The organism is Nocardia uniformis NBRC 13702 (genome assembly GCF_001613345.1).
In the GTDB taxonomy this organism is placed as follows: Bacteria; Actinomycetota; Actinomycetes; order Mycobacteriales; family Mycobacteriaceae; genus Nocardia; species Nocardia uniformis.
In genome coordinates, this window is record NZ_BDCE01000019.1 from 227350 (window position 1) to 285020 (window position 57671).

Below are 57671 nucleotides of genomic sequence, written 5' to 3' on the forward strand. Positions count from 1 at the left end.
AATACGACCAGCAGCAGCTTCATCTCGGCCTGGAGCACCTGTGGCTGACCCTCGGCGAGACGAACCGCTACTTCTCGTCGCAGGCACCGTGGACACTGGCCAAGTCGGGTACGCCCGAGGACGTCGCCCGGGAGGGCACCGTGCTCTACGTGACCATGGAGGTGCTGCGGATCGTGTCGATCCTGGTGCAGCCGGTGATTCCCGGTGCGGCGGGCAAGATTCTGGATCTGCTGGGCCAGACCGGACGCGAATTCGCCGATGTCGCCACCGCACTCGAGCCGGGTATCACGCTGCCCGAGCCGGAGGTCGTATTCCCGAAGTACGTGGAGCCCAAGGCATAAGCCGCCCTCACCCGTCATTCCGGCATGCTGCCCCGGCGCGTCGGGTTACGCACCGAGGTGACGGGTGGGCTGTCAGGGCGTCAGTTTCGTGACCGTGCCGAGGAAACTGGTGGCGTACAGCGAGTGCGAGTCCCAGCCCGGACCCGAGCCGAACCGCACCGAGGTGACGAACGGAAGCCCTTCGGCGACAACACAGGTGCGGGCGGTATCGGGATCGACACGTACCACCTGTCCCGCCAGATTCAACGCCACGTACACCGCACCGTCGGCGCCGACGGTGAGATCGTCGGCGGAGTTGAGCGGCCCCAGGCCCGGCACGGTAATGCGGAGCGGCGGCACGTCCGGGCGATCGATATCAATGGCGGCGATTGTCGTGGTGGCGTCGAATGTGGTGGAGACGAACAGCTTTCGACTGGCCGGGTCATAGGCGAGTCCATTGGTGGAGGTCAGCTGCGGAGCCAATGGCGCGGTGCTGCCGTCGGGGGCGATACGGGTGAGCGTGGTGTCCGCGCCCAGATCGCGACTGACGACGAAGCCGCCATCGGGGAGTCGGGCCAGACCGTTGGGCATACTGAGTCCGGTCGCCACGGTGGTCACCGCGCCGGTATTCAGGTCGATGGCGCGGATGGCGCCGTCAGGTATGCCGGATAGCCCACTGCGCAGGGCATTTCCGGAGTTCACATAGGCGGTGTCGCCGGAAACGACTATGCCGCCCGGGGCTTCCACGGTGGCGGCGAGCGTGCGGGTGCCGTCGGCGGCGAGGCGGTGAACTCCCCCGCCGGAGCCGGTCAGCGAGATTTCGGAGAGCAGCAGTCCGCCGCGGTTGTCGAAGCCGAGGTTCTCCAGCGAGCCGAAGCCGGATGCCACGGTGGTCTTGGTCCACTGTTCACAGGCCGGTACGGCGGTGTCGGCGACCGCAGGTCCGATCCCGGTTACGGTCGCGAGAACTCCCAGTTGGATGGCGGCGATACCGCCGGTCAGGGCTGCCCGAATTCGCATTCCCATACGGTAATCGCCAATGGTGCGGGAAATCTACCGTCACGTGAACAGCGAAAATGCCTGTCGCCCAGACAGTTTGCCTCGCCCTCTCGGACCGGTACGGACCAGCGGTGATCACCGGGCACTTCCAGGCGCGTGCTCGGTGAAGTCACTCACAGCGAAACTGTCAGTCCGATAATCGAGATCGACTCCGGATCGGGCGAGCACTCGGTAACCGCCTGTTGTCCACGGCCCACCGACGGCATCGACATCCCCAGCTCATCATCACGAATCCACCGGTAGCCCAACCGGCGACATTTACTGCAACCGGCGGTTATACAAAAACCGACCGACCAATATGTCTCAGACAGTTACCCTCGATCGATGCTGTCGCGGACGTAGTTACCGTCGGGTAGCCTCTATGCATCCCGGCTATCGAATGAATTGCTCCCTACTTCCCAGGAGTTTCCGTGTCGCATTCTCGATTCGAGGCGATCGGCGCTTATCTACCGTCGAAACGCGTCACCACCGAAGAACTCGTATCCCAGTTGAAAGCATCACCCGGCTTCGATCTCGAAAAGATCACTGGCGTTAAGGAACGGCGCTTCCGCTCGACCGAGCCCGATAATCTCGAGGATTCATTCACACTTGCCATGAACGCGGTGGAGGACTGTCTTTCGAGGTCACAGTACTCTGGCAGCGATCTGGACGTGATCATCTCCACCTCGATCACGCGCAGTAAAGACGGCACCAAGATGTATATGGAACCGTCGTTCGCCGGTGCCATCGGCCGTGCTATCGGGGCACGCGAGGATGTTATCGCCTTCGATCTCTCGAATGCCTGCGCTGGCATGCTCACCGGAACCTACATTCTCGATCGAATGATTCGTTCGGGCACTGTTCGGCGCGGAATTGTAGTCAGCGGTGAGGCCATCACGCCTATCGCGGAAACCGCGGTCGAAGAAATATCCGAGAAATACGATCTGCAATTCGCTTCGCTCACCGTCGGTGACTCCGGTGCGGCCGTCGTATTGGATCAGGCGGTCGACGACGCCGACAAGATCCACTACATCGAGCTGACCACGGCATCGGAGTTCTCGCACCTCTGCCTGGGCATGCCCAGTGAGAAGTCGCAGGGCGTTGCGCTCTACACCGATAACCGGAAGATGCACAACGAGTCGCGGTTCCTGCTGTGGACCGACACGCAGGGCGGGTACCTGGAGAACCAGGGCGGCAGCTTCGCCGACGAGAATTTCGACTACATGATCCACCACCAGTTCGGCGCGGGTGCCATTCCGTACATGAATGCCATCGCCGAGCGCGAGTTCGGCGTACCGATGCCGCCAGATCTCAATGTCATCGAGAAGTACGGAAACACTTCCACCACTTCGCATTTCATCGTGCTGCACGATCAGCTCAGCCAGCAGTCGATTCCGTCCGGATCCAAGGTCCTGATGGTTCCGGCCGCTTCCGGCGTGGTCGCCGGGTTCCTGTCCACCACGATTTCATCCCTGAAGGTCTGACATGGGCGTGCGCATCAAATCCACCGGCACCAGCCGGGATACCACCGACACCTTCAGCATTGTCGAGCACAGCGCTCGCGCGGCGAAGCAGAGCCTGGAGCGGGCCGGCGTGCGGCCCGATCAGGTCGGCGTGCTGATCAATACCGGGGTCTTCCGCGATAACAACACCGTGGAACCGGCCATCTCGGCGCTGATTCAAAAGGCCGCCGGTATCGGGCTCGACTACACGAAGGAAGATCCGCGGTCGTTCTCCTTCGATCTCATGAACGGCGCGGTCGGTGTACTGAACGGCGTGCAGGTGGCCCAGTCGGTACTGGCTACCGGTAGCGCCGACCATGTGCTGCTGGTCTCCGGTGACACCCACCCGTCGCTGTCCCGCGGCGTCGGCGACGACGAATTCCCCTATGCCACCTCCGGTGCCGCGCTCCTGCTGGAGATCACCGAGGAGCCGGAGGGCTTCGGCCGGGTGCACACGGTGTCGGGTGCGGGTACGCCCGCCGTCGAGTCCTATGTCGATATTTCGACCATGGGCAATCAGGGTCGCGGGCTCATGACCGTCGACCGGGAACCGGATGCCGAAGACCGGCTGCTCGCGGTCGCCGCTCGGGCAGCTCGGGCCGCGCTCGGCGAGGCGGGTGAATTCGATCCCGCCACAACGGTATTGATTGCCTCCACGCCGAGCGCGGCGTTCCCGGAGCGGCTGGCGGCCGAATTGGGTATCGCGGCGGAGGCGGTGCGGACTCCCGACCTGTCGCAGGGCGACCCGCACACTGCCACCCTGTCTCTGGCCTATGATGCTGCGGCGCAGGATGATTCGCTGAGCGAGTTCGCCCAGGTGTTGTTCGTCGCCGCCGGTGCCGGGCCGTCCGCCGCGGCCGTGCTCTACCGGCTGCCCGCCCTCGCCGGAGCCACGGCGTGACCGCTGGGACCTATTGGAAGGCCCTCGACCGCTTTCGGGCGGTCGTGGCCGACCAGCCGGACCGCGAGGCGGTGATTTTCCCGGACGGTAAGAGCCCGGCCGGGCTGCCGGATTACGGGACGCTCAGCTACCGCGAGCTCGACGCCTGGTCCGACACCATCGCCGAGCGGCTCACGGCCGCCGGTGTCGGTCGCGGCACCCGCACCATCGTGCTGGTACTGCCCAGCCCCGAGCTGTACGCGATCATGCTGGGGCTGTTGAAGATCGGCGCGGTACCCGTAGCCATCGATCCGGGTATGGGGCTGACCAAGATGCTGCGGTGCCTGCGCGCCGTCGATGCGGAAGCCTTTATCGGTATTCCGCCCGCACATGCCGCCCGGGTGCTGTTCCGGCGCTACTTCCGCGATGTTCGAGTGACGGTCACGGTCGGCAAGCGTTGGTTCTGGGGAGGACCCACGCTGGCGAGCTGGGGCACCACACCGGCCGGGCAGCTCCCGGAGCGGGTGCCCGCACCGGACGACGAACTGCTGCTCATCGCCTACACCACGGGCAGTACCGGTCCCGCCAAGGCGGTCGAGATGACGCACGGAAACCTCTCGGCCATGGTCGATCAGGTGGATGCGGCCCGCAATCGGGTGGCACCGGGCACCTCGCTCATTACGCTGCCGCTGGTCGGCATTCTCGATATGCTGCTCGGCTCGCGGTGTGTACTGCCGCCACTGATTCCGAGCCAGGTCGGTTCCACCGATCCGGCACATGTGGTCGATGCCATCAATCGGTTCGGGGTGCGGACCATGTTCGCCTCACCCGCCGTCCTGATTCCGCTACTCCGGCATCTGGAGAAGCAGGGCACGGAAGTGCCTACGCTGCACAGCATCTACTCTGGTGGCGCGCCCGTGCCGAACTGGTGCATCGCGGGCCTGCGTGAGGTGTTGAACCCGGATGCGGAGATTCACGCCGGATACGGGTCCACCGAGGCACTGCCCATGTCGACCATCGAATCGCGGGAACTGTTCAACGGGCTGGTGGTGCGGGCGCAGCAGGGCGAGGGCACCTGTATCGGGCGGCCCAGTGCGGGCGTGCGGGCACGGGTTGTCGCGATTACCGATGAGCCGATTCCGACCTGGGCCGATGCCGACGAGCGATCCGGAGACCTGTACGCCACCAATGGTATTGGTGAGCTCGTGGTCTCCGGGCCGAATGTCAGTACGCGGTACTACTGGCCGCAGGAGGCCAATGTCGCGGGCAAGATTCACGATGGCGATGTGATCTGGCACCGCACCGGCGATCTCGCCTGGCTCGACGCCGAGGGCCGAATCTGGTTCTGCGGGCGCAAGAGTCAGCGTATTCACACCGCCGACGGTCCGGTGTTCACCGTGCAGGTCGAGCAGGTTTTCAATATCGTGCCCGGCGTGGCCCGGACCGCTCTCGTCGGTGTCGGCGAGCGCGGACGGCAGCAGCCGGTGCTGTGTGTGGAGGCCGATCAGGGCGCAGACGTCGACTCGGTCTCCGTGGCGCTGCGGCAGCGCGCGGCCGAATTCGAGGTCACCGCCAAGGTTTCCCGATTCCTGTTCCATCCGAAATTCCCCGTCGATATTCGGCACAATGCCAAGATCGGCCGCGAGCAGTTGGCGGTCTGGGCGGAACGTCAGCTCGGAGCGGAGAAACGATGAAAGTACTGGCACTGCGGTCGGTCCCGATCCTGGGGTGGTTGTACCTCGCGATCGGCCTGATGGCCGCCCTGACCGGTCGCGCACCCGCCAATCGGCTACTGCGCGCGGTCTTCTGGATCGACGCGTTCCTCAGCATCGTCGTGCACGCGGCCCAGATCCCGGCCGCGCTGCGCGCGGCCGAGGGCAGCGGTAAGTCGCCGGTCGAGACGGCCGTGCTGACGCAGATCTTCGGACTCACGTGGTGGAAGACGCAGGAGGCGAGCCCAGCATGAACGGTCAAGGCCCGGAGGAGGCAGCTTGCGTAACCACGCAGGGCCTCCGGTCATACATAGTGGACACAGTATGAAGGCGCTGGTGACGGGTGCGTCCGGATTCCTGGGCGGCGCGATTGTGCGTCGTCTGATCCGCGACGGTTCCTACGATGTGGCGATTTTGGCGCGGCCCACCAGCAATCTGGGCGATCTCGCGGAGGTGATCGACCGGATCGAGGTCATTACCGGTGATCTGACCGACACGGCCTCGCTCGACAATGCGACCAAGGGCGTGGATGTGGTGTTCCACAGCGCCGCCCGGGTGGATGAGCGCGGTACCCGGCAGCAGTTCTGGGCCGAGAATGTGACCGCCACCGAGCAGCTGCTGGCTGCGGCGAAGCGCAATGGGGCGGCGAAGTTCGTCTTCATCTCCAGCCCGAGTGCGCTGATGGATCGCGATGGTGGCGATCAGGTTCTCGTGGACGAATCACTGCCCTACCCGCGCCGGTACCTGAATCTCTACTCGGAGACCAAGGCCGCTGCCGAACGTGCGGTGCTGGCAGCCGATTCGGCGAACTTCGCAACCTGTGCGCTGCGGCCTCGGGCCATTTGGGGTGCGGGTGACCGGAGCGGTCCCATCGTGCGACTGCTCGGTAAGGCCGCCGAAGAATCACTGCCGGACCTGTCGTTCGGCAAGCAGGTGCACGCCTCGCTGTGCCATGTCGACAATATCGCCGAAGCCGCCGTGCGGGCCGCGGCGTCCGAGAATATCGGCGGTAAGGCATATTTCGTCGCCGATGCGGAGCAGACCGATGTGTGGGGCTTCCTCGGCGAAGTGGCCGCTGAACTCGGCTATGCGAAGCCCTCCCGGCAGCCGAATCCGAAGGTACTGAACGCCGTCGTCGCGGTGATCGAAACCATCTGGCGCATACCGTATGTGGCCACTCGGTGGTCGCCGCCGCTTTCGCGCTACGTGGTGGCGTTGATGACCCGGACCGCCACCTACGACACCTCGGCCGCCACCCGCGATTTCGGCTATCAGCCGGTCGTGGATCGGGCGACCGGACTGACCGAACTCCTGGCCTGGCTCGAAACCCAGGGCGGCGTCGAGGAATTGACCAAGAACATTCGGTGACCGTCTCGTCGGTGACCGCGCAGCAGAGGCGAGTTATGAGCAACGACACCGGCTTCCGCCGACCCATCTCCCCCACCGAATTCCTCTACTTCCCGATGCGGGATCTGGCCGCGCCATTCCTCATGCAGCTGGCTGTGGAGGGTACGGGCACGGTTGATCCCGAGGAGCTGCGGCGTGCGGTTGCCGTGGCGGCGGCGGCCAATCCCGGTGCGCGGCTGATCCGGGACGGCAAGTGGTGGGTGGACAGCGGGGTCGCACCCGCGGTGCGGGTGGTCGCGCACACGCTGCAATACCCTGCGCTGGAAGCGGATCCGGTGCTCACCAGCCCGATCGGTCCCACCCCGGAATCGACGGTGGAGCTGCTACTGCTGACCGGCGAGACCACCACCATCGTATTCCGCGTCTTCCACGGCGTCATGGACGGTATGGGCATGGTCATGTTCGCCACCGATGTGTTGCGGGTGCTGCGCGGCGAGGAGCCGGTGGGCGCGGCCGACCCGGTGGCCGACTACGAGCTGGTGCGGCAGGTGGGTGCGCCCGGTCGCCCGACACTCATGAATCCGAGGTTCCGGTCCGCTGTCGGGCGCGGACGGCAGGAGCCGGGTGAGCACCGGCATCTACTGCGCACCCGCACCATTCACGCCACCGGTCCCGGAGCGCTCATGCGGGTCGCGTCGATTCTCGTCGACGAGGGTGGGCCGAAATCGCGCATTATGATTCCGGTCGATCTGCGCCGCCACGATCCGGAGCTGCGGTCCACCGGCAATCTGGCCCTGCCGCTCTTCCTCGATGTGCGACCCGGCGTGAATGCCAAGCAGCTCAATGAATTGAAGCGCACCGGTCTGCGGGAGCGCCGGGAGCTCAATCAGATGGACAATAGTGGGCTGACGAAACTGCCTCCGGTCGTGGGGCGTTCGCTCCTGCGGGTGTTGAATGTCGTCGGCTCGCGCTGGGGTTTCAATCTCGCCTCGGCCACCGTTTCCCATATGGGTCGCTACGACCTGGACGAACTCGCGGTACCCGGCTTCACGCCCACCTCGGTACGAATCCTGCCGCAGCACAGTGTCGCCATGCCGCTGCTTTTCGGTATCACCGAAGCCGGTGGGCGGACCGAACTCACCGTCTCCGCACGCAGTGGACGTGGTATTCCGGACCGTCTCGAAGCCCTGCTGGACCGGATTGTCCACACCCTCGAAACCGAATTCGCACAATCGGATTCGGCGGCGTCATGACCGCGTGGGCGCGGGTGGTCGTCGCCCGCCCGCGACTGGTGCTGGCGGCGGCCGTGCTGTTCGCCCTGCTGTGCGGAGTATTCGCGACCGGACTCGCGGATAAGGTGAGCGCCGCCGGGTTCACCGATCCGGGCGGGGAATCCACCGCTGTCGACCGGTGGGTGAAAGACACGCTGGGGCCGCAGAACCCGGACATCATCGCCATCTACACCGTGCCCGAGGGGCAGACCCTCGCCGATATCGGGCCGCGGATTCAGGAGGCGGTGGGCCGGATCGACCCCGCGCTGCTCGACCGGCCGGTCGAAACCTATTGGAACAGTGCACGACAGCAGTACCTGCATTCCGCCGATGGTCGTCAGGCTCTGGCGGTCGTCTTCGCGGCCGGTGACGACAACCGCCGGATCGCGGTCTTTCCCGAGATCGCCGCTGAACTGAAGGTCTCGGGTATCAGCACCCAGCTGACCGGTTACAGCGCGCTGGCCGATGAGATCAGTAATCAGTCCCGGCGCGATCTCATAGTCGCGGAGGCGATCTCGATACCGCTCACCGCGATTGTGCTGGTGCTGGTGTTCGGCGGGATAGTCGCCGCGCTGCTCCCGGTGGCGGTCGGCTCGCTCGCCGTGATCGGTGCGCTGGGCGCGGTGGGGCTCATTGCCCAGTTCACCGAGGTCAGCGTATTCGCGATGAATGTCGTCTCACTGCTGGGGCTCGGATTGGCGATCGATTACGGGCTTTTCGTGGTCGGGCGGTTCCGTGAGGAGCTGACGCAGGGGCGGTCGGTCGATGAAGCCGTCACCCGGGCACTGCTCACGGCGGGCCGGACGGTCACCTGCTCCGCGCTACTGCTGATGTGCGCCTTCGCGGGTACCTTCGTCTTCCCGCAGGCGGTGCTACGCTCCCTGGGGTTCGGTGCGATCGCGGCCGTGGCCTTGGCCGCGCTGCTCTCGATTACCGCCCTGCCCGCTGCCCTCACGCTGCTCGGCCCGCGCATCCGCAAGTGGAGTTGGCGCGCGGACGCCTACGAGCGCGCCGAGGTACGTGCACAACGCTTCTGGGGTCGGGTCGTCACCGCCGTGATGCGCCGACCCGGCACCGTCGCCCTCGCGGTCGGCGCACTGCTGCTCGTGCTCGCAGCCCCGTTGACCGGGGTTCGGCTCGGCGATGTCGACCACACCGCGCTGCCCGCGGGCAATGAAACCCGGGTCGCTGTCGAGGAATTGAGTGCGGGCTTCCCCGCCGCCAATAGCGGTGCCACCATACTGCTGCGCGAAACCGACGGCACCGCACCGGCTCCCGCCACCGTCGCGGCCGTGCTGCGCGAACTCGGCGCGGTACCCGGTGTGCGGCAGGCGCTCAATATCGGCACCCGCGACGAGGCCGCCGTCATTCACACCGCACTGGCCGCGCCGGACCGGTCCCCCGCCGCGCAGGAGACCGTGAAACACATACGCGACCTGCGTATCGACGGTGTCGACCTGACCGTTGGCGGTGAGAGTGCCGCGACCGTGGACAGCGTGACAGCGGTCCTCGATGCCATGCCATTGATGATCCTGGTCATGGTCGCGGCGACCCTGCTGGTGCTGGTACTGACCTTCCGCTCGATAGTATTGCCCATCAAGGCCGTACTCATGGCCTTCCTCAGCCTGGCCGCCACCTTCGGCGTCCTCACCTGGATTTTCGACCAAGGTCATCTGGCCGATACGTTGGGCATCAGCCCCGGCCCACTCTCCGCCGGAATGATGGTCCTCATTATCGCCGTGGTCTTCGGCCTCTCCACCGACTACGAGGTGTTCCTCCTCTCCCGCATGAAGGAAGCCCACGATGCCGGCGCCGACACCACCGAATCCGTCCGCACCGGCACCGTCCAGACGGCCCGCGTAATCACAGCCGCCGCAACCCTTCTCATACTGATAACCGGGGCGTTCACGCTGTCCCCCCTGACCCCGATGCGCTTCCTCGGCCTGGGCATGGTCATCGCCCTCGTCATCGACGCCACCCTGGTCCGCATGCTCCTCGTTCCCGCCCTGGTGAAGTTGATGGGCGAAGCCAACTGGTGGATGCCGGGCCGAAAACTCCCTACGGAACCACGGAAGACGTTGGCACCCACCGTCGATGCCGAGGCCAATGCCTCGGCCCTGCCGTAGCCCCCACCGAGATCGGTATCAGAGGTCGACACCTGCCCTGGACTATTCGGCCGGGCGGGCCGCGAGTACCGCGTCGTAGAGCTCTTTGCGGGAAGCGCCTGTGGCGGAGGCTACTTCGGCGCAGGCGTCTTTGAGGCGGAGACCCTTTGCGGCGAGCGCTTCTACGCGATCGACCAGATCTTCGGGGTTGGCTGAAACCGGCTGGGCACCTTCGAGAACCACGGTGATTTCGCCGCGGGCACCTTCGATGGCCCACGCGGCCAATTCGGCCAGGGTGCCGCGGACTACCTCTTCGTAGGTTTTGGTGAGTTCACGGCAGACCGCGGCGCGGCGGGTGAGGCCGAGGACTTCCACGGCGTCGGCGAGGCAATCGGCGAGGCGGTGGGGCGCTTCGAAGAAGACGCAGGCTCGGGGTTCGCCCGCGAGGGTGCGGAACCATTCCTTGCGTTGACCGGATTTGCGAGGAGCGAAACCGTCGAAGCAGAAGCGTTCCACCGGAAGGCCGGACAGCGCGAGGGCAGTGGTGACCGCCGAGGGGCCGGGGAGGCAGGTGATCGGCAGCTGGTGTTCCACGCAGGCGGCGACCATCCGGTAGCCGGGATCGCTGACCGAGGGCATTCCGGCATCGGTGACCAGCAGCACCGTGCGGCCGTTCTCGATCTCTTCCAGCAGCATCGGAATACGGGCGGTTTCCACATGGTCATAGAAGCTGACAACTCGGCCGCCGATCTCGATACCGAGGGCCTTGGCCAGCGAACGGGTGCGGCGGGTGTCCTCGGCGGCGACTATTTCGGCCGAGGCGAGAGCGTCGCGCAAGCGTTGGGAGGCGTCGCCGATATCGCCCATGGGGGTGGCCGCGAGCACGAGACGGCCTGTCGACTCGCCGCTCATCGTGCTCCTTTTCGTCGTCACCATCCGATACCACCGCCCCGCACAGCATACGGTCGGGCGAATCACCGGCCGCTCGGACTGCCGCGCGGCGTCCTCACCGGCACGCGACCGCCGCGACCGCACCACATAACATCGGGGCGTGACCCCGGTGACCGATATGCGACCGTCCACCCCGAGCAGTGGGGTGGCGCTGTCCAGTCCGGCACCGTTGCGGCCCTCGACCGACCCCGGACCGACCGATCGGGTGCGCGGGTGGGTGGTCACGCTGGTGCTCACCGCCATCGCGGCATTCACACGATTCCTCATGCTGGGGTATCCGACCGACGGTAAGACACCGGTATTCGACGAGAAGCACTACGCACCGCAGGGCTGGCAGATTCTCACCGGCAACGGGGTCGAGGACAATCCGGGCTACGGACTGGTGGTGCATCCGCCGGTCGGCAAGCAGATGATCGCCATCGGTGAGGCCATCTTCGGTTACAACGGGTGGGGATGGCGGTTCACCGCCGCCGTATGCGGAACCATCCTGGTGCTGTTGGTGATTCGCATTGTGCGGCGCATGGCGCGGTCCACCCTGATCGGTGCGTTCGCCGGAATCGTATTGATCGCCGACGGCGTCACCTTCGTATCCTCGCGCATCGGCATGCTCGATATCTTCCAGACACTGTTCATCACGGCGGCTTTCGGCTGCCTCATTGTCGACCGCGATGAAATACGCGCCCGTATGGCGAAAGTCGATATGGAAGGGCGGATCCGGGACAGTCCCTACGGCCCGCGTTTCGGTGTCCGCTGGTGGCGGTTCGGAGCGGGTGTGCTGCTCGGGCTGGCATGCGGAACCAAATGGTCCGGCCTGTATTTCGTGGTCGCCTTCACCGCGCTGAGCCTCGCCTTCGATATCGCCGCGCGCCGCGGATACCGGGTGCGGATGCCCTGGCAGGGCACCGCGCTGCGCGACCTCGGCCCCACCGTCTACGCCCTGGCGGTGGTTCCGGTACTGGTGTACCTGATGACCTTCTGGGCCTGGTTCGCCAATGAGACCAGCTACGACCGGTGGGCGGTCGGCGGGGCCAAGGTCGGCAGCGACGGGCTGTTCTCCTGGGTGCCGGACGCACTGCGATCGCTGTGGTTCTACGGCGGCGAAGTACTCAGCTTCCACGAGGGGCTCACCAATTCGGCGGGCAATCACCATCCGTGGGAGTCGAAGCCGTGGACCTGGCCGATGGGGTTGCGGCCGATGCTCTACTACTACGCCGACTCGGGCGTCACCGGCTGCGGGAGCTCGCAGTGTGTGAAGGCCATCATGCTGATCGGTACACCCGCCATCTGGTGGCTCGCGCTGCCGGTGCTGGGCTGGGCGATATGGCGGACGCTGGTGCGCCGCGACTGGCGGTACGCCGCGATCCTGGTCGGCTACGGCGCGGGTCTGCTGCCGTGGTTCCTCTCCCTCGACCGGCAGATGTACTTCTTCTACGCGGTGCCGCTCGCGCCATTCCTGGCCATGGCGGTGGCGCTCGTGCTGGGCGATATCCTCGGGCACGCCGCGCCGAGCGGGCGGCAGCTGACCGGTGCGGTGGGCTGGCAGCAGTTCACGCCGACCAGCGAACGGCAGGGGTTGGGCCTGCTCATCGTCTGCCTGTATCTGGCGCTGGTAATCGCCAACTTCATCTGGCTGTGGCCGATTCTCACGGCCTATCCGATTACGCCGGGTGACTGGCACGATCGGCTCTGGCTGCCCAGTTGGCGGTGACCTGCTCGCCCGTCATCCGGCGGCCCTGCCCGCCGTCATACCGCGGCACTACTGGCTGGCGCTGCCCTCGCCCAGCGCGGCGCGCAGATACCGCAATGCCGCCTCGTCATCGAGTCCTAGCCGCCGGATGACAGCCACATAGTCGGTGGCCGCGCGCCCAGCCGTATCGCTGGTCGGATCCCCCGAGGACGCGATGAAAGACCCCAATCTGCCCCGGGTTTCGAGCACGCCGTCCTGTTCGAGCTCGCGATAGGCCCGCGCCACCGTATTCGGCGCGAGCCGCAATTGCGCCGCCAGCGCGCGCACCGTGGGAATTTTCGTCCCGGCGGCCAGCTCACCGGATCGCACCCGAGCGAGAACCCCCTGCCGAAGCTGTTCGTAGGGCGGCACCGTCGAGTTGTGGTCGACCGGGATATCCAACATGGTCTCTCACACCTCCTCACGCGATAGCGGGCAGGACAGGCAGCGCGGACCACCACGACCGGAACCCAATTCGGAACCCGGAATGGGCAATACCTCGATACCCGCGTCCGCCAGCCGCGCATTGGTCATCCCATTGCGCTCGTAGGCGACGACCACGCCGGGCGCGAGCGCCAGGGTGTTGTTACCGTCATCCCATTGCTCGCGTTCGGCGGCGACGCCGTCCAGACCGGTATCGACCACCCTTAGTTTGCCGATACCCATCGCATCGGCCGCCACACGTAGGAATGGGTCCGGGCCGCCGATAATCGCGCCGCCACCGTCCTTCTTACGAATGGTGAAGGCACACATCGAGTTCTGCACCGCCGGGTACATCACCACCGCGTCGACGTCGACCATGGTGCATACCGTGTCCAGATGCATGGTCGCACGGGTCTGCGCGATCGGCACGACAAGTACGGTATGAGCCAGGTCATCCTCGAACAGACTGCGCGCCAAGGCTTCCGCACCCGCCGGGGAGGTACGCTCCCCCACCCCGACCGCCACCACGCCCGGTGCCAGCAGCAGCACATCGCCACCCTCGATGGGCGCGGTATGCGATTCGTAGGCACGCCGCACGCCCAGGAAGCGCGGATGGAAGGCGTAGATCAGATCGGTGAGCGAGGTTTCCCGCGCCCGCGCGGGCATGGCGAGGGAGGTAATCGCGAAGCGCGGGCCCACCCAGAGCGAGGAATCGCGGGTGAACAGCAGATTCGGCAGCGGATCGATGACGAAATCGTGCCCGTGATGCATGCGCCGCACCAGCGAGGTGGCGTCCGGCCCGAACGGCAGTTCGTCGAAAGTCATTCCGGCCATGAGAATCTGGGCCAGCTCCGGGGCGGGCACCGTACGCAGGTACGCGGCGAGTTCGTCGGCGAGCACATGTCCCAGCCGCCGCGCGTCCACCGCACCAGAAATGCCCTGGATCCGGGCGGCTCCGCTCACCCGCAAGGTCTCGGTGAGCAGATCGGCCAGCAGCAGCACCTCCACCCCGCGCCCGCGCAGCACCTCGGCGAAGATGTCGTGCTCCTGCTGCGCGCGTTCCACCCAGGGAATGGCGTCGAACAGCAACTGGTCGTTATTGCGCGGCGTAAGTCGCCGCAACTCGTCGCCCGGCCGATGCAGGAGCACCGTGCGCAGCGCACCGACCTCGGAGGTCACGGAAAACGGTCGCGCCGGGGACGCAGCCTCTGTTCCCATGACACGACGGTAGTTCGCATTTGCCCCGAAGGCATGGAATTGGGGCCATGCGGGGGCTTGTGCCTACTCGACGCCCCTGAAAAACCTCGAGTAGTGTTCAGGTATGCAACACGCGTCTTGGCAAGCGAAGGAATTGACCCCGGGACAGCTGTCCGAGCGCAGCGGGGTCGCGGTGTCGGCATTGCACTTCTACGAGCGCGAGGGGTTGATCGGCAGTCGCCGCACCAGCGGCAATCAGCGGCGGTATCCGCGCGAGACATTGCGGCGGGTGGCGTTCATTCGCATTTCGCAGCAGGTCGGGATTCCGCTCGCGGAAATCCGCAAGGCCCTCGAAACCCTGCCGGATGGCCGCACCCCCACGCGCCGCGACTGGGAAACCCTGTCCACCACCTGGCGCACCGACCTCGACGATCGCATCGAACAACTGATCCGCCTGCGCGACAACCTCACCGGCTGCATCGGCTGCGGCTGCCTGTCCCTGGGCACCTGCAAACTCGTCAACGCCCACGACCACCTGGGCGAAGAAGGCCCGGGCGCCCGCACCCTCGATGTGCACGCCGCGGAGACCTGCACCAAACCACAGCAGGACGCCTGCGTACCTACCGCTTCGGCAGAAAGCTGTTGAACAGGTCGTTGGCGCGGCGCATGAAGAATTCGTAGGGCCAGGCGAATTTGCGGGCCCACCAGTAGCCGAAGCGAATATCGAACGAGCTGTAGACGATGAAACGCTTCTTGGCGATACCCTTCAGAATCGCCGCGGCCACCTGTTCCGGCTTGACCGCGTGCTCCTGGAAACGGCCGACCCACTTCTGGATTCGCGGATCGTCACGGTCCACCCCGGCGATCTGCACCGACTGCACCAGCGGTGTATTCACCCCGCCCGGCACCACCAGGTGCACGTCGATATCGTGCCGTTCCAGATCGAACCGCAGCACCTCGGACAGGCCGCGCAGACCGTACTTGCTCGCGCTGTAGGCGGCATGCCACGGCAGCGCCAGCAGACCGGCCGCCGAGGACACATTCACCAGCGCCCCGCCCTTACCGGCCTCGACCATGGGTGGAATGAAATTCTCGATCACATGGATGGGTCCCATCAGATTGACGTCCACCATCTGCTTCCAATGCCGATGCTCGAGATTCTCGACCGTGCCCCAGGCCGACACCCCCGCCACATTCATGACCACATCGAGCGTCCCGAGCTGCTCGTGCACATCCTTGGCGAATTCGGTGACCGCGTCGTAGTCACTGATATCCAGGGCCCGCGTGTACTCGACGACACCGCCCGGCGCGCGCACCAGCTCGACGGTTTCCTCCAGCCCGGCCGCGTTCAGGTCGGTGAGCACCAGCCGCGCGCCATCCCGCCCGGCAGCCAGGGCGGTAGCCCTGCCGATACCGCTGGCCGCCCCGGTGATCAGTGTCAACTTGCCGTTCAAGCTCTTGTCGCGCACGACGGTTCCCCTCGGAATTGCCCGCTATGTCCACCGCACGCTACTACGTGCGATGTCTGGGTCGCATGCCACGAATCCCTGGTTCGAGCCCCCAATTCTCAGGGGTTCGGGGCGCGGCCGGTGCCGGGTAGGTCCAGGTCGAGCGCGATCCGCCCCGCCGCCAGATGCTGCTCCACCTCATCGGCGGGCATGGGCCGCGCGATCAGGAAGCCCTGGGCGCGATAGCAGCCCAGCGCCACCAGGGTGCGCGCCGCTACGGTGGTCTCCACACCCTCGCCGACCACCCCGAGACCGAAGGAACCGGCCAGTCCCACAATGGATTTCACAATGGCGAGATCGTCGGCACTGGCACCCAGCCGCTGCACGAACCCGCGGTCGATCTTCACCGCGTCCACCGGCAGTGCCTTCAGATGCGACAGCGAACTGTAGCCGGTACCGAAATCGTCGATGGCGATCTGCACGCCCATCCGCTTGAGGCCGCGCAGGGTCACCTGGGTGCGCGCCAGATCCTGCACCACCACATGTTCGGTGATCTCCAGGCAGACCGACGAACCGTCGATCCCGAACCGCCGCAGGATATCTTCCATGGTCTCGACGAAGTCGAGGCTCACCAGCTGCACCGGCGACACATTGATTCGAATGACCACATTCGACGCCAGCCCACGCCGCCGCCACTTCGCGAACTGCTCACACGCCGAACGAATCACCCAGCGCCCCAGCTCACCCGCGAGATTGGTGGCCTCCGCGACCCCCACGAACGCCCCCGGCGGCAACATACCGCGCGTCGGATGCTGCCACCGCACAAGAGCTTCCAGCGCAACCACGCGCCCCGTGCGCAAATCCACCTCGGGCTGATAGTGCAGCAGTAACGAACCATCCGCGACCGCACCGCGCAGGTTCAGCTCCACATCGTCCTGCAGTTCGAACTGGGCGCGCATGGCGTCGGTGAACACGGCGACCCCATTGCCGCCACTGGATTTCGCGGACAGCAGTGCGTGATCGGCGCGCCGCAGCACATCCGCCACCGTGGTTTCACCTGGAATCCCCAGTGCCACACCAACACTCGCACCGCGACTCACACTCTCCCCACCCACGGTCACCCGTTGGCCGATGAGATGGCGGATCAGCGAGGCCGCTTCCTCGGCAGCAACGGCGTCCATCGGCTTGGCGGGCACGATGACGAATTCGTCGCCGCCCAGGCGGGCGATCATATCGGCGGGATCGAGATTCTCCCGTAGTCGCGTGGACAGGGTCTGAATGAAGTTGTCACCCGCGGTGTGCCCCAGAAAATCGTTGAGCGCCTTCAATCTATCCAGATCCAGGAAGAAGGCCGCCACCGGACCAGGATTGCCGGATCGTAGCCGATCTTCCATATGTTCGAGTAGGGATCTCCGGTTCGCGAGCCCGGTAAGATCATCATGCATTGCGATGTAGCGAAGCCGCTCCTCAGCCGCTACACGCGCTTGCAGTTGCGCGAAAAGCGCAGCAATTGCCTTGAGCACGTTTATTTCTCGGGTACTCCATTCCCGATCGCCCTCTTTGATGAACCCCAACACACCCGTGGGCACGTCACGCGACACCAGAGGCACAGCGGCAGCGGATACGGCAGCCATTCCGGCCGATCGCTGGATCAGGTTCTGATAGTCGGCGAATTCAGGGGTGGGCCGGATGATCATCGGCTCCGTCGCATGCTCGAGCTTCACAAACAGCGACGGGCTCTCGTCGAAATAGGCGATCCGCAAGGGATCCGGTTCACCGGAGGCAGGTCGGCGCGGCCATTCCGCGATCAGCACCGAAGCACGACGTTCCTCGTCGGTGTAGCGCAGGAAGCTGAAATCGACATCGAAATGGTCGACCAGCCAAGAGAGCACCCGTTCACTCGCCGCCGCCATGGTCGTGGCGTCGACCGCCATCAACTCGGAGGCGACCTGGGTCACCAATGAGTCGAGCGTTCGCCGAGGCACCTAGTCTCCGATCGCACTAACTGCGGGTGTCCGCGCCCGGTGTCGGAAGGCGCCTGCTGCGAGCCGAGACCTCCGCCGCATAACTGAGGCGAAGAACCAACGCCAGCGTTTCGCTTTCAGGCACTTCCAACAGGTCCATGAAGCGGCCCTGAAGTGACGCTAGTGTATCGGCGAACTCCGGGGAAACCGTATGCAAGTCACCGGGGCGTCTTGCGAACAGAAACACCGGAGATACTGGTTGCACTGCCAGTCCCTGTTGTTCCGCGGCGATCCACACGCGTTGGACCGCCTCACCCACCCGCGCATACGCAGCCAATTCGGCGAGATCGCCCGGCGGTGGGGCCGAGAAGGTCACCACCGCAACCGCCGAACTGGACCGCACCTGATCGCGGGTGCTGTTTCCCAGCGTGACACCGCCCGACCACGCGCGCAGTTGGTCCATCACGTCGGCCCGCCGGACGATCTCGAGGATGGCTAGGTCATCGGGGGGAAGTTCCACTGTTCGCAGGTCCAGACCGGTTCGCAGGTCGTCGCCGGGCCATCGCAACTCAGCGAACATTTCCTGATGCAGCTGGGGCGTCAGGTATCGCGCACGGTCGGAGTCCGCAAACACCTGCGCGGCACTGTCGATATCGACCCGCCCGGTCAGCCAGCGCAGACCCGCGCCAGCTGCTTTTGCTGTGGCGGCGAGCGCATCCAGCGTCGACTCCGCGACTGGCGCTCCGGTGCCGAGCTGCCGATTGGTCTGCCGGGCGAGTAGCGCAGGATAATCCCGGGCTAGTTGGGGATCTGAATCGGCTCCGAGTCGCAGCGCCGCCGTAAGGAGCGCCGGTCCGCCAAGCCGGAATTCGCTCTGCCCCAGCAAACCTTGCGCAGCGGCAGCGGCGCGCGCGTTGTATAGCGCCGCCCCCACTGCCAGCGCACTACCGCGGTAGCCGATATCCATAATCGATGTGCGTTCGGGCGCGAGCGCGATAGTGACCGTGTCGCCATCCACCTCGAGCATCCATGGCTGCGCGTTGCCACCCGAGGGCGCGCGTTGGGCACATGAAAGCACGGCCGCGATTCCCGATTCCTGCACAGTCGACTCAATCGGGTCCTCGACCCACTCGAGTCGACTGTCCGGTGCTGGTTCGGCAAGTTCATTCAAGCAGCGGTCGATGTCGACCCTGGTTCGCCCGGAGGGCAGTTTTTGACCGAGCCCGACGCGGCGCACCGCAGCCGCAACGGTGGCGCCACCGAGTTGCACTTCGCCGCCGAACTGTGGCCAACTGTTCAGGGTCTCCCCGATTTCCACCATACTGGCCGCGAGTTTGTCGGACAGATTGCGACCGTCCAGTATTCGGATGACATAGGGGGCCTTATCACGGGTGGACAACCCCCGCAGGTCTGCGCCACTGACATCGCCGAGGAGCCCGTGGAACAGTTGGCGCGTCGGTTCCAGGTCGAAGCGTTCCACGTCTAGCAGCCCTCGGTCGTTGGATTGCATGATCAAGGGCAGCTGGTGGCGACGGGCACCTTCACGCACCGCGACCTTGGTATCGAGCGAATCACATTCCTCGACGACAATAGACAGTCCATGGAGGAAGTCATCAAGGTTCTCGTCGGTGATCCCGTTGTGGAAGATTTCGACGGGTAGGTACGGGTCGAGCTCGGCTATCCGCCGGGCAGCGACAACGGCCTTGTTCACCCCGATGTCGAACAAGGTACCTGGCACTCTGTTCAGATTGGCCAGCTCGAGGGTGTCGAAGTCCGCCAGCCGTAGTCGGCCACAGATGCCCTCCAAGGCCAAAACATACGCGACGGAATGTCCGACGCTCTGGCCGACGACGCCAACCGTTTGACGTCCGAGCGTTTCCTGTTCGTCGCGAGTGAGATTGTTGCGATTGCGGTCGAGACGAACCGTACGCAGCAATTCGGGGCCCGGGAGAGCGACCACCGTGCGCCGCCACGGATAATAAACCCATCTGTCAGATCGAGGCCCTTCGGACAATTCCGGCGGCGCTACCAATCCTTCGAATTCGAGGCGCAGCGAATTGCGCAAATCAGTGAATTCGACACACGCATCGGCACGCAGAGCTGCGAGTCGTTCAGCGTCTTCAGGGTTGGATTTATCCAATAGCAGCGGCCGGTATTCCCCGGCCACAGGTGACTCCGCGATCATGCTTGAGCCAGTCCGTCGCCTCGCAACCATTCAACCGGCGGCACCTTTCCGTTGACCGTGAGCTCGGCCAGTTCCGCGTCGATCAACCGCACCTGCGAAACACTGGCAACGGATCGATATGTTCGCAAATCCCACCACACTGGCACAGTCCGATAACGATCATCCGGATACGAGGCCGCCGGAATCCACCATGGCGCCCTCGCGCCGCTGGATCGGTACCGCTCAAGGGCATGTTCGGGTGAAACACCCACTCCATACCGAACTCCCAGCAATACCATGCAGTGCACGATGGCCCTGGCGACCCCGGCCGCCAATTCGGAGCGATGCTCCGCTTCGCGGGCGGTCCACCCCGCCTTCGTTTCGATCACACCCTCAGGGATCTGATCGGCGACCAACTTGCGGAACGCGGCCTCGCCGGGCAGTCCAGCCCAGTCCGCTACCGCGTGCACCTCGTCGACGTGCTTGTGCGGCCCCTCCGCGCGCACGCCCGCGACGGCCTTTCCGTTCGGGTCCAACGCAACGAAGAACATAGAAGTGGAATGGCCCTCGATGACCGTGTCGTATTCGAGCGCGTCCTCAGACCCGTAACGTTGGTAAACGCGCAGTGCTCCGTCCATGCATTCGCGCCACAAGATCGGATGAGCCCGCGGAGTGCCCGCAAGGAACCTACACCCGGACTGCGTATCGCGAAATTGGAGCATGCCGTCACCAGGGCCTTCTGCCGGGACCACCGCGATCGGTTCGACTGCCATATAGTTCCACTCCACTACCGCACACGTTTCCCAAGCTGTTGCCTGGTCCCCACCCCGATACGGCCATGTATCGACCGTGCCCGGCATGGACACCTAGGGGAGTATCCGCCACGGGGATGGAATTGTCCAGGCGTCTGGCAAATCTCCCGGAACCCTAATGCGGATGCGGAAACTCACCCCGCTCAGACCATTGCTATCAGTCATGAAACTCAACCACAAGACTGGTTGGTTCTCATTCAGTTAACAATTGGCAATCAGATTAGGATGGAGATGAAAAGCTCGACTTCGGCGGTCCCCCGCCAGATCTCGATCTCTTCACGGTAGGCCCGGGTAATCTCCGCGGAGGCCGTCGCGTCGTCGACCTGCGCCCATACGTCCTCGACGGGATCGTGGTAGTCGCCATTGGGCTGAAAGCGGGCGTAGACGCCCTTGGGGACCTGGATCAGCAGGTCGCCGACCGGCGCTTCGTCCACGGCCGGGTACTCGTAGGACACCAGCACGTTGTAGTTGCCCGCCGGATCGGGCAGGAACACCGTAGCCAGGGGCTTTTCGGCGCCATAGCGCTCGCGCAGGCGGTCGCGCAGGAACTCGATGAGTTCACTGTTGCTGACCTTGAAACTGGGGCGCACCCGGGGAACCACCAGGCCGCCGTAGATCGCGCCGGGGCGCACCACGATGGAGTAGGTCATGACGGCTCGACCGCCAGGTACAGATCGATCTTGTAGGCGTGCGGGTAGCACTCGAAATCGCCGGTGTAGGTGCGCTTGATGTGCTTGTGCTCCTCCGCGAAGGCGATCTGGGTCCACAGGTCGGTCATGACCTGGGGGAAGTTGCCGACCGACGAGAATTTGGCGTAGGTGCCGCGCGGCAGCCGGGCCACCAGGTGGCCGCGGGTGACGTCATCGAAGGAGGTGCACTGGTAGCCCACGATCTGGGTGTTGTAGGTGCCCAGGTCGGGGACGTAATCGGTATAGGCCGCGGCCAGCGGGCCGCCGAGATCCTGATGCAGGAGCGCCGCCCAGGCGACCTCCAGATCATGGTCGCGCAGTTCACCGAGCGCGCGTTTCGGGCTGCGCACCGGAAGACCGGCAACCCACGTCTCGTCCCGCTCGACGATCTCAAACTGCATGGAAGGAACTCTCTCGAGGTTTGATGGCATGGGCAGCTGTGCAATCCATATCGCCCGCGTCGGCCAGCATCGACATGCTACCAACGGTGTTTGCCGGGACTCGGCGACACGACCGGGGCGGGGGTCTCACGACTCGCCTGCCGGATCGGCTACCTCGGGCGAGTCGTCGCCGCGACGACGACGGTGCGGACGAGCCATCGGGGCGCGCCAATGTAGGCGCAGAGCCAGGACGCGCACGCCGAACGCACCCGCCCCGGCGAGTGCGCCCGCCCAGTAGGTATAGAGGTCGAAGTGCAGCAGGGCCGCGGTGGTCGCCGCACCGATCAGGGCCGGAATGGCGTAGACCTCCTCGTCGGGGCGCAACAGACTCGGCGTGCGGCCGCCGAGCAGATCGCGGATCACGCCACCGCCCGCCGCGGTCACCACGCCGAGCGCTGCGGCCGAATGCGCCGGAAATCCGTGTTGATACGCGCTGAGGGTGCCCGTTACGCAGAAGATGCCCAGGCCAACGGCATCGGCCATATCCAGGGGTCCGCGAACGAATCGCCGCGGCGGATGCCAGAAGAAGATGAGCAGGGCGGCGAGGGTGGCAGTGAGCGGGTAACGCCACTGGTCAAAGGCCACCGGCGGGGTTTCGCCGATAATCACATCGCGCAGGATGCCACCGCCGAGAGCAGTGCAGACGGCGAGCACCACAATGCCGATCAGGTCGAAACGCTTGTGGACCGCCAATAGCGCACCCGATATGGCAAATGCGAAGACGCCCAGCAGATCTCCCACATTCTGGACGGCATCGGCGGCGCTACCGAACTCCACGAGGTCGGCCATGCACCGCTCCCTTCCCATATCGCAAACCTTCGGCTATTCGCGCCAAGTATGCCCGGTCTGCCGGTTTCATCCGGTCGCCACCCGCCCCGCTGAGCGGGCATGGTTCAGTGATCGGTGTGTGCCGCACGATCGCCGAGCTGGACACCACCATCGCCGACTGCCGCGCCTGCCCGCGGTTGGTGCTCTGGCGCGAACAGGTCGCCCACGATAAGCGCGCCGCCTTCCGGGACGAAACCTATTGGGGCCGTCCGGTTCCCGGGTACGGACCCGAGGATGCGAAGCTGCTGGTGGTGGGGTTGGCCCCGGCCGCGCACGGGGGTAATCGCACCGGGCGCATGTTCACCGGGGACCGCAGCGGAGATGTGCTCTACGCCGCCATGTACGAGGTCGGCCTCGCCACCCAGCCCACCGCCACCCGCGTCGGCGACGGCCTCCGCCTGCTCGGCGCCCGCGTCACCGCACCCGTGCACTGCGCACCCCCCGACAACAAACCCACCCCCGATGAACGCGACCGTTGCCGCCATTGGCTGGTCACCGAGCTGGGATTATTGGCACCGACGCTGCGGTCCGTCGTATCGCTGGGTGGCTGGGGCTGGCAGGTGCTGCTTCCCGCACTGGCCGAATCCGGTTGGGCGGTACCGAAACCCCGGCCCAAATTCGGCCACGGGGCGCACTTCGAACTCGCACCGACCGCATTCGGCCGTGCTCCCCTACATCTGTTCGGCAGCTATCACGTCAGTCAGCGGAATACCTTCACCGGTCTGCTCACCCCCGCGATGCTGGAAGACGTGCTGGCCGAAGCGGCGCGGGCGGCAGGGCTGCCCGGCCGTCGATAGACCCGATGACGAGCGCGGCCCAATCGTGCACTTTCTCCTGTGCACGGGCGGGAACGCGTCGCTACCGCGCCGAAAGTGCACGAATACAACGCCCGCTGAGTCAGCGGCCGGCCCGAAGGCCGCGCTCCCAGCCATACCCACCAACACCCGACTCGATACGATGCGGTCGTGAGCAGGGGCGATGACATCGTGGCAGCGGCGGGAGCCGAGACCGGCACGATGGCCGGGCCGAAGGCCGGGCGTCGGCGAGCCGAGACGCGACAGCGGCTACTGGACGCCGCCTTCGACGCGTTCGCCGACGAGGGCTTCGGGCGGTGTTCCGTTGAACAGGTCTGTGAGCGGGCAGGATTCACCCGTGGGGCGTTCTATTCGAACTTCACCTCGCTCGAAGAGTTGTTCCTCGCCATGTGGGAGCAACGGTCGGCACGCATGCTGACCGAGGTCCAAGCGGTGCTGGACACCCCCACCTCCGCGACGGTCCGCGAACCCCGGCAGGTGGTGGAACACGTCCTGCACGCGGTTCCGCTGGACGACAAGTGGTTTCGCATAACCGCCGAGTTCACCGCACACGCCATGCGCACCCCCGCGCTCCGCCGCGCGATGGTCGCCCGCGAAGACTCCATCGCCGCCGCCCTCACTCCGATAGTGGTGACCCTCCTGGAACGAGCGGGCCGCACCGTCCCCGACCCCAGAGCCCTGGGCCGCGCCCTGGTGGCAGTCCACGACGGCACCCTCACCCAATGCCTCCTCGAACCAGACAACCCAGCCGTCCGCGAGCACCGGATCGACCTCTTCCTACAGGTGGTACTGGCCTACAGCACCCCCACCTGACGCCAACCGCCCTCCCCGAGAAAACCGCCCATAACCAGCCGATTCGGAGACTCCCCCCGCCACCTGCTAAAGTCTTCCAACGCAAGCCGGTAACGGTGAGCGGCTGGGGCTATAGCGCAGTTGGTAGCGCGTCTCGTTCGCATCGAGAAGGTCAGGGGTTCGATTCCCCTTAGCTCCACCAAAGGTGACATTGTACGAACCGTTCCCGTTGGGGCCGGTACCGCGGAAGCGGTACCGGCCCCAACGTCGTTTCCGGGTTGGGGGATGCGGAAGGTGGGGACAAGCCGGTCGGGCCGGTAATCGCGACTTGGGCGACCATGGATTCGATGAGAGCGTCGGCTTGGGTGCGGGTTCTCGACCTCGAAGCGGTGAGGTGCCGCGCGGTCGCTTACACGGGCGGCCACCGCGTCCGCGAGATGCGGCGGCCGTTCGGCGTTCGGACCGGTGCGACCAGGCGTATTCCTGTGAAAGCGAGATGTAACCGCCGTGTATGCGGGGGCCTGCACTCTTCTCTCAACAGCGACCGCGGGTCGCGAATCGGAGGAGGAGAACATGACGACAGGTAACCGCTCACCGGCGATCACAGCCACGGGATTGCGGAAATCCTACGGCGACCACGTGGTGCTGGACGGCATCGATCTGCATGTGGCAGCGGGGACCATCTTCTCGCTGCTCGGCCCCAACGGCGCGGGCAAAACCACGACCGTGCAGATGCTCACCACGCTCATCGCCGCCGACAGCGGCGAAATGCGGGTCGCCGGACACGATGTCAGCCGCGATCCCGATGCGGTACGGGCGGCCATCGGGCTCACCGGGCAGTTCGCGGCCGTCGACAATCTGCTCACCGGTGCGGAGAACCTGGCCATGATGGCGACGCTGCACCACCTCGGCCGCAAAGAGCGCAAGCAGCGGGTCGCCGATCTGATCGAACAGTTCGATCTGGTGGACGCCGCGAAGAAACCGGCGTCGACCTACTCCGGAGGTATGCGCCGACGGCTCGATATCGCCATGGGACTGGTCGGCAATCCGGAGGTGCTCTTCCTGGACGAGCCGACCACCGGACTCGATCCGCGCAGTCGCCGGGCGGTGTGGCGGCTGGTGCGGGAACTGGTCGCCAATGGCACCACCGTCTTCCTCACCACACAGTATCTGGAGGAGGCCGATCAGCTAGCGGATCGGATCGCCCTGCTGGACAACGGCAAGGTGGTCGCCCAGGGCACCCCGGACGAGCTGAAACAGCTTGTGCCCGGCGGACACATCACCCTGAAGTTCACCGAACCGCGCGTCCTGACCGCGGCCGCCGGACTGCTCGGCGCGACCACGGTCGACGAGGACGAACTCACCCTGCAGGTGCCCAGCGACGGTGGCGTCGCCGCCCTGCACACCCTGCTCGACACCCTCAGCGGCGCCGCCATCCAGGCCAGCGCGCTCTCGGTACACACCCCTGACCTCGATGATGTCTTCCTCGCCCTCACCGGCCGCCCGAAGGAGTCCGTGCGATGAGCACCACCACCATGAAGTACGCCGTCACCGACTCGCTCATGATGCTGCGCCGCAGCATGCTGCACATCGCGCGGTACCCGTCCATGACGCTGCCGCTCATCATCGGGCCGATCGTGTTCCTCTTCCTGTTCGTGTACGTCTTCGGCGGCACCCTCGGGGCCGGACTCGACGGAAGTTCCGGCGGGCGCGCCGATTACGTGAACTACGTGACGCCCGGCATTCTGCTGCTGACCGTGGCAGGTGCGGCCACCGCGACCGCGGTCTCGGTCGCCACCGATATGACCCAGGGCATCGTGGCGCGCTTCCGCACCATGTCGATCTTCCGACCGTCACTGCTGACCGGGCATGTGCTGGGCAGTGTCATCCAAACGCTGCTGAGCGTCGCGGTGGTGCTCGGCGTGGCCGTGGCCATCGGCTTCCGGCCCAATGCCAATCCCGCTGAATGGCTTGCCGCCGTGGGCATCCTGACCATGCTCATCTTCGCCATCACCTGGGTCGCCGTCATCATGGGCCTGGTCAGCGATACTGTCGAGACCGCCAGCAATCTGCCCATGCTGCTCATGCTGCTGCCCTTCTTCGGCAGCGGCTTCGTCCCCACCGATTCCATGCCGGGCTGGCTGGCCGCCATTGCCGAGAACCAGCCCTTCACCCCGGTCATGGAAACCCTGCGCGGCCTGCTGATGGGCACCGAGATGGGTAACAGCCCGTGGATCGCTATGGCCTGGTGCGCCGGCATCACCGCCGCGGCCTTCGCCGGATCGGTCGCACTGCTCAACCGCGAGCCGGGTCGCTAGTTCGCCCCGCCAGTACGGCCAGCGCCGCCGCCCGCAGCTCGGGAACCGCCAAGGTCGCGTATGTCGAGATCGCCTCGACATACGCGGCCTTATCGGCGTTCCCGGCGCATTCGCGAATGCTCCTGCTGGACATGGTCGGATGGAATTGGCGCGGCGGATCGAAGCGTTCGGCGAGGGCGATCATGCGAACGGCCGAAGCCGGCTGTCCGCGTTCGAGATCAACCAGGGCCAGTGCCAGCAGGACCGCACCGCAGGCGGTCAGCTCGGTCAGATGGCCGCCCGGCTGGGTCGCGGGATTCTCCAGTAGCGCGGTCAGCTGGGTGGGCAGTTCCGCCACCAGGCCCGCGACCAGATCCAGCCGGTGCTGACGCGCGTGTGCCAGCACCGCCGCCGAGCGGCCTTCCAGCGTCCACACCTGCACGTCGCGCGGATCCGGTCGGAAGAACGGATTCTCTTCGTCGGCAAGCAGTTCGGCAATGCGCCGCCAGCGCCACAGACCCTCCTCGATGTCACCGCGCGCCAGCCTGATCTCGGCATCGGCGAGCAGCTTGTACGGGCGGGCGAAGGGGTCGGCGGAATCCGGTACGCGCACCAGCCAGTTCTGGGCCGCTTCGATATCGCCGAGTTGCAGGGCGGCCATGGCCAGGCCGACCATCAGATCGTCGCGGTCGGGGCGCGGTCCGAGGTCCTCGATCGCCTCGAGCGCCAGCTCGAGCTGATCGCGTGCCTGATCCGGTTGCTCGGACAGCAGCGCCAGCTTTCCGATGCGGCAGCGCGCCTGGTAGCACATCCAATTGTTCGGCGCGCGTTCGAAATCGGCGAGCATGCGCCGGGTGGCGGCGAGGGCTTCGGCGCGGTCGCCCAGCTGTTCGGCGCGGAAGCTCGCGACCGTATGGGCGACGCCCGCCAGTAGGGGTTGCGGATCCACGCACAGACGATCGAGCGCCCTGGTATCGGGGCCGAGCAGTTCGGGTGCGGCCACGAATACCGTGGCCACAGCGCGCATGAGCGTATTCGCCGGGGCGGCCGGAAGGCGACGCAGCACCAGCAGCGACCGCAGTTCGAAACCGCCCTGGGTGACACCGCTCAGCGCGCAGATGGCGGCAGCGGTGCGGGTGGCGTCCACATAGGCGGGCTCGGGGCTGTAATGCGAAAGGACCCAGACGCATTCGCCGACCACCTCGGCGATACGCGCATAGTGCGAGCCGACGTACCACCAGGGGCCCAGGGCCGAGAAGATGGCGGCGACGGTCGGGCCGTCGGCGCGACCGAGACCGTAGCGCAGGGCGCGCACGAGATTGTCTTGTTCGGCGCGCAGGGCGGTTGGCGCGGGCCAGGCCTTGAAGGCACTCTCGGTCTGTGATAGCCCGAAATCCCTTGCCCATGTGAGGAACCCGTCCAATGCTCGTTCCTCGTCGCCCGCTTCTTCGCAACGGACGGCGGCGAATTCCCGGACGGTTTCCAGCATGCGGAACCGGGTGCCGGATTCTCCCGGCACGACCTGGAGCAGCGACTGTTCGGCCAGATGCTCGAGCGCTTCCCAGGTTTCGTCCACCTCACCGCCGAGGAGCCGGTCGGCGGCCTCGACGGTGAATCCGCCCGGAAAGATCGACAGCAGCCGCATGGCGGCCTGTCCGTCCTCGTCCAGGAGATTCCAGCTCCAATCGACCACCGCGTGCAGGGTGCGGTGCCGCTGCGGTGCGTCCCGGGAACCAGTGCGCAGCAGGGCGAAACGATCCACCAGCCGACGTGACACCTCGGCGACCGACATGACCCGCACTCTGGCCGCGGCCAATTCGATGGCGAGCGGCAGTCCGTCCAGATGCGCGCACAGCTCCGCCACCTCCTGCTGCGGCAGTTCGATATCCGGGCGCACCGCACGGGCGCGCTGGCCGAACAGTTCCACGGCAGTGTCGGTCGTGAGAGCCGGGAGCAGATGCACTGTCTCGGAGGATAATCCGAGCGGAGCTCGGCTGGTGATGAGCACCCGCAGCTCCGGCGTCAGCGACACCAGTGCGCTGACCAGTGCCGCCACGCCCGCGATCACCTGCTCGCAATTGTCCAGAATAAGCAGGGCCGGGGCCGATCCCAGGGTGTGCGCGATCCCCGCGACGACGCTGTTGCGCTGTCCGGCCGACGGCGCGTCACCGATCCCGAGCGCACCCGCCACCTCCGCCGCCACCGCGCCGTCGTCCAGCACGCCCGCGAGTGGAACCAGATGAACCAAGCGCTGTTCGGCATCCCGCCCGATCGCGTGCGCGAGCCGCGTCTTCCCCAACCCACCCGGCCCGATGAGCGACACCACGCGCGCGGAGCGCAGCAGCGCGTTCACCGTGGCGATAGCGTCCGCGCGCCCGAGCAGCGGATTCGGATCATGTGGAATACCCTGCCGCACCACCGGTTCGTTGGCCCGCAGCAGTTGCCGGTACACCGATTGCAGCACCGCACCCGGATCCGCGCCGAGCTCGTCGCGCAGGACCCGCCGATGTTCGTCGTACCGAACCAGCGCGACCGACGCGCCCGCCGTATCGGCTTCGGCACGAAGCAATTCCGCCAGCACATCCTCATTGCGCGGATCCTCCGCCGCGAGCCCCGCCAGCGGCCCCACTGCCTCCGCATACCGCCCCAGCCGCGACAGGGTCAGCGCCCGCACCATGGACAGCGACCGGAATGCGGGCAGTCGCTCGATCCGCAACGCGGACACCGGATCATCCTCCCCCGCATCCCCGATTTCCCCGCCCCACAGCGCCAGCCCGGCCTCCGCCTGATCCAGCGCCGCCATATGATCCCCCGCCCGCAAATGCCGCTCGGCAGCAGCGGCCCGCACCTCCAGCGCCGTCGCATCGATCTGCTCGGCACTCAACGTCAGCCGATAGCCGGTGGGCGTACTCGCAATCAGATCAGCCCCCAACTGGGCCCGAGTCCGCGAAACCAACACCTGCAACGCTCCCTTGGCCGCCTTCCCTGCCCCCTCCTCCGCACCCTCGCCCCACACTCCCGCGACCAACCGCCCCGTGCTTGCCCCCGACCGCAGATCCATCGCCAGCAGGGCCAGCAAAGCCCGAGACCGCGCCCCCGAAATTTCCCGCCCCCGCACCGCAATATCCGCCAACAACGTCAACTCAATAGCCACGCCCACACCGTAATGGCCGCACGCGACCCTCGCGGATCGCGCGAGCAACGCGGGGGGTCGCGAACTGGTTGTCGACGACGCTGGTGGTCGGCGGGCATTGGGTGGTTTCGTCGTGGGGCTTCCCATCGCGGCTGTGCGCTCGCCGTCTGTCCGCTCGTTGGACGGAAAAGCGCCGGTCGTAACCAGCTACTCGAGATGTCGCCCGGCGCGTGCCCACCGGTTTGCCCCAGAGTTTCGGCCCGCCGCCGTCGGCTGGTTCAGATCGCTCAGCGTCAGACCCACCAGACGTCCCGTACTCGAGCCAGGTACCCGCGGGTGCCGACGGGTGAGGGACATCTTCTTCAGCCGAGGGCCTGGCCCGGACGGTGCGGTGTACTCGTCGGCCGGTGCAGTCGCCCGACCCGGTGAAGTGCTATCGGTCCGCCGCTCGGTGGGAGGCGGGGCCGGGGTGCCGGTGTCCACGCGGTGGGAGTTCTGCCAGGTGACATAGGCGGCGGCTGCGCTGATGCAGACGATGCCGGTCCAGCGTTGGGCCGATACGCCTTCGTGCAGCAGCACGAGCCCGGCGAGGGCGGCGACTACCGGCTCCAAGGTGAGCAGTGTGCCGACTATTCCGGCGGAAAGCCGTTGTAGGGCAGCGAGTTCGAGCGAGTATGGGATGACTGCCGATAGTAGGGCGACCACGGTGGCCGCGGCCAGGACTCCGGGATCGATCAGGGTGCGGCCGTCTTGGATCACACCCCACGGCGCGGCCAGCAGCGCGCCGGCGGCGACGCCGAGTGCGAGGACGGAGCGGCTGTCCGCTCCCGATCCGACCCGGCGCGCCAGTAGCAGGTAGGCGCCCATCGACGCCGCCGAGAGCAGCGCCAGCACAATCCCCTGCCAGGCCAGCGAGCCCGAGGCCGGGTCGCGCACCAGCCATACGCCGGTCACCACCAGCGCCACCACGCCGAGGTCGACCGCTCGACGCGATGAGCACAGCGCCACGGTCAATGGTCCGAGTAATTGCAGGCTGCTGGCCACTCCGAGCGGAAGGTAGAGCAGGGCCGGATAGATCAGGTTCATTCCGGCGATCGCGGCACCGAGTCCGAGCACGTTCCACAGCCGGGCTCCCCGCGGCATGGTGCGCGGGCGACACAGGGCGAGCAGGATGAGCGCCGCGATGCCGAGCCGGAGGGCTACCACGCCGCCCGGGCCCACCTGTGCGAACAGCTGCTTGCCGAACGCCTGACCGGTCTGCATGGATATCGCGGCGGCGAGGACGAATATCGGTGCGGGAGGCATGATTTCAGCCTCACGCCGCACAGCGTTCAGGTCCATCGAAGAAATAGGCGCAATACTCTTTAGAATTGCCTACATGATCGACCTGCGCCGCGTCCAAGTGCTGCGCGTGCTCGCCGAGCACGGCACCGTTTCGGCCGCCGCGACCGCGCTGTATGTGACACCTTCGGCGGTATCGCAGCAGATCCGTTCGCTGGCAACCGAACTCGGTGTCGAACTGCTGCGCAGGGAGGGTCGCAACGTGCGCCTGACGGCGGCCGCCGAGGCCCTGCTCGAGCATGCGGACGCACTGTACGAGCACTGGGAGCGCGCCCGCGCCGATATCGCGTCCCGGGATATGGAACTCACCGGGACGCTCCGGTTCACCGGCGTCTCATCCGCCTTGGCCGCCGTGGTCGCACCCGCCATGGCGCTGCTGCGCGACCGGCACCCCGGCATCGATACACACGTGCGGGAGCTGGACTCCACCCAGATCTTCCGGGTTCTGCTGGCCGATTCAGCCGATATTGCCGTCGGATTCCCGACCGCCACCACACCCCCGGTCGACGACCCGCGTTTCGAACAGCGCGTGTTCTTCGACGATATCCAGGACCTGCTGGTACCGAGTGGACACCCACTGGCCCAACGAGAGTCGGTGACACTGCGAGATGCCGCCACGGAGCCATGGATCCTCGACGAGCCCGGCGGTGACACCTACGACACGGTGATCACATCCTGTGCGGCAGCGGGATTCACCCCGCACATCGTCCACCACGTGAAGGAGTGGTTCGCCGTATCCACCTTCGTGGCACAGGGTTTCGGCGTCTGCCTGCTACCGCGACTGGCCCCGATCCCCAATGAGCACGCGGTAACTCGAATTCCCCTGAGCGGCAGCCCACGTCCGATACGCACCATCATCGGCGGTATTCGCCGCGGCGCCGGCGACCACCCGGTGATCGCCGCAGGGCTGTCGGCCCTGGCCGAGGTCGGCCACGATATCGCTGCCGGATAGCGACCCGGACGTACTATTCCTGACACGGCCGACGACGCACCGTCCGAAGGGACGTCAACCGCCCTATTGGAACGCCGAAACGTGCTGAGATACCCACTGCTGGAAGGTCTGGGCCGGGCGGCCGACGATTCGGGTGACGGTGTCTCGGACCTTCAGCAGTTCGTCGCTGGTGTCGCCGCCCGTGACATCGAGGAGGGCATCGGCCAGCCGCTCCCCCATCTCCGGGACCATCCGCGCACGCGCGCGGGTACGGCTGATCTCGGTTACCGAGACCGGATCGCCGAGGGCTGCCGCTATGGCTGCGACCTGCTGGCGGGGTGTGATCAGCTCGGGGCCGGTCAGGGCGTATCGCTGTCCGTGATGTCCGGGCTCGGTCAGCGCCGCATAGGCCACGCGGGCGATATCGCCGGGATGGACGGTGGGCAGACCGATATCAGCGAACGGGATCTCCAACCCGCGAGATTCACGGATCGAGTCCGCCCACCAGAGCGCATTGGAGGCGAACTGGGTGGGGCGCAGGATGGTCCAGCCCACACCGCTGGATTCGAGCAGGCGTTCCACGGCGGCGTTCTCCTGCGCCGGACCCAGATGGGGATGGGTTCGCACCGTAATGGATGACACCAGTACGACATGTTCGATGCCCGCGCGGCGGGCCAGCGACAGAATGTCGGCGTCGACGCCTATCCGCGACACCAGGAACAATGCCGTCGCGCCCGTGAACGCGGAGCGCAGCGAGTCCGCATGGCGCAGATCGGCCTGGAACGGTTCGACGCCTTCGGGCAGCGCTGCGGAGCCGACGTTGCGAGTCGTTGCCCGGACTCGGACGTCACCGTTGGCGGCCAGCTCCGTAAGTAGTTGGCCGCCAATGTTTCCGGTGGCACCGGCTACCACGATCGTCTTTGTCGAGGTTGGTGAGTTGATCATGGAATCCAACGCTAGAACCTCGAGGCGAGTTCAGGTCAAACCGTCTCCGACCGGCTCACCGGTGATCGTTATCCCGCAACCGCCGCCCTTCGGCCCGAACACCACTTCCTCGAGAGGTTTGGCCGCCCGCTTCGGTGTCACCCCACCGATAGATGTACTGCCGACCGAGAGGCGGGTGCGACGGTGGTACCAGCGATCTCCCGGGCCACGATAGTGGCCGTGGCCATGACCTTGTCGATGTTCGGAGTGGCGGCCTGCGACCTATTCGACGGTTCGTGTGAGACGACGGGTGCGATCGGTGCCCGCTACGACGAAGTCGGCGGCCCCACCGGGCCTCTGGGCGACTGCACCGGGGACGAGCGCGGCCGCGATGGTGGTCGTCAGCAGGACTTCGAGCACGGCGCGATCTATTGGACACCCGATAGCGCGGCGTGGGAGGTGCACGGATTGATCGGTGACAAATACGAGGATATCGGCGGTCCGCCCGCCGCATTGGGGTGGCCGGTGAGCGGAGAACTGCCCACCCCCAACGGTGTCGGCCAATTCAACAGGTTCCAGACCGGGAACATCTACCACTCCCCGGCGGGCACCCATCCGGTGTACGGCGCGATCCTCGACGAGTACGCGCGCCAGGGCTACGAGAACGGGCGACTCGGATTCCCCACCTCGGGCGAAGAGTCTGTCCCTGCCGGACGCCGGACGAACTTCGAACGCGGCTGGATCGAGTGGAACAGCACCACCGGCGCGATCACCACGGGATGACCGGGGCCGCATAGAGTTCCGCCCAGTCGCCACGTGACCTCTCGGAGACATACTGTGCGGCACTGTGGAAAGCTCCGGCTATGTTCGAAGCCCTCGGCAGCCTCATTGCCATCGCGCTCGTCGTCGGCGCGGTCGTACTCGTGATCGTCAAGGCGGCCTCGAAGCCGACACAGCCTCCGTATGGGCAGCCGGGGATTCCGCCTTACCCGCCGAGCCCGCATCCGCAGCAGGGCCCGTATCCGCCGCAGGGACAGTGGCACCAGCCCGGCGCTCCCTACGCTCCCCCGCCGGGCTACCAGTCCGGGCATCCCCACCCCGGACAGCAGGGCTACGCACATCAGCCCGGCTATCCCCCTCTGCCACAGCGTAATCCAGCACAGCCACGAGGGGGAATGCCGCCACAGGGCTACTGAGCCGGAGCCGGCCGGGCCGTCGGCGGTTCGAGATCGATTCGTTCGGCAACCGCGGCCTGGAAGTGCGGACACCGCAGGAAATCGCCATGTGCGCAATCCAATGCGCACTCGATGAGTTCGAGTGCCGCCTGCGCCTCGGCTATCCGGCGGGCCAACGTGGTGTGATGTCGGCGCAGCACTTCCCGCCGCGACTCGGAATCCGGCGCGGTCATCACTTTCCGGATCTCATCGAGGCCGAAACCCACCTCCTTGGCCCGCAGAATCAATGCAATCCGGTAGAGATCGTCGGAACCGTAGCGACGACGGGCGGCCTCCGCGCGCGCGGGCGCGAGCAGCCCCTGTGATTCCCAGTGCCGCAGCACATGTGTCGCCAGACCGAAGTGCCCCGCGATCTGGCCGATCGACATATCCGCGGCGGTACTTGACTTCATGTCAACATTAAGTCGCACCATGGCTGATATGTCCACTGATTCCACAACCACTGAAACCAAAGACTTCGAGGCCCTTCGCGCAATCCTCGACCAGGTCGACGCATTGCCCGGCGCGGCCGAATTTCGCCACCTCTCCTATGACCTACTCGCCCCCTCCCCTGGAGAAACGGTGGTCGACGTGGGTTGCGGCGCCGGGCGCGCGGTCGCCGAACTCACCGAACGCGGTGCGCGAGCGATCGGGATCGACCTCAGCGAGGACATGATTTCCGTAGCGCGAACCCGGTGGCCGGACAGTGATTTTCGAGTCGGCAACGCCTGCGAACTGCCACTGGGCGACGCGGAAGCAACCGGTTACCGGGCCGACAAGCTCTTTCACGAGCTGCCGGATCCGGCGCGTGCGCTCGCCGAAGCACGGCGAGTGCTGTCCCCCGGTGGGCGCATAGTGCTCATCGGCCAGGACTGGGACACCCTCGTGATCGACTCCGACGATCCGCACCTCACCCGCCGTCTCGTACATGCCCGCGCCGATACCATAGCCAATCCACGGGCAGCACGAAGCTACCGAAACCTGCTGCTCGACAACGGCTTCACCGACGTCACCACCGAAGTCCGCTCCGCCGTCTTCACCGATACGACATTGCTACCCCTCTTGACCGGAATCGCCGAAGCCGCGTACGCCGCAGGAGCCGCCACCCGAGACCGGATCGACGGCTGGATCGCCGAACAGACCAAACGCGCGCAGGCGGACCGGCTCTTTCTGGCGGTGCCCATTTTCGTGGCGGCCGCCCATCGAACCAGCTCCCCGCCCACCGACGCCTGATTCAGCGACAACCTGCCCCGGCTCCCCGATTGCAAGCATCGACGATGCACTCGGCGGCGATCGTGGGAACAATTCGATCGGGTCACCGGGATCGGTCCCCGCGGACAACTGACGCTGAACCGGACTATCCCCAGGCGCGTCGGGTGCCGGGCATTCCCGTGCGCCCCTGCGGACCCGGTACGACACCCAGGACCTGGTGGAGTCCGAGCCCGCCGTCCTCGAAGCCCAGGGCCGAGGCCGCCATGTATATCCGCCAGACCCGGGCGCGGCCCTCGCCGACGAGCGAGACCGCTTGCTCCCACGCGCCCTCCAGGTTGGCGACCCAGTTCCGCAGGGTCAGGGCGTAGTGCTCGCGCAGAGCCTCGACATCGCGGACCTCGAAACCTGCACGCTCCATTGCCGATACGACATCGGCCACATCGAGTAGTTCGCCATCGGGGAAGACGTAGCGGCCGACGAAGGAGCGGTTGCGCATGGTGGATCCGCCGATGGAGGAAATCGCGTGATTGAGCAGTCGCCCTTCGGGGCGGAGCAGAGCGCGCAGGGTGTCGAAGTACTCGGCGGTGCGCTTCGCGCCGACGTGCTCGAACATGCCGATGGAGGAGATGGCGTCGAACTGTTCGCCGTGTAGATCGCGGTAGTCGGAGAGGCGGATCTCGATATTGGCGGAGAGTCCGGCCTCGCTGACGCGTTTGCGTGCGAGTTCGGCCTGGGTGCGACTGATGGTGACGCCCACGACCTGGGCGCCATAGGTCGAGGCCGCGTGTATCGCCATGGAGCCCCAGCCGCAGCCGACGTCCAGCAGGCGCATACCGGGGCGCTCGGGTAGGCCGAGTTTGCGGCAGATCAGATCGTGTTTGGCCCGCTGGGCGTCTTCGAGGGAGACCGTGACGTCCGCGGGGGTTCGGCCATTGTCATTGTCGGCGGCGAAACGGGCACACGAGTAGGTCATGCTCGAGCCGAGAACCAGGCGGTAGAAGTCATTGCCGACGTCGTAGTGATGGCTGATCGCCGCCGCGTCGCTGCGCAGGCTGTGCCGCGGTCCACGCCGGGGCCGGGCCTCCTCGGGTGGCGGCTTCGGGCGATGGTTCAGCGCGCCGAGCCGGCGGGCCGCGCCGATGGCCTGCCAGGCGCCGGTGGCGCCCAGGCGGGCAGTGCCCGGTACCGCGGATTGCAGGGCGCGGAGCACTTCGAAGATATCGCCCTCGAGGTCCACCGCACCGGAGACGAAGGCGCGCCCGAGGCCGAGTTCGCCGGGGGCCCAAACCATGTGGCTCAGTGCCTCTTTCGAACGAATCCGCATGGTGCCGGGATGGTCGTCGGCGGGCGCGACCACGCTGCCGTCCCAGAACTCGAACCGCAGTGGCGGCTGTGATCCGAACGCGGTCCGCAGCAACGGGGTGAACGCGGCGGCGACCGTTGCCTTGTTTCCCATCTGACCACTGTTTCCCATACGACCACTATGTCCCGTGTGCACAGTTTCTCGCGGATAGTCCGGCCCGCTCGTCGTTTCGCCCAAAACTCATGAGAGCGTGCCGGTTCGGGGACGTGTCGGCCGGGCTGATGGCACGATCGTCGGTATGACCGTGGACTACTACGACCTCGGGACGTATTCGCGATCGGTGACGGTGGCGGCACCGGCCGCGCAGCTATGGTTCGACCGTGGCCTGGCCTGGACCTATGCCTTCAACCATGAAGAGGCCGCTCGATGCTTCTCGCGCGTGCTGGTGGAGGATCCAGGCTGCGCGATGGCGCACTGGGGTCTGGCTTTCGTGTCGGGACCGAACTACAACAAGCCGTGGGTGTCCTTCGACGGCGTGGAGTTGGCCGAGAGCGTCGTCCGCGCGCATGACGCGGCACTGCGGGCGACCGAACTCGCTGATTCCGCCGCGCCGGTCGAGCGCGCGCTCATCGAGGCGCTGGTCGCACGGTATCCGGGGAAACTGCTCGAGGGCGACGGCTCGGAATGGAACCGGGGCTATGCCGACGCGATGCGCGAGGTCTACGCCCGGTTCCCGGACGATCCCGATGTAGCGACCCTGTTCGCTGACGCGTTGATGAACATCACGCCGTGGGCGCTGTGGGATCAACGCGGTGGTGCGCCCGGCGCGGGGGCCTACACCCTCGAGGCCAAGGCCGTGCTCGAGCGGGCATTGGCCGACGCATGGGGGCACGATCACCCCGGTGTACTGCATATATACCTGCATCTGATGGAGATGTCGCCGACGCCGGAGGCGGCGCTGCCGGCGGCCGACCGGCTGCGGGGCCTGGTACCCGATGCGGGACATCTGCAACATATGCCGTCACATATCGACGTGCTGTGTGGCGACTATCGCGCGGTGGTATCGGCCAACTCCGCCGCGATCACCGCCGACGAGAAGTACGTGCGCGCGGCGGGCGAGATCAATTTCTACACCCTCTACCGGGCGCACAACTACCACTTCAAGATCTACGGTGCGATGTTCCTGGGCCAACTCGGTACGGCGTTGGAAACCGTTGCGCAGCTGGAGAACTCCATTCCGGAGGAGTTGCTGCGGGTGCCGTCGCCACCGATGGCGGACTGGCTGGAGAGCTTCGTTTCAATGCGGGTCCACGTCCTCATCAGGTTCGGTCAGTGGGCGCGGCTCATCGACCTACCACCGCCGAAGGATCCGGACCTGTACCGAGTCACCACCGCGATGCTGCACTACGGCCAGGGCGTCGCCTATTCGGCGACCGGGCGGATTGCCGAAGCGGAGGCGGCGCAGCGGCGTTTCCTCGTTGCGCTGGAACGAGTCCCGGAATCCAGGATGCTCTTCAACAACACCTGCCGCGACATCCTCGCCATTGCCGCCGCCATGCTCGAAGGCGAACTCCGCTATCGAAAAGGTGACTACGACAAGGCCTTCCGAGCACTGCGCCTTTCGATCGAACTCGACGACAACCTGCCCTACGACGAGCCGTGGGGATGGATGCAGCCGACCCGGCACGCCTACGGAGCACTGCTACTCGAACAGGGCCATATCGCCGAGGCCGAAGCCGTCTATCGCGCCGACCTCGGCCTCGACGACACCCTCCCACGCGGCTCCCAACATCCCGCGAATGTGTGGAGTCTGCACGGTTTTCACGAATGTCTCGTACGCCTGGGCAAGACGGGCGAAGCCCAACTCATCGAGAAGCAGCTGAAATTCGCTGCCGCCGTGGCGGATGTGCCGATCGAGGCATCCTGCTGCTGCCGATTGCCCACCGTGGCCGAGGGCCAGAGTCATTGCCGCGACCCGTCGGCACAGTCCTGATGCGCGTCATGCGGCCGTTCTTCGCGGTGGCAAAGGCGGTGTAGCTCACCGTGGAGCGGCTCCCGAGGATCTTCGCGAGACTGGCATAGGCCGGACGAAGCTGTCCATATCGTTTCCCGGTGGTGCGGTGGCTGGTCGATGCGAACCGCCACGACGGCGAAATCAGGGCCGTCGTTACGGTGCGACCGGAGCGAGGTGGTCGAGGGTGGGGACGACGACGCCGAACAGGTCGGCGATGGTGGTGAGGGCGGCGGTCTGTAGCGCCGAGGCAGGCACCGTGGCGCCGTCTGGACCGGCGAGCGGCCGGGTGGCGGTGGCCTCGGCGACGACGGTCGATCGGTAGCCGAGGTTGAAGGCGCCCTGTGCGGTGAACTGCACGCACATATGGGTCATGAAACCGGCGAGCACCAGTTCCTGCCCCGCGCCGAGTTCACGCAGCGTCGCTTCGAGTTCGGTGTCGTGGAAGGCATTCGGGAACTGTTTGACCACAATCGGTTCGCCCGGCAGTGGAGCTACGACAGCGCTGATCGCGCCGATATCAGCGCGGATATCGTAGGGCGTACCGGGTCCGCCGTCATTGACGATGTGGATGATCGGTCGGCCCAGCGAGCGGGCCGTCACCAACAGGCGAGCAGCGGCGGTCAGTGCCTGTTCGGCATCGGGTAGCGCCATGACGCCGGTGCGGTAGGTGTTCTGGAAGTCGATCATTATCAGGGTGGCGTCGGCCAGCCGGGACGGCTGCTGGTCCAGTCCGGAAACGGTGCGCAATGTCGGTGCGGCGGTGGTCATTTCGGTAGTTCCTTTCGCGGCCGTGGTTATCGGCCCGAGGTGGCGACGAGCCGGGTAGTGCGGTGCACGAGGGCTCCTCCGCGAGGGATGTTCGGTACGGCATCCACGATCTCGTGCACACGAACCGATCGACAGTGGCTCGCGTGCCTACAATCGACGGAATCGGGCCAACCAGTTGCGGAAGGATTGCCATGAATGTGATCGCGGTGGTGGCATTCGACCGGATCCATCCGTTCCATCTGTCGGTGCCGTGCCTGGTTTTCGGCGAGGAGCAGCCGTCTGCGGAGTTGCCGCCGTGTGAGGTTCGGGTGTGTACGCCGGGAGCCACACCGATCATCACGACCGCGGGATTCACGGTGTCCACCGGCCATGGCCTGGATGAGGTGGCGGGGGCGTCGATGGTGATCGTGCCGAGTTGGCCGGATCCGGAACTACCGGCCCCACCCGAGATCATCGACGCGGTCCGTACCGCGCACCAGGGCGGCGCGCGGGTGGTCGGCCTATGCCTGGGCGCGTTCGTGGTCGCCGATACCGGTCTGCTGGCTGATCGCCCGGCGGCCACCCACTGGAAATGGGCCGATGTCTTCGCGCGCCGGTTCCCCGATGTGCGACTGGATCGAGAATCCCTCTATGTCGACGACGGTGACATCGTCACCTCGGCCGGAACCACCGCCGCCATCGATACCTGCCTGCATCTGCTGCGCCGCCAACACGGCGCCGAACTCGCCAATCGGGTAGCGCGCCGTCTCGTCACGCCCCCGCATCGCGAGGGCGGACAGGCGCAGTTCATCGAACATCCCTTGCCCGCAACAGGTTCGCGGCATCCCCTGGCCGGCACCCTGCGCTGGGCTATCGAACATCTCGCCGAAGACCTGACCGTCGACCGTCTCGCCACCCACGCCGCAATGAGCCGCCGTACCTTCACCCGTCATTTCCGCGCGACCGTGGGCACCGGCGTGAGCACCTGGGTGGCCACCCAACGCATTGTCATGGCTCAACGCCTGCTCGAAACCGGCGATCACACCATCGAACGCATAGCCGACCAATGCGGATTCGGTAGCGCCGTGACCATGCGCGAACAGTTCGCCCGCACCCTCGGCACCACCCCCTCGGCCTACCGCAAGACCTTCCGATGGCCGCCGCACGCCGCAGACAATCGCCGCGGCGGGGTTGACCTCAACCGTGGTTGAGGGCCGATGCTGGAGGTATGACTCGCTCCGCTGAATTCTGGGATTCCGTCTACGCCGACGACAGCGACACCGCGCCCTGGGTAATCGGGGAACCACAGCCCGCGATAGTCGAATTGGAACGCACGGGATGGATCAAGGGGCGGGTACTCGACCCCGGAGCCGGAGCCGGAGAGCACACAATCTTGTTGACGCGCTTGGGATACGACGTGCGCGGGGTCGACCTCGCACCGAGAGCGGTGGCGTGGGCCCGTCGGAACGCGGCGGAGCAGGATGTGCCCCACGCCCGTTTCGATGTGGCGGACGCATTGCACCTGAGCGAGGCGACAGCGCTTGTCGACGAGAGTAATGGTGACCGACCGGCATTCGACACCATCGTCGACAGCGCCCTGTTTCATATCTTCGGTGAGGATCCGGACGCCCGCGCCGAGTACGTGCGCAGCCTGCACGCCGTCTGCAAGCCGGGCGGGCTGGTGCACATTTTGGCGCTGTCGGATAGCGAGCCGGGGTTCGGGCCACGGATCAGCGATTCCGTGATCCGCGAATCCTTCCAGGAGGGTTGGGAATTGGAGGAGCTGCGCCCGGCTCGGTATCGCGGTCGCGTCACCCCCGGAGTGGCCGAGGAGGCCGCGCATATGGAACAGCACAACGGGCGGGTCGACGTCGCCGCATGGCTGGCCCGCATTCGCCGCGTCTAGCGCGGACCGGCGCTATGCCGTGCGAGCTGCTCGTTCGTCAGCGGATTCGACTGTCGCACCGACCAATTCATCGAAGCGAGCGACCACCTTCGCGTGGTACATCTCGAAGAGATCCTCGAACAACGAGAGTTGGGCATCGCTCGGGCCGGAATCGGATTCCCAGACCGCGAGCAGCGCGCGCCACACCAGCACGTGCAGATCCGGTCCGGCGGCGTAGTAGGCGGTGACGGCCTCGGGGACGTCGAGCACCATTTCGCCGATGGAATTGAGTATCGAACGGCGCAGGCCCTGGCCGAGTTCGGTGAGCAGGCGGCGCACCAGATCCAGCTCCAGGGCGAGCATGGCGCGCAGGTCCGGATCGGGCGTTCTGGCAATGCCCTCCAGCTCGTCGACGGCGGCCTTCACGTCGGCCGGATCGAGGCGGGCGGCGCTGCCGGTATAGCCGAGCAGGGCGTCGAGGATGATGGTGCGTTCCTCGGCGACGATGTCGCCGAACATATCGGCCGCGATCTCGGGCGTGCCCCGCGAGAGCTGGAACAGTCGCCGATACACCTCGACCCCGCCGTCGGCGCGGACATCGCGAGTCACGAAACCCTTACCGCGATGCGCACGGGCGAAGCCGTAGGACTCCAGCCTGCCGAGCACCAATTGCGCGGTCGCCCGGTTCATATCGAACTCCTCGGCGACCTGCCGCACCGATGGCATCAGATCGCCCGACTCGTATACCCCGGCGACCACACGACGAGCCAGCTCGTCGGCAACGTCGGCAACAACCGTCTGGGCTCCCATGACATCGCCTTTCCGCCACGCTCGAAATATTTCAGCCTTAACGTCTCAGACAGTCTAGCGCTCCCACCGCAACCATTGGATACCGAGGGTGCGTGGATGCACACCCACTGCAGGCAAGCGTCCCAGACAAAAGCGTCAATCCGACGAACCCGACCGAACGCGGCCGTCGTGGCCCGCGAGGCGCCAGGCGGGGGCCGCACGACGGTCCGCAGGGCTGCCACGCGGAGGGCCCGCCGATGATTCGGGCCAGAATCGGCGCTCTGGATATTGAACCCGCACTGACTCGGACCGCAGGATGGGCTGATGACAGCCGATTTCGCACTGCTGCCGGGGTCCGTTCGCGATGCGTTCGCACCCACCGTCACCTATCTGAATACTGCCGGATACAGCCTGCTGCCGGTGGCCGTGGCGGAAGCGGTGACCGCCTTCGAGCACGAGCGCATGCGAGGTGAGTCCAATATCCTCGCGGTGGACGCGGCGATCGCAGTCTGCCGGACCTCGTTCGCCGGGCTGGTCGGACTGCGGGCCGACCAGGTCGCGATCGGCTCCCAGGTGTCACAGCTGGTGGGGCTGATTGCGGGGAGCCTGCCGGACGGCGCGAATGTGGTTGTGCCCGAGGGAGAATTCACGTCACTGCTGTGGCCCTTCCTGGCACGGCCCGGATTGCGGGTGCGAACGGTTCCGATCGGTGATCTCGCCGCCGCCGTGCGACCGGATGACGATCTCGTCGCCGCCGCGGTGGTGCAATCCGCCGATGGCGCCGTGGTCGATGTGCCCGCCGTGGTCGCCGCCGCCCGGCACCACGGGGCCCGCGTGCTCTTCGACGTCAGTCAGGCCGTCGGCTGGTTCCCCGTCCACGACACCGGCGCGGACTGGGTGGTCAGCGTGGGCTACAAATGGCTCCTCGGCCCCAAGGGCACCGCCTTCCTGGCGGGCACCGACGAGGCACTGAATACCCTGCGCCCGTTGGCTGCCGGCTGGTGGGCGGGCTTCGACCCGTGGCAGACCTGCTACGACGCTCCGCTCCGCCTCGCCGACGACGCCCGCCGGTTCGACGTCTCCCCGGTCTGGCCCGCCTGGGTGGGCCAGCAACCGGCGCTCGAGCTGATCGAATCCATTGGCATCGATGCCATTCACCGCCACAATGTCACCCTGGCCAATCGCTTGCGTACGGGTCTCGGCCTGCCGGAAAGCAATTCGGCCATTGTCGCCGTGGCGGTCACCTCCGAGATCAGCGAACGCCTGCACGCCGCCAAGGTGGTCGGTGCGATGCGCGCCGGACGGCTGCGCCTGGCCTGCCACCTCTACAACACCGAGGATGACATCGACCGCGCGCTGGAGGCGCTCGCCCGATAGCTTAGGGGTGTGGACGGAACGCCCTTCGGTCGATATCGCCTGCTCGGGCTGCTCGGTAAGGGCGGCATGGGGCAGGTCTACCGCGCCTTCGACACCGGCACCGATCGGGTGGTCGCGCTGAAGGTGCTGCCACCGGAGTTCGCCCATGACCCGGTATATCGGGAGCGGTTTCGACGGGAGGCGCAGGCGGCCGCCAGATTGACTGAGCCGCATGTGGTTCCGATCCACGACTACGGGGAGATCGATGGGCGACTGTTCCTGGATATGCGGTTGGTCGACGGAACCGACCTCGGTACCCGGGTGGCTGTCACCGGAGGCATGAACGCCGACGAGGCGGTGTCGCATATCGCGCAGATCGCCTCGGCCCTCGATGCGGCGCATCGGGCCGGACTGGTGCACCGGGATGTGAAGCCGTCGAATGTCCTTGTCACCGCAGAGGGTTTCGCCTACCTCATCGACTTCGGCATCGCGGTCGCCGATAAGGACACCGGCCTCACCACGACGGGCGCGGCCATCGGGACCTTCGCCTATATGGCCCCCGAGCGTCTGCTGCACGGCGACTACGACGCGCGCGCGGATGTGTATTCGCTGGCCTGCGTGCTCTACGAATGCCTCGCGGGAGCCAAGCCGTTCCCGGGCGAGAGCGTGGAAAGGCAAGTCGCGGCCCACCTTTCCACCCCACCGCCACGACCGTCGATCGCGGCACGCGTATCGGAGGCATTCGATGCGGTGATCGCGCGCGGGATGGCGAAGGATCCGGATCAGCGCTACGCCACCGCCGGAGCCTTGGCCGCGGCCGCCCGGGCCGCGCTGACGGGGCGCACGACCACCGAACCGATGGCCCCGCCCCCGGAGGAGGATCCGAGATTCGCTGTGACACAGGTTGGTCCGGTCACCGGGCCGATGGCGGCGGCGCCGCGGCGGATGGTATTCGTCTGGGTAATGGTCGTCTCGATGGCATCGGTAGTCGCGCTGGGGGTGACATTCGCTGTTCTCACCCAGCAGGATTCGGCACACGACAGTTCGCAGGCGAGTCCGAGTTCCACAGCCGGACCCGGAGTGCCACCGGGCCCCGTGACCACCGGACCGGCAGATCCCCCGGGCGCCACCACTACGGGCCCGACCACACCCCCTATCACCACCACCGCTCCCCCTACACCGTCGGCGGGAACCCGCATGGCCGACTTCGTGCGCGAGCACTACGCGCTCCTGCCGGGAAACACCGTCGCCGCGTGGGGACGGCTGACCCCGCGGTATCAGAGCTATATCGGCGACTTCAGGACATACCGGGCATTCTGGGACACAGTCGATTCCGTGACGATCTCCGATGCCAGCGCCGACGCGGCGACATCGACCGTCACCTACCGCCTGACCCTCCGCTATCCCGACGGCCGAGTCGCGACCGAGGCCCGTCGCGCCGAACTGGTGGCCAACGGCGACGGCTTTCGGATCGACAGCGCGGAACTCGTCTCCTGACGGCCCTGGCGTACAAGCGTTTTGCCCGTTTAGCGACGGTGCAGCTGCCCAAACCTAATGGTGGGTAATATGCGGGCCCCATGGCGTGTCGCGGGCGGCACGCCGGGACGGAATGGACGAATGGCTAATCGACAGTTTCGTTGTGGCGGGCTATCGACTATTAATGGCATGTGCCGTTGTCAATCGTGATCACTTGTCCAGGGTCGGATCGTCTGTTTCGGGAGGAGATGTGACGGAGTTTCCGATCGGGGATGAGGTTACGCAGCTAGCCCATCGCGTCGAGAAGGCGCGCGGGCGGCTGGCGTATCAGTTCGACCCGGCCCTGACCGAGGCGCTGTCCGAACGCGAGCTGGCCGAGGAACGTGAGCTCGCCGAACGTATTCGGGTCGAGGATCGCGAACAGCGCTGGAAGCAGGTGCAGGCCACCGCGGCGACGGCCGACCGCGCCAGGATGACCAGCGAGGAAATCGAGAAGGCCGATATGCGAGATCTGCTGATCGCGCGCAAGGCGATCGCCGCACAGCGACGGGAATCCAGCCCACACGCCAAACTCGCCTCGCTGTACCGGCATCGGGCCTGGTCCCTACGGGCACTCGCCGGTGTGGTCGGCGCGGGCATGCTGTGGTCCGCGGTGAACGTCCAGCAGAACATCGCACCCGGCGGTCCCACGAATCCGCTGTTCTGGTTCAGCTATCTGCTCGAAGCCATGATCAGCGTCTGTCTGATCATCATCATGATCGGCACCAACAAGGTGTCCGAATGGGGCGTGCTCGACAACCGCCGCCAGGTCCACATTGCCGAAATCGCCCTGCTGTCACTGACCGTGGGCCTCAACACCTACCCGTACGTCGCCAGGGGCGATTGGTACGAGGTCGCCGTGCACGCCGTCGCACCGGTCATGATCGGCGTCGCCCTGCTCATCCACAATGCCGTCAGCGCGCGCTACGGCATGGCGATTCATCAGGCCACCGATCAGATCCGCGGTCTGCCCGATCCGGCCGAGCAGATTCGGCAGAAGCTGAACGTACGCCGGCTCTCCGCCATGGCCGACTACAAGCTGAGCGCGCCGCCGCATCAGCAGCAGCAGCCCGCACTCGAGAAGTCGACCACGCGGGCCGTGGAAGCCGCACAGCCCGTCCTGGAGGCGGAAACCGTACCCGAGGACGAAGCCGACGCCGCGTCCGCTGAGAACGCCGCCAAGGCCGATACCGCGGCTACCCAGAACGGCTCGGTGACCCGCAACGGCTCCGCGACCAAGAATGGTGCGGTGTCGTCGAGCCGCTCTACCGTGGCCGCACCCACCAAGATCGAGGCGCCGGTCGCGCCCGTCGAACCGACGAAGCGCGCGTCCGCCGTGGCCGCCGCCGAACTCGATGCCCTGTGGGCCGAGAACATCGGGTCCTTCGGCAGCCCGGACAAGGATGACGCCACCTCCGAGGAATACGACACGGGCCAGTTCCGCGTCGCCGATGGCCTGGAGAAGGAACTCGCCGAAATGCAGGCCGAGCGCCGCCGCGCCCGCAGCACCAAGCGCCGCTGACAGCCAAGTCTCACGGTTTGACGATCTCGAATCGGGTGATGCCCGGTCGGCCGCATCGGCTGACCGGGCATTCTCGTTGACGCGAGCATTCTCGTTGACGATCGGCCCAACTCGTTGCCGCTCAGCACATCTGAGCGCTGAGCATCGAAAGCCGCGTCGTCACCGAGCGGGAGGCGCAGTGACGCGTCAGCGGCATTGGCGGCCGTGATGATCGCGGTGGCGACCCCGGCCGAGTCACCCGCCAGGTTGCCGTCGCCTATCGTGTCGAATCATATTGCTGCACAGCGCTTTTCGGAGAACACTGGATTCGAGTCGCTGAAATAGGCTGCGCCCTTGCCGAGTAGACTCACGATCACCCCGGCACGGCGCTCGCGCACGGTGGACAGTACCGCGCGAATGAATGTGGCGGGACCGAGGAAGTGCAGGTCGAAAGGGTCGCGCATTTCGGTGTCGACCCTCTCCGCTACCGCTCCGACCCGTGCGCGGCCCGCCGTCCGGTCGACAATCGCCCAATGGTGCGCGGCTATCTAGACGCCGCGCGAATGGTCGGCGGCCGAGGTGGCCAGGCGATTGTCGACCAGAGGGTCGAGGCGACGCGACTCAGTAGCGGCGAGCGCCCGTAATCGACATCTCGTCCAGCGCGGATTCGGTCACGCCGACGCCATAGGTGGAAGCGTGGATGATCCGACCGTCGCCCGCGTACAGCGCGGAGTGGCCACCGCCGTTGTAGGACACCAGATCACCGGGCTGCAATTCGTCGATACCGACCGGGGTACCCGCGGCCAACTGCCCGTAGCTGGTGCGTGGTAGATCCACACCCGCCTCGGCGTAGGACCACCGCACCAGACCGGAGCAGTCGAACGAGTCCGGGCCATTGCCGCCCATGCTGTAGGAGGTGCCCAGCTTGGAGCGGGCGGCCTCGACGGCGCGCTCTCCGGTGCTCCGCTGCTTCGGAAGCACCGTGGGGGCCGGGATTTCGACCACGCCGGGGATTCCGGCCAACGGGGGCATGCCATCGGGAACGGCGAAGGTGCCGAGCCCAGCGATATCGACGCTCCGTGCGTGCCCCTGGGGCGCACCCGGCGGCGGGGCGGCGGCGGGTGATGTCGGCAGCAGGTCCGCCACGGCGGTCGGGAGCGTGGGAGTTGTCGACGCGGGCACAGCGGGTTCCGAGATGGCCAGCACGGCGGGCGCGGCTTCGAATGCCGGTACCGCTGATCGACTGTGTCCCTGAACCCATGCCGTATCCGGATTCTCGGCGCGGCCGAACTCACTCGGCACCTCTGCGAGATTCGGGATCTCGGCGCGGCCGGATTCGGTCGGCACCCCGACGAGGTTCGGCGCCGCGGTGGTGCCGAGCCCCGGCACGACCATCGGACCGAACTCGAAGCTGCCCGCGATCTCGCCTGGAACTTCGATCACTCCGATACCGGGGACGGTCACCGGCTTCGCCTTCGCCGATCCCGCGGTGTAGAGCAGAGCCGCACCGAATGCCGTGGCGCAGAGAACGCCGACTGCCAGTGCCTGCCGAGAAATGCGCCGCTGGAAGAAAGGAAATCGCTGTCTGTCTCCGCCAGTTTCCATGGATGTAAGTCCTCCGATCGAGCTAGGTAGCTACTCGGTTGACGCTCATCACATTCGCACTACGAAATTGCACTGTTCGCTTATTCACAGGTTTATGCACAGTCCGACACGCGGGTTTTGATAACGAAAAGCTAACGGAGCGAGGTTTTCTCGACGAAGAATCTGGGTCCAATTGGACACAGCAGGGACGTGCCGGACCCGAAAATCCGCGCCGCGCGGCGCGTTCCGGCGAACAATCCGGGGGCTCTCCGGGCGCGCGTGCAAGACTTTTTCCGCACCCGTGTCCCATCGCCAAGACTCCGGTCACCACGAGGAAAGGTGTGAACATTTCCACTGAGAACCGCACGCAGCATGGCTTTTCGGAAGACGACGGATGCGAGGTATCGCCACTGCGGGACTCGGAGTGGCGAGCGATGGACACACCCGGTATCGCCACCCTGACCGCGGTCACACCACCCCGCCGGGACCTGGATGTGACCGTCCTCGATATGCCGCTCCCCGCCGCGGGCGAGGGGGCACACGTTGGGCCGCTGAGCGAGCGCGAGCACGCGCAGCTATCCGTGTGCGAAAACTCCATCGATACGCTGCGCCAAGCCTTCTGGGCCGCCGGCAGAGCCCTGCAAATTGTCCGCGACGGACGGCTCTATCGCAGTGAACACACGAATTTCGACGACTATGTCGAGCAGCGCTGGGATATGCAGCGTTCGTACGCGCACAAGCTCATTCGCGCCTGGCCGCTCGCCGCTCGGCTGCACGCCCAAGCACCCTCCATCAATGAGGGTCAGATTCGCGAATTACTCACCGTCGCGGCGGAACACGGTGACGATGCGGCCGTCACCGTCTACACCACCCTGGCCGCCGACAATGTCAAGATCACCGCGAGCAAACTGCGGGAGGCGGTGGCGCTGCTCCCCGCCCGGTTCGACGAATCCGAAGTCGTGGAGCGGCTGCGCGCCTGGCAGCGGGGTGAACTACCGCAGCAGTCCGGCCGACGTCCGGCCGACCCGTTCACCGCCATGGAATCGCGCCTGGCCGCCCTCACTCGCCGGGCAGTCAAGGAGTCCAGTGGCGATCCGGCCGCGGCTCGCGAATTCGCCGCCAAACTACGAACTCTCGCGGAGCGGATCGAGAAGCAGATCAGCTGAGCCCGATCGGACGTTAGACCAGTGGCCCCGACCGGTTCGGTCGGGGCCACCGCTGTTTTCGCCTACCGATCCAGTGGAACGCCTGAACTACTCCCCTGCGGCCCGGCGCATCCGCCCGCCCGCCGCCCGCTGCCGGGTCTCACGGGCGGTGGCGGCGTCGAACATCTCCAACTGCTCGAACATCGGATCCTCGTCGTCGGGCTCCAACAAGGTGGCGCGGCGCAGTTGGGTGCGAGTGCTCTCCTGGTCGAGCCGCGGCTGCTCGGCGACGCGTCGTGGAGACTCCTCCTCGTCGTCGACGTCGCCGCGACGGCGACTGCGGGCCAGCCGGGTGGCCCGACGGCGACGGATATCCTCCTCGATGCGCACCTGCTTGCGCAGGTAGGCCAGGTAGCCACCCAGCACCAGGGCCGAGAGTCCGCCCAGCCACCACATATTCGACGAGACCAGCAGTCCGCCGGCACCGAAGATCACGACGCTGCAAGCCAGTCCGAGGACGGCGCGCTGTCGGAACCGGTAGCGGGCGGCGCGGGCAATGGCATCGGCTTCGGGATCGTAACCACCGCGGCCACGCCGGGAGGGTACGAAATCCGGGTCGTCCTCGTCGAGTTCTTCGGATTCGTATTCGGATTCGTCCTCATCGCACGGATCGGGGGTACGGGTGGCCGGAATCCTGGCCATTACCGGCGCGGAAGCGCGCGGCGACGCGGCGTCGGTGAAATCGCCATCCAGTTCCCCGGCAACGCCGGATTCCCTTGTGTCCGAATCGAATTCATCTTCGAATTCGGCATCCAGGCTGGTATCGGACGGCTGATCCGAGCCGGACCCGTCCGTGTTCACGACATCGGACTCGTCCACCGTATCCGCGTCGCGCACCTGTCCAGTGTCGTCCACCCGATCCCCGTCGTCCACGAGATCGGCATCATCGGTGGGATCCGTGTCATCGGCGAGATCAGCGGTAGCCGCGACGGAATCCGAGAAATCGTCGTCGTCCTTGGCGGTCTCGTCGTCCGATTTCGTCATCCGATCCTCCGCATCATCGGTGTGGGGATGCTCAACTCTCCGGGTGGGCACGTAGTCGGGATCCGTCTCGTGTCCGCCGGCCGGGCGTTTATCCAGACGTCGCTCGGTGTCGCCGCGATGCAACACCCGGGTCGCCAGGGCGGCATCGGTGGTCTGCCGAACCCGGGGGTGCCGACCGGCGAGCATCGGGAACAGCACAAAGAGCCAGAGCACCACCAACCCGATCCACAAGATCGAATTCGGCATTGCTCACACCTCCATCCCCGCCAGGCTCGTATTCCCTTCGACAGCAGTCCCTTCGACAGCGCCGCATGGGGTGCTGAGACGCACCACCGACGTCCGTAGGCTAGTTCGGAATCTCAGCGATATTCCGCAGGCGCGCCGTCAACATCTGCCACACTAGTCACAGGAGTTCAGGCGGGGGCGGCCCTGCCGGTGCGGATGAGCCGATCCACCACGGTGCCCGACACCTCCTCCACCGTGATGCCGACGAGCAGATGGTCGCGCCATCCGCCATCGACATCCAGATAGCGTTTGAGCAGGCCCTCCTCGCGAAAGCCCACATTGCGCAGCACCGCCTGGCTGGCAAGGTTTTCCGGCCGCACGGTCGCCTCCACCCGGTGCAGACCCACCTCACCGAAACAGTGGTCCAGGCCCAGTGCCAGCGCCGCCGTGGCCACGCCCTGACCACCCACGTCCTTGGCCACCCAGTAGCCGATCCAGGCCGACCGCAATGCGCCGCGCACGATATTGCCGACCGTCATCTGCCCGCAGAACTGGCCGTCGACCTCGATCACCAGTGGAATCATCGCCCCGCGCCGGGCCTCGGCCTTCAAGCTCGACCACAGCGACGGCCAATTCGAGGCATGATTGCGCGCCTCCCAGGAACCGCGCCCGGTCGGCTCCCAGGGCTCCAGGTGTTCTCGGTCACGTAGCCGAATCCGGCTCCAGGCGGCCGCATCTCGCAGTCGGATGGGCCGCAGTGTCACCTGTCCGGCCGCCACCCGGACCGGCCCCAGGTGCGCGGGCCAGCCCGGATGCTGACCGGCCCGAAAGACATTCATGTCCACGCCTACCCTCGCTGGGCGAGGAATGCGACCCGAACCTCGTCACCAGTGCGGACCTCGGTGACATCCGGATCGATCACAATGAGGGAATTGGCTTCCGCCAGCGTCGCCAGCAGATGCGAGGAGGTGCCGTTCGGCCCGCCCAGCGGCTGCACCAGGTAGTCGCCGGTCTGCTCGTCGCGCATGAGCTGCGCGCGCAGGTAGCCGCGCCGCCCGGGAATGGAGCTGATCGGAAGGATGGTACGCGCCTTGACGATTCGTCTCATGGGGTGCCGACGACCCAGTGCGATGCGAATCAGCGGCCGCACCATCACCTCGAAAACCACCAGCGCGCCAACCGGATTCGACGGCAGCAGGAAGGTGGGCACCTCATCGCGGCCCAGTCGACCGAAGCCCTGAACCGAACCCGGATGCATACCGACCCGGGTGATCTCCAACTCACCGAGACCCTCCAGAGCCTCGCGAATCTGCTCGGACGCCCAACCGCCCACCGCACCGGCGATCACCACCACCTCGGAGCGAACGAGCTGGCCCTCCACCACATCTCGCAGTCGCTTGGGGTCCGCGCTGACAATGCCGACCCGGTTCACATCCGCACCCGCGTCCCGTGCGGCGGCGGCGAGCGCATAGGAGTTCACGTCGTACACCTGGCCGGGCCCGGGCGTGCGGTCGATATCGACCAACTCCCCGCCCACCGACAGCACCGACAGCCGCGGACGTGGATGCACCAGCACCTTGTCCCGGCCCACGGCCGCCAGCAGACCCACCTGTGCCGGACCGATAATGGTGCCCGCCCGCACGGCGAGATCCCCCGGCTGGACGTCATCGCCGATACGGCGCACGTAGTCACCGGTGCGCACCGGCTCGTAGACCTTCACCCGGGCCCTGCCGCCGTCGGTGAAATCCAAGGGCAGCACCGCATCCGCGAGGGTCGGCAGCGGCGCACCGGTATCGACGCGCACCGTCTGGCGCGGTTGCAGACGACTCGGCTGCCGCGATCCGGCCGCCACCTCCCCCACCACCGGCAGTGACAGGTCGATGGCATTGCCGGCCTCGTCGCGAATATCCGCGCCCGCACCCGCCACATCGACGCTGCGCACCGCGTATCCGTCGATGGCCGCCTGATCGAAGCCCGGCAGCGGGCGCTCGGTCACCACATCCTCGGCACACAGCAGTCCCTGGGCCTCGGAGATGGCCACCCGCACCGGCCGCGGCGCGACAGCCGCCGCGGTCACCTTGATCTGCTGATCCTCAACCGAGCGCATTCAGCCCTTCCTCGTCTCGCACACCCCACCACAATCCGGCGTTCTCATCAGGCCTGGGTGAGGGACCCGCCCATGCTGATTCCATCGGGCACAAGTGGGGACCTGCGTGGTTACGCAAGCTGCCTCCTCCGGTCCTGGCCACTTGTGACTGATCACATCGGGCATAAGCGGGGACCTGCGTGGTTACGCAAGCTGCCTCCTCCGGTCCTGATCCGCCTCTGCCCGGCCGGATCATTCGTACGAGGTCGGCTGCGGATCCCAGTCCGGACGCAGGCGCTGTTCCAGCCACTCGCGCAGGGCGGGACCGTATTCCTCTCGTTCCAAAGCGAAATCGACCGCTGCACGAAGATAACCGCCCGGGTTGCCCAGATCGTGGCGCGACCCACGATGGACGACCACGTGCACGGGATGTCCCTCCGTGATCAGCAGTGCGATGGCGTCGGTGAGCTGCAATTCGCCGCCCGCGCCGGGTTCGATGCGCCGCAGCGCGTCGAAGATCGCACGGTCGAGCAGATAGCGTCCGGCCGCGGCGAAGGTGGAGGGCGCGTCCTCGAGCGACGGCTTCTCCACCATGCCCTTGACCTGCAAGACATTCGGATTACCGTCGGCCGTGGGGGCCACATCGAAGACCCCGTAGGCACTGACCGCTTCCTTCGGCACATCGATGGCGCACAGCACCGAACCACCGAAACTGGTGCGCACCCGGTTCATCACATCCAGCACGCCGCTGGGCAGCACCAGATCGTCGGGCAGCAGCACCGCGATGGCGTCCTCGTCATCGTCGAGCACCGATTCCGCCTGTGCCACCGCATGTCCCAGCCCCAGCGGCTCGTCCTGCACCACCGAGGTCACATCCAGGAGCGCGGGTGCTTTGCGCACCTTCTCCAGCAGCGCGAACTTGCCGCGCTCGGCCAGCGTGCCCTCCAGCACCAGATCCTCGACGAAATGCGCGACCACACCGTCTTTTCCGGGTGAGGTCACAATGACCAGACGGCTCGCGCCGGAGTCGGCGGCCTCGGCCGCGACCAGTTCGATACCGGGGGTGTCCACCACCGGTAGCAGCTCCTTGGGGACCGTCTTGGTCGCGGGTAGGAACCTGGTGCCGAGCCCGGCCGCGGGGACCACCGCGGTGCGGAAACACGACCCGTTTCCGGCTTGTCCGGCATCAACTGTCATGAACAACACCCTATCCATCCGTCATCTGCGTCGAAGCGCCTTCACAGCGCCGGCGAACTCCCGCAGAGCCTAAGCGGCAATAAAGGAGCGAGCGCGCCGAACGTCTCGCCCCACCTACCGACAATCTGCCCGCAAACGGCTGGGGCGAAACCCGGGGCCAAATCTGGCAATCCATCAGCAATCCAGATATTCGCAGGTGAAAGCGGGTCTGACGGGCCGCAATCCGGGTGCTGCGACGGCAACCGCGGCGCGGCGGCGGTTGCGGCGGCCGAACAACATAATGTGAAGACCGTGAATGCGGGCGGCGGACGAGACAAACAGGCGTGGCGGGCGGAGATTCTGGAACGCCGTCACGCTGTGCCCGCCGCTGTCCGCGAGCTGGAAGCCGCGGCGTTGGCCCGCACCGCCGCGACATTCGCCGCCCGCGAATGGGTGTGCGCCTACGTTCCGGTCGGGGATGAGCCGGGATCGGTCGCCATGCTCGACGCCCTGCGCGACGGGGGTGCGCGGGTGCTGCTTCCGGTGACCGGTCCGCTCGGACCGCTGACCTGGGCCGAATACCTCGGAACCGATCGCCTGCGGCGGGCCCGCTACGGGCTGCTCGAACCGGATGGTGCCGCGCTGCCGGACGCGCTGGCACTGGCCGAGGTGATTCTGGTGCCGGCCCTGGCCGTGGACCGGCGTGGAGTGCGGCTCGGCCGGGGTGCGGGGTACTACGACCGCAGCCTGCCCGCGGCCCGGCCCGATGTCCGACTGGTCGCGGTGGTGCGCGATGACGAGTTGGTGGAGTGCCTTCCGGAGGAGCCACACGACCTTCGAATGGGGTGGGCGCTGACCCCGAATGGCGGGCTACGACAATTGGTACAGAATGGGAATTGATACCCGATTGACAGCGTTGGCACTGTCGGCTGTAGAGTGCTAAATCGACGAAAACCGTGGAGGTTCACCGATGCCTACTTACTCGTACGCCTGCACCGAGTGCGACAACAGGTTCGACATCGTGCAGTCCTTCTCCGATGACGCGCTGAGCACCTGCGATCGCTGCAACGGCAAGCTGCGCAAACTCTTCAACTCGGTCGGCATCGTATTCAAGGGCAGCGGCTTCTACCGGACCGACAGCCGCAATGGCTCGACCTCCAGCGAACCGGCCAAATCGTCCGACAGCGGCTCGTCCAACGCTCCGTCGTCGACTCCGGCTCCCGCGCCCAGCACCGCAGGCACCTCCACCAGCGCGAGCACCTCCGCAGCCTGATCTACCGAACCCGTCAACACCGCGTCATCCCGGCGCGCTTTTGGCCGGGATCCACACTTTTGTGCCGCTGAACTCAGTGGATTCCGGCCAAAAGCATGCCGGAATGACGGGACCGGCGACCCATCACGCGTCTCACCGCAGTCCGCCGCCTGATCCACTCCGCAGCGGCCTGAATCGGCCACTGTCCACATTGTTTTCGTTATCCACAGCCGACCCCGTTTCGAGCATTTCCGGGGTCGGCTGATCCGTGCGGGCTCCTAGGCTGCCCGTCATGATCCGATTGCGCACTGCGTTCGCCGAACTGCCGTGCCCGCCCTGGGCGGACGCGGTCCTGCTGCGCCGCCTACTGGCGGTCGTGCTGCTGGCGCTGGCCGCCACCCTGGCCCTGCGCGGCGATCCGGCTGCCCACCGCACCGAGGTCGTGACCGCGGCCCGCGATCTACCGCCCGGCCACGTCCTCGGTCCGGAGGATCTGCGTACCGCCTCGCGCGAATCCGCTTCGCTCCCGGACGGATCGGCCCGGTCCCCCACTCCCTTGATCGGTGCGACGCTCGCCGGCGCGATCCACTCCGGCGAGATACTCACCGACTTCCGCGTCATCGGACCCCGGCTGGCCGCGGTGGCGACCGGCTCCCCCGATGCCCGCATCGCCGCGATTCGATTGGCCGACAATGCCGTTGCGGGCGTCCTGCGCGCGGGTGATCGAGTCGATGTGGTGGCCGCCGAGGAACCCGCCCGCACGGCCCGCATTCTGGCCGCCGATGCCGCCGTGGTGCTGGTCTCCGGCGGTGACTCCGAACGCGGTTCCGGCGAGCGGGTGGTGCTGGTGGCGCTGGACGCGCGCCCCGCCACCGTGGTGGCCGCCGCGTCGCTACGCACCGCCCTCACGGTCGTGTTCCACTGACCAGCCCATTCGGTCCACTAGCATCGCCGAAACAGGCACCACCGCAATACCCACCCGGACAACTCATCCGGCGCTCGTATCCGGCCCGCCTCAGCGTGGCGACAAGGAAGAGGGAGTTTCGGCAATGCTCAAGGGATTCAAGGAATTTCTACTCCGAGGTAATGTCGTCGATCTGGCCGTTGCCGTGGTCATGGGCACAGCATTCGTCGCGATTGTCACCGCGTTCAGCGACGGCATCATCAACCCATTGCTCGCGGTATTCGGCGGCACCGGTGAACTCGGGCTGGGATTCCAACTGATGGCCGACAAACCGGCGACCTTCATTGCCATCGGTCCCATCATCACCGCTGCGCTGAACTTTGTCATCATCGCAGCACTGCTCTACTTCATCGTGGTGATTCCGGCGAACAAGGCCAAAAAGCGCTGGGGCACAGCTGATGCCATCGCACTCACCGAGGTCCAATTGCTGAGCGAGATTCGTGATCTGCTCGCGGAAGGTCCGAACCGCGGTGCGGGCGGCACGAATCCTGAACAGCGACAATGAGGGCCGGAATACAAAGAACGGGCCCGGTGCATTTCGCACCGGGCCCGTTCACCGCGGCTGGCCGCGTAATGAGTGCCGAGAGAGGCGTCGATCAGCCGAGGCTGAACGGCTGCCCCCACAGGGTGACAACGCTGCTCACGTTGTCGGTCTCGACCTTGACGAGCACGAACGCACGCGCCTGTGCGTAACCGGCGCATCCGCTGAGACCGATGGTCTCGTCAGCCCAGGTCACCGAGCCGTTGGTGCCCTCGAACTTGTTGCGGACCATGTGGTCCTCGTTGCCGTAGTCATCGGGGGCTTCCAGGTCGAGCACGTAGAACTTCTTGGCCTGGCCGGGGCCCAGGGACAGGTTGCCGCCGGTGGACACACCGAGGGACGCGCTGCCGCCTTCTTCCAGCGGAACGCTGCCTTCGACGCCGCCTTCCACGCCGCCACCGCCGATGTTGACCTGGCAGCCGACCACGTAGCCCGGGTAGATCTTGCCGCCGGTGTGGCCGCTTCCGGAGATCTCGACCTGGGCAGAACCACTGGTCCAGGCATTGCGGTGCAGCGGGGTGGCACCCATCGACGGGCTGATATTGGCCGACTCGCCGACCAGCTTGACCGTCACCACGGTGCCGTCGGACAGCGTCTTGGTGATTTCGCCGCCCGGCAGCGGGATGAAGGTGTCGGCATTGGCCGCACCTGTGGCAAGCAGGCCCAGGGCCGTGGTGGCGACAGCGCCAGCACCGGCCAGCCGCGCCATGGACTTACGGATGTTCATAATATTCCCTCAAGGGTTTTTATTCGCTTGCGCGAGAAAGGATTTGGCGGGTCAGAACCAGATCAGCCGATGCTGAACGGCATACCGTAGAGGGTCGTCTTCGAGTAGTGGTCGCCGATGATCTCGACAACGGTGTACGACCGCGCCTGCGCGTAACCCGCGCAACCCTCGATCTGCATCTCGACGTCCTGGTACTCGACCGAGTAGACGCCCGCCTTCAGGACATCCTTACCCTCGATCTCGACCCACTTGACCTGGCCCGGGCCGAGCTGCAGGCCCATGGACGCGCCGCCGCCGAGATCACTCAGGCTGAGGCTCGCGGATATACCCGCGGAGATCGC

54 protein-coding genes and 1 tRNA gene (2 of these 55 only partly in view) are annotated in these 57671 nt (G+C 66.2%); 30 read left to right on the forward strand and 25 right to left on the reverse strand.

The features are described 5' to 3' along the window. Positions 1–341 carry the final stretch of a methionine--tRNA ligase gene (gene metG / locus NU1_RS06005; RefSeq protein WP_067518161.1) on the forward strand. The gene continues 1219 nt to the left of window position 1, outside the view, so 341 of the gene's 1560 nt are visible here — the last part of the coding sequence; the start codon falls outside the window, past its left edge; the stop codon is at positions 339–341. Between the two features lie 72 nt (positions 342–413). On the opposite strand, the gene NU1_RS06010 is transcribed toward metG, so the two are convergent. Then, positions 414–1340: an SMP-30/gluconolactonase/LRE family protein gene (locus NU1_RS06010; RefSeq protein WP_067518162.1), complete on the reverse strand. Its 927-nt coding sequence runs from the start codon at positions 1338–1340 to the stop codon at positions 414–416. A 449-nt stretch (positions 1341–1789) separates the two neighbouring features. Between NU1_RS06010 and NU1_RS06015 the strand changes: the two genes are divergently transcribed. The 7 genes from NU1_RS06015 to NU1_RS06045 all read left to right on the forward strand — a co-directional run bounded on the left by NU1_RS06015 (position 1790) and on the right by NU1_RS06045 (position 10196). After that, positions 1790–2842 carry a 3-oxoacyl-ACP synthase III family protein gene (locus tag NU1_RS06015; RefSeq protein WP_067518164.1) on the forward strand — a complete coding sequence of 351 codons (1053 nt, stop codon included), beginning with the start codon at positions 1790–1792 and terminating at the stop codon, positions 2840–2842. A gap of 1 nt (position 2843) precedes the next feature. Then, complete coding sequence (locus tag NU1_RS06020) at positions 2844–3761, forward strand: beta-ketoacyl-[acyl-carrier-protein] synthase family protein (RefSeq protein ID WP_067518166.1); 918 nt, start codon at positions 2844–2846, stop codon at positions 3759–3761. Continuing rightward, positions 3758–5434: a fatty acid CoA ligase family protein gene (locus tag NU1_RS06025; RefSeq protein ID WP_067518168.1), complete on the forward strand. Its 1677-nt coding sequence runs from the start codon at positions 3758–3760 to the stop codon at positions 5432–5434. The genes NU1_RS06020 and NU1_RS06025 overlap by 4 nt, the downstream gene beginning before the upstream one ends. Further along, on the forward strand, positions 5431–5706 hold the full coding sequence (locus NU1_RS06030) for a hypothetical protein (RefSeq protein WP_067518170.1): 276 nt from the start codon (positions 5431–5433) through the stop codon (positions 5704–5706). Before NU1_RS06025 ends, NU1_RS06030 begins: the two co-directional genes overlap by 4 nt. A gap of 70 nt (positions 5707–5776) precedes the next feature. Further along, a complete protein-coding gene (locus tag NU1_RS06035; RefSeq protein WP_067518171.1) occupies positions 5777–6820 on the forward strand; it encodes an NAD-dependent epimerase/dehydratase family protein in 1044 nt (347 codons plus the stop codon). Between the two features lie 35 nt (positions 6821–6855). Beyond that, positions 6856–8052, forward strand: a complete 1197-nt coding sequence (locus NU1_RS06040; protein WP_067518173.1) for a peptide synthetase — start codon at positions 6856–6858, stop codon at positions 8050–8052. Then, positions 8049–10196, forward strand: coding sequence for an MMPL family transporter (locus NU1_RS06045; protein WP_067518175.1), 2148 nt, complete (start codon positions 8049–8051; stop codon positions 10194–10196). The genes NU1_RS06040 and NU1_RS06045 overlap by 4 nt, the downstream gene beginning before the upstream one ends. 42 nt (positions 10197–10238) lie before the next feature. Here the strand turns inward: NU1_RS06045 and rsmI are convergent, their stop codons facing one another. Next, positions 10239–11087: a 16S rRNA (cytidine(1402)-2'-O)-methyltransferase gene (rsmI, locus tag NU1_RS06050; RefSeq protein ID WP_067518177.1), complete on the reverse strand. Its 849-nt coding sequence runs from the start codon at positions 11085–11087 to the stop codon at positions 10239–10241. 139 nt (positions 11088–11226) lie between these two features. On the opposite strand from rsmI, the gene NU1_RS06055 reads away from it, so the two are divergent. Beyond that, a complete protein-coding gene (locus NU1_RS06055) occupies positions 11227–12834 on the forward strand; it encodes a dolichyl-phosphate-mannose--protein mannosyltransferase (protein WP_245719963.1) in 1608 nt (535 codons plus the stop codon). Positions 12835–12882: 48 nt separating this feature from the next. On the opposite strand, the gene NU1_RS06060 is transcribed toward NU1_RS06055, so the two are convergent. Both NU1_RS06060 and arcA read right to left on the reverse strand, forming a co-directional pair. Next, complete coding sequence (locus NU1_RS06060; protein WP_067518178.1) at positions 12883–13257, reverse strand: GntR family transcriptional regulator; 375 nt, start codon at positions 13255–13257, stop codon at positions 12883–12885. Between the two features lie 6 nt (positions 13258–13263). Beyond that, the gene (gene arcA / locus NU1_RS06065) at positions 13264–14493 is read right to left on the reverse strand and encodes an arginine deiminase (protein WP_067518180.1); all 1230 of its coding nucleotides are present in this window, start codon (positions 14491–14493) and stop codon (positions 13264–13266) included. Between the two features lie 103 nt (positions 14494–14596). On the opposite strand from arcA, the gene soxR reads away from it, so the two are divergent. Continuing rightward, a complete protein-coding gene (gene soxR, locus NU1_RS06070) occupies positions 14597–15118 on the forward strand; it encodes a redox-sensitive transcriptional activator SoxR (RefSeq protein ID WP_067518182.1) in 522 nt (173 codons plus the stop codon). Here soxR and NU1_RS06075 read toward each other — a convergent pair. The 7 genes from NU1_RS06075 to NU1_RS06105 form a co-directional block, all read right to left on the reverse strand. Next, positions 15093–15941, reverse strand: a complete 849-nt coding sequence (locus NU1_RS06075) for an SDR family oxidoreductase (protein ID WP_067518184.1) — start codon at positions 15939–15941, stop codon at positions 15093–15095. The two genes, soxR and NU1_RS06075, sit on opposite strands and share 26 nt — an antisense overlap. Positions 15942–16039: 98 nt before the next feature. Further along, on the reverse strand, positions 16040–17854 hold the full coding sequence (locus tag NU1_RS06080; protein WP_067518402.1) for a putative bifunctional diguanylate cyclase/phosphodiesterase: 1815 nt from the start codon (positions 17852–17854) through the stop codon (positions 16040–16042). Between the two features lie 67 nt (positions 17855–17921). Next, positions 17922–20069, reverse strand: coding sequence for an Rv1355c family protein (locus tag NU1_RS06085; RefSeq protein ID WP_067518186.1), 2148 nt, complete (start codon positions 20067–20069; stop codon positions 17922–17924). Then, positions 20066–20821 (reverse strand): hypothetical protein, encoded by a 756-nt coding sequence (locus NU1_RS06090; RefSeq protein ID WP_169815001.1) that lies wholly within the window; start codon positions 20819–20821, stop codon positions 20066–20068. Before NU1_RS06090 ends, NU1_RS06085 begins: the two co-directional genes overlap by 4 nt. Positions 20822–21075: 254 nt before the next feature. Continuing rightward, a complete protein-coding gene (locus NU1_RS06095; protein ID WP_067518190.1) occupies positions 21076–21510 on the reverse strand; it encodes an effector binding domain-containing protein in 435 nt (144 codons plus the stop codon). Next, positions 21507–21950, reverse strand: a complete 444-nt coding sequence (locus tag NU1_RS06100; protein WP_067518192.1) for a GyrI-like domain-containing protein — start codon at positions 21948–21950, stop codon at positions 21507–21509. The genes NU1_RS06095 and NU1_RS06100 overlap by 4 nt, the downstream gene beginning before the upstream one ends. Positions 21951–22076: 126 nt before the next feature. Continuing rightward, a complete protein-coding gene (locus NU1_RS06105) occupies positions 22077–22778 on the reverse strand; it encodes a trimeric intracellular cation channel family protein (protein WP_067518194.1) in 702 nt (233 codons plus the stop codon). A 116-nt stretch (positions 22779–22894) separates the two neighbouring features. Here NU1_RS06105 and NU1_RS06110 point away from each other — a divergent pair, with 116 nt between their 5' ends. The 5 genes from NU1_RS06110 to NU1_RS06130 all read left to right on the forward strand — a co-directional run bounded on the left by NU1_RS06110 (position 22895) and on the right by NU1_RS06130 (position 26742). After that, positions 22895–23614, forward strand: a complete 720-nt coding sequence (locus NU1_RS06110; protein ID WP_371859770.1) for a uracil-DNA glycosylase — start codon at positions 22895–22897, stop codon at positions 23612–23614. Positions 23615–23833: 219 nt separating this feature from the next. Continuing rightward, positions 23834–24445, forward strand: a complete 612-nt coding sequence (locus NU1_RS06115) for a TetR/AcrR family transcriptional regulator (protein ID WP_067518405.1) — start codon at positions 23834–23836, stop codon at positions 24443–24445. 105 nt (positions 24446–24550) lie between these two features. Continuing rightward, positions 24551–24626: transfer RNA gene (locus NU1_RS06120), tRNA-Ala, on the forward strand. Between the two features lie 371 nt (positions 24627–24997). Beyond that, positions 24998–25948, forward strand: a complete 951-nt coding sequence (locus NU1_RS06125; protein ID WP_067518196.1) for an ATP-binding cassette domain-containing protein — start codon at positions 24998–25000, stop codon at positions 25946–25948. After that, positions 25945–26742: an ABC transporter permease gene (locus tag NU1_RS06130; protein WP_067518198.1), complete on the forward strand. Its 798-nt coding sequence runs from the start codon at positions 25945–25947 to the stop codon at positions 26740–26742. The genes NU1_RS06125 and NU1_RS06130 overlap by 4 nt, the downstream gene beginning before the upstream one ends. Here the strand turns inward: NU1_RS06130 and NU1_RS06135 are convergent. Together NU1_RS06135 and NU1_RS06140 are read right to left on the reverse strand one after the other, a co-directional pair. Further along, entirely contained in the window at positions 26720–29875 is a 3156-nt protein-coding gene (locus NU1_RS06135; protein ID WP_067518407.1) for an ATP-binding protein, read from the reverse strand. The two genes, NU1_RS06130 and NU1_RS06135, sit on opposite strands and share 23 nt — an antisense overlap. 186 nt (positions 29876–30061) lie before the next feature. Further along, positions 30062–31159 (reverse strand): EamA family transporter, encoded by a 1098-nt coding sequence (locus NU1_RS06140; protein ID WP_067518199.1) that lies wholly within the window; start codon positions 31157–31159, stop codon positions 30062–30064. Positions 31160–31232: 73 nt separating this feature from the next. On the opposite strand from NU1_RS06140, the gene NU1_RS06145 reads away from it, so the two are divergent. Beyond that, positions 31233–32147 carry a LysR family transcriptional regulator gene (locus NU1_RS06145; protein ID WP_067518201.1) on the forward strand — a complete coding sequence of 305 codons (915 nt, stop codon included), beginning with the start codon at positions 31233–31235 and terminating at the stop codon, positions 32145–32147. 63 nt (positions 32148–32210) lie between these two features. Here NU1_RS06145 and NU1_RS06150 read toward each other — a convergent pair whose 3' ends face one another. Continuing rightward, on the reverse strand, positions 32211–33071 hold the full coding sequence (locus NU1_RS06150) for an SDR family oxidoreductase (protein ID WP_067518203.1): 861 nt from the start codon (positions 33069–33071) through the stop codon (positions 32211–32213). Between the two features lie 225 nt (positions 33072–33296). On the opposite strand from NU1_RS06150, the gene NU1_RS06155 reads away from it, so the two are divergent. Then, positions 33297–33833: an LGFP repeat-containing protein gene (locus NU1_RS06155; RefSeq protein WP_067518408.1), complete on the forward strand. Its 537-nt coding sequence runs from the start codon at positions 33297–33299 to the stop codon at positions 33831–33833. Positions 33834–33913: 80 nt separating this feature from the next. Beyond that, the gene (locus NU1_RS41155) at positions 33914–34246 is read left to right on the forward strand and encodes a hypothetical protein (RefSeq protein ID WP_157552009.1); all 333 of its coding nucleotides are present in this window, start codon (positions 33914–33916) and stop codon (positions 34244–34246) included. Here NU1_RS41155 and NU1_RS06160 read toward each other — a convergent pair. Next, the gene (locus NU1_RS06160) at positions 34240–34677 is read right to left on the reverse strand and encodes a MerR family transcriptional regulator (RefSeq protein WP_067518204.1); all 438 of its coding nucleotides are present in this window, start codon (positions 34675–34677) and stop codon (positions 34240–34242) included. The two genes, NU1_RS41155 and NU1_RS06160, sit on opposite strands and share 7 nt — an antisense overlap. 28 nt (positions 34678–34705) lie before the next feature. Here NU1_RS06160 and NU1_RS06165 point away from each other — a divergent pair, with 28 nt between their 5' ends. Further along, positions 34706–35497, forward strand: coding sequence for a methyltransferase domain-containing protein (locus NU1_RS06165; RefSeq protein WP_067518206.1), 792 nt, complete (start codon positions 34706–34708; stop codon positions 35495–35497). A gap of 124 nt (positions 35498–35621) precedes the next feature. On the opposite strand, the gene NU1_RS06170 is transcribed toward NU1_RS06165, so the two are convergent. Beyond that, the gene (locus NU1_RS06170; protein ID WP_067518208.1) at positions 35622–36932 is read right to left on the reverse strand and encodes a class I SAM-dependent methyltransferase; all 1311 of its coding nucleotides are present in this window, start codon (positions 36930–36932) and stop codon (positions 35622–35624) included. 145 nt (positions 36933–37077) lie between these two features. On the opposite strand from NU1_RS06170, the gene NU1_RS06175 reads away from it, so the two are divergent. Continuing rightward, positions 37078–38772: a tetratricopeptide repeat protein gene (locus NU1_RS06175; protein WP_067518209.1), complete on the forward strand. Its 1695-nt coding sequence runs from the start codon at positions 37078–37080 to the stop codon at positions 38770–38772. Positions 38773–38946: 174 nt separating this feature from the next. Here the strand turns inward: NU1_RS06175 and NU1_RS06180 are convergent, their stop codons facing one another. Then, positions 38947–39561, reverse strand: a complete 615-nt coding sequence (locus NU1_RS06180) for a cysteine hydrolase family protein (protein ID WP_067518211.1) — start codon at positions 39559–39561, stop codon at positions 38947–38949. A gap of 191 nt (positions 39562–39752) precedes the next feature. On the opposite strand from NU1_RS06180, the gene NU1_RS06185 reads away from it, so the two are divergent. Both NU1_RS06185 and NU1_RS06190 read left to right on the forward strand, forming a co-directional pair. Continuing rightward, entirely contained in the window at positions 39753–40751 is a 999-nt protein-coding gene (locus NU1_RS06185) for a GlxA family transcriptional regulator (RefSeq protein ID WP_067518213.1), read from the forward strand. A gap of 17 nt (positions 40752–40768) precedes the next feature. Next, positions 40769–41446, forward strand: coding sequence for a class I SAM-dependent methyltransferase (locus NU1_RS06190; RefSeq protein ID WP_067518215.1), 678 nt, complete (start codon positions 40769–40771; stop codon positions 41444–41446). 12 nt (positions 41447–41458) lie between these two features. Here the strand turns inward: NU1_RS06190 and NU1_RS06195 are convergent, their stop codons facing one another. Further along, on the reverse strand, positions 41459–42235 hold the full coding sequence (locus NU1_RS06195; RefSeq protein ID WP_067518217.1) for a GntR family transcriptional regulator: 777 nt from the start codon (positions 42233–42235) through the stop codon (positions 41459–41461). A 303-nt stretch (positions 42236–42538) separates the two neighbouring features. Between NU1_RS06195 and NU1_RS06200 the strand changes: the two genes are divergently transcribed. The 3 genes from NU1_RS06200 to NU1_RS06210 all read left to right on the forward strand — a co-directional run bounded on the left by NU1_RS06200 (position 42539) and on the right by NU1_RS06210 (position 46607). Then, complete coding sequence (locus NU1_RS06200) at positions 42539–43591, forward strand: aminotransferase class V-fold PLP-dependent enzyme (protein ID WP_067518219.1); 1053 nt, start codon at positions 42539–42541, stop codon at positions 43589–43591. Between the two features lie 9 nt (positions 43592–43600). Continuing rightward, positions 43601–45067, forward strand: a complete 1467-nt coding sequence (locus NU1_RS06205; protein WP_067518221.1) for a protein kinase domain-containing protein — start codon at positions 43601–43603, stop codon at positions 45065–45067. A 229-nt stretch (positions 45068–45296) separates the two neighbouring features. Continuing rightward, on the forward strand, positions 45297–46607 hold the full coding sequence (locus NU1_RS06210) for a hypothetical protein (protein ID WP_067518223.1): 1311 nt from the start codon (positions 45297–45299) through the stop codon (positions 46605–46607). Positions 46608–47207: 600 nt separating this feature from the next. Here NU1_RS06210 and NU1_RS06215 read toward each other — a convergent pair. Then, positions 47208–48191, reverse strand: a complete 984-nt coding sequence (locus NU1_RS06215) for a C40 family peptidase (RefSeq protein ID WP_245719965.1) — start codon at positions 48189–48191, stop codon at positions 47208–47210. Positions 48192–48604: 413 nt separating this feature from the next. On the opposite strand from NU1_RS06215, the gene NU1_RS06220 reads away from it, so the two are divergent. Continuing rightward, positions 48605–49336, forward strand: a complete 732-nt coding sequence (locus NU1_RS06220; protein WP_067518225.1) for a hypothetical protein — start codon at positions 48605–48607, stop codon at positions 49334–49336. A gap of 87 nt (positions 49337–49423) precedes the next feature. Here NU1_RS06220 and sepX read toward each other — a convergent pair whose 3' ends face one another. The 4 genes from sepX to NU1_RS06240 form a co-directional block, all read right to left on the reverse strand. Next, a complete protein-coding gene (sepX, locus tag NU1_RS06225) occupies positions 49424–50605 on the reverse strand; it encodes a divisome protein SepX/GlpR (RefSeq protein WP_067518226.1) in 1182 nt (393 codons plus the stop codon). 167 nt (positions 50606–50772) lie between these two features. Next, entirely contained in the window at positions 50773–51423 is a 651-nt protein-coding gene (locus NU1_RS06230) for a GNAT family N-acetyltransferase (protein ID WP_067518412.1), read from the reverse strand. 8 nt (positions 51424–51431) lie between these two features. Then, positions 51432–52691 (reverse strand): molybdotransferase-like divisome protein Glp, encoded by a 1260-nt coding sequence (glp, locus tag NU1_RS06235; RefSeq protein WP_067518228.1) that lies wholly within the window; start codon positions 52689–52691, stop codon positions 51432–51434. Between the two features lie 231 nt (positions 52692–52922). Next, on the reverse strand, positions 52923–53867 hold the full coding sequence (locus NU1_RS06240; protein ID WP_067518413.1) for a UTP--glucose-1-phosphate uridylyltransferase: 945 nt from the start codon (positions 53865–53867) through the stop codon (positions 52923–52925). A 282-nt stretch (positions 53868–54149) separates the two neighbouring features. Between NU1_RS06240 and NU1_RS06245 the strand changes: the two genes are divergently transcribed. From NU1_RS06245 to mscL, 4 genes are all read left to right on the forward strand, one after another. Further along, positions 54150–54746 (forward strand): 5-formyltetrahydrofolate cyclo-ligase, encoded by a 597-nt coding sequence (locus NU1_RS06245; RefSeq protein WP_245719966.1) that lies wholly within the window; start codon positions 54150–54152, stop codon positions 54744–54746. Between the two features lie 70 nt (positions 54747–54816). Continuing rightward, positions 54817–55119: an FmdB family zinc ribbon protein gene (locus NU1_RS06250; RefSeq protein ID WP_067518229.1), complete on the forward strand. Its 303-nt coding sequence runs from the start codon at positions 54817–54819 to the stop codon at positions 55117–55119. 271 nt (positions 55120–55390) lie between these two features. Continuing rightward, positions 55391–56023 carry an SAF domain-containing protein gene (locus tag NU1_RS06255; RefSeq protein WP_084521011.1) on the forward strand — a complete coding sequence of 211 codons (633 nt, stop codon included), beginning with the start codon at positions 55391–55393 and terminating at the stop codon, positions 56021–56023. Between the two features lie 124 nt (positions 56024–56147). Next, positions 56148–56567: a large conductance mechanosensitive channel protein MscL gene (mscL, locus tag NU1_RS06260; RefSeq protein WP_067518232.1), complete on the forward strand. Its 420-nt coding sequence runs from the start codon at positions 56148–56150 to the stop codon at positions 56565–56567. A gap of 91 nt (positions 56568–56658) precedes the next feature. On the opposite strand, the gene NU1_RS06265 is transcribed toward mscL, so the two are convergent. Together NU1_RS06265 and NU1_RS06270 are read right to left on the reverse strand one after the other, a co-directional pair. Beyond that, on the reverse strand, positions 56659–57330 hold the full coding sequence (locus NU1_RS06265; protein WP_067518233.1) for an MspA family porin: 672 nt from the start codon (positions 57328–57330) through the stop codon (positions 56659–56661). Positions 57331–57392: 62 nt separating this feature from the next. Further along, positions 57393–57671, reverse strand: partial view of an MspA family porin gene (locus tag NU1_RS06270; RefSeq protein WP_067518234.1) — the 3' portion only. Its footprint extends 402 nt past the window's final position; 279 of the gene's 681 nt are visible here — the last part of the coding sequence; its start codon lies beyond the right edge, outside the window — the gene reads right to left on this strand; it ends in the stop codon at positions 57393–57395.

Bases quoted from the DNA above. Each gene is read 5' to 3' on its own strand.
- NU1_RS06090 (WP_169815001.1), bottom strand. From the start codon at position 20,821: ATGGCAGTCGAACCGATCGCGGTGGTCCCGGCAGAAGGCCCTGGTGAC.
- NU1_RS06160 (WP_067518204.1), bottom strand. From the start codon at position 34,677: ATGAAGTCAAGTACCGCCGCGGATATGTCGATCGGCCAGATCGCGGGG.
- NU1_RS06265 (WP_067518233.1), bottom strand. From the start codon at position 57,330: ATGAACATCCGTAAGTCCATGGCGCGGCTGGCCGGTGCTGGCGCTGTC.
- NU1_RS06035 (WP_067518171.1), top strand. From the start codon at position 5,777: ATGAAGGCGCTGGTGACGGGTGCGTCCGGATTCCTGGGCGGCGCGATT.
- mscL (WP_067518232.1), top strand. From the start codon at position 56,148: ATGCTCAAGGGATTCAAGGAATTTCTACTCCGAGGTAATGTCGTCGAT.
- NU1_RS06250 (WP_067518229.1), top strand. From the start codon at position 54,817: ATGCCTACTTACTCGTACGCCTGCACCGAGTGCGACAACAGGTTCGAC.
- NU1_RS06155 (WP_067518408.1), top strand. From the start codon at position 33,297: ATGACCTTGTCGATGTTCGGAGTGGCGGCCTGCGACCTATTCGACGGT.
- NU1_RS06240 (WP_067518413.1), bottom strand. From the start codon at position 53,867: ATGACAGTTGATGCCGGACAAGCCGGAAACGGGTCGTGTTTCCGCACC.
- NU1_RS06040 (WP_067518173.1), top strand. From the start codon at position 6,856: ATGAGCAACGACACCGGCTTCCGCCGACCCATCTCCCCCACCGAATTC.
- NU1_RS06195 (WP_067518217.1), bottom strand. From the start codon at position 42,235: ATGGGAGCCCAGACGGTTGTTGCCGACGTTGCCGACGAGCTGGCTCGT.
- NU1_RS06030 (WP_067518170.1), top strand. From the start codon at position 5,431: ATGAAAGTACTGGCACTGCGGTCGGTCCCGATCCTGGGGTGGTTGTAC.
- NU1_RS06185 (WP_067518213.1), top strand. From the start codon at position 39,753: ATGAATGTGATCGCGGTGGTGGCATTCGACCGGATCCATCCGTTCCAT.
- NU1_RS06115 (WP_067518405.1), top strand. From the start codon at position 23,834: ATGGCCGGGCCGAAGGCCGGGCGTCGGCGAGCCGAGACGCGACAGCGG.
- NU1_RS06145 (WP_067518201.1), top strand. From the start codon at position 31,233: ATGATCGACCTGCGCCGCGTCCAAGTGCTGCGCGTGCTCGCCGAGCAC.
- NU1_RS06200 (WP_067518219.1), top strand. From the start codon at position 42,539: ATGACAGCCGATTTCGCACTGCTGCCGGGGTCCGTTCGCGATGCGTTC.
- NU1_RS06085 (WP_067518186.1), bottom strand. From the start codon at position 20,069: ATGATCGCGGAGTCACCTGTGGCCGGGGAATACCGGCCGCTGCTATTG.
- NU1_RS06020 (WP_067518166.1), top strand. From the start codon at position 2,844: ATGGGCGTGCGCATCAAATCCACCGGCACCAGCCGGGATACCACCGAC.
- glp (WP_067518228.1), bottom strand. From the start codon at position 52,691: ATGCGCTCGGTTGAGGATCAGCAGATCAAGGTGACCGCGGCGGCTGTC.
- NU1_RS06045 (WP_067518175.1), top strand. From the start codon at position 8,049: ATGACCGCGTGGGCGCGGGTGGTCGTCGCCCGCCCGCGACTGGTGCTG.
- NU1_RS06010 (WP_067518162.1), bottom strand. From the start codon at position 1,340: ATGCGAATTCGGGCAGCCCTGACCGGCGGTATCGCCGCCATCCAACTG.
- NU1_RS06125 (WP_067518196.1), top strand. From the start codon at position 24,998: ATGACGACAGGTAACCGCTCACCGGCGATCACAGCCACGGGATTGCGG.
- NU1_RS06095 (WP_067518190.1), bottom strand. From the start codon at position 21,510: ATGACCTACTCCATCGTGGTGCGCCCCGGCGCGATCTACGGCGGCCTG.
- NU1_RS06190 (WP_067518215.1), top strand. From the start codon at position 40,769: ATGACTCGCTCCGCTGAATTCTGGGATTCCGTCTACGCCGACGACAGC.
- NU1_RS06140 (WP_067518199.1), bottom strand. From the start codon at position 31,159: ATGCCTCCCGCACCGATATTCGTCCTCGCCGCCGCGATATCCATGCAG.
- NU1_RS06165 (WP_067518206.1), top strand. From the start codon at position 34,706: ATGTCCACTGATTCCACAACCACTGAAACCAAAGACTTCGAGGCCCTT.
- NU1_RS06150 (WP_067518203.1), bottom strand. From the start codon at position 33,071: ATGATCAACTCACCAACCTCGACAAAGACGATCGTGGTAGCCGGTGCC.
- sepX (WP_067518226.1), bottom strand. From the start codon at position 50,605: ATGCCGAATTCGATCTTGTGGATCGGGTTGGTGGTGCTCTGGCTCTTT.
- NU1_RS06220 (WP_067518225.1), top strand. From the start codon at position 48,605: ATGGACACACCCGGTATCGCCACCCTGACCGCGGTCACACCACCCCGC.
- NU1_RS06180 (WP_067518211.1), bottom strand. From the start codon at position 39,561: ATGACCACCGCCGCACCGACATTGCGCACCGTTTCCGGACTGGACCAG.
- NU1_RS06080 (WP_067518402.1), bottom strand. From the start codon at position 17,854: ATGGCGGTCGACGCCACGACCATGGCGGCGGCGAGTGAACGGGTGCTC.
- rsmI (WP_067518177.1), bottom strand. From the start codon at position 11,087: ATGAGCGGCGAGTCGACAGGCCGTCTCGTGCTCGCGGCCACCCCCATG.
- arcA (WP_067518180.1), bottom strand. From the start codon at position 14,493: ATGGGAACAGAGGCTGCGTCCCCGGCGCGACCGTTTTCCGTGACCTCC.
- NU1_RS06130 (WP_067518198.1), top strand. From the start codon at position 25,945: ATGAGCACCACCACCATGAAGTACGCCGTCACCGACTCGCTCATGATG.
- NU1_RS06175 (WP_067518209.1), top strand. From the start codon at position 37,078: ATGACCGTGGACTACTACGACCTCGGGACGTATTCGCGATCGGTGACG.
- NU1_RS06060 (WP_067518178.1), bottom strand. From the start codon at position 13,257: ATGTTGGATATCCCGGTCGACCACAACTCGACGGTGCCGCCCTACGAA.
- NU1_RS06105 (WP_067518194.1), bottom strand. From the start codon at position 22,778: ATGGCCGACCTCGTGGAGTTCGGTAGCGCCGCCGATGCCGTCCAGAAT.
- NU1_RS06230 (WP_067518412.1), bottom strand. From the start codon at position 51,423: ATGAATGTCTTTCGGGCCGGTCAGCATCCGGGCTGGCCCGCGCACCTG.
- soxR (WP_067518182.1), top strand. From the start codon at position 14,597: ATGCAACACGCGTCTTGGCAAGCGAAGGAATTGACCCCGGGACAGCTG.
- NU1_RS06100 (WP_067518192.1), bottom strand. From the start codon at position 21,950: ATGCAGTTTGAGATCGTCGAGCGGGACGAGACGTGGGTTGCCGGTCTT.
- NU1_RS41155 (WP_157552009.1), top strand. From the start codon at position 33,914: ATGTTCGAAGCCCTCGGCAGCCTCATTGCCATCGCGCTCGTCGTCGGC.
- NU1_RS06255 (WP_084521011.1), top strand. From the start codon at position 55,391: ATGATCCGATTGCGCACTGCGTTCGCCGAACTGCCGTGCCCGCCCTGG.
- NU1_RS06170 (WP_067518208.1), bottom strand. From the start codon at position 36,932: ATGGGAAACAAGGCAACGGTCGCCGCCGCGTTCACCCCGTTGCTGCGG.
- NU1_RS06215 (WP_245719965.1), bottom strand. From the start codon at position 48,191: ATGGAAACTGGCGGAGACAGACAGCGATTTCCTTTCTTCCAGCGGCGC.